The organism is Morganella psychrotolerans, from assembly GCF_001676055.1.
Taxonomy (GTDB): domain Bacteria; phylum Pseudomonadota; class Gammaproteobacteria; order Enterobacterales; family Enterobacteriaceae; genus Morganella; species Morganella psychrotolerans_B.
Map to the genome: position 1 here is coordinate 1 of NZ_LZEX01000010.1, position 57671 is coordinate 57671.

At 49.6% G+C, this 57671-nt stretch carries 47 protein-coding genes, 6 tRNA genes, 2 rRNA genes and 3 pseudogenes (1 of these 58 running past the window's edge); 44 read left to right on the forward strand and 14 right to left on the reverse strand.

Annotated elements, in window-relative coordinates; all coding sequences use genetic code 11:
• The 4 genes from AYY17_RS07870 to AYY17_RS07885 form a co-directional block, all read left to right on the forward strand.
• Positions 1 to 82, forward strand: a 23S ribosomal RNA gene (locus AYY17_RS07870); the annotation flags it as partial.
• 124 nt (positions 83 to 206) lie between these two features.
• Positions 207 to 322: ribosomal RNA gene (gene rrf / locus AYY17_RS07875) — 5S ribosomal RNA — on the forward strand.
• Between the two features lie 49 nt (positions 323 to 371).
• Positions 372 to 448 (forward strand) — tRNA-Asp (locus AYY17_RS07880).
• Positions 449 to 455: 7 nt separating this feature from the next.
• Positions 456 to 531 (forward strand) — tRNA-Trp (locus tag AYY17_RS07885).
• 242 nt (positions 532 to 773) lie between these two features.
• Here the strand turns inward: AYY17_RS07885 and hdfR are convergent.
• Positions 774 to 1586: an HTH-type transcriptional regulator HdfR gene (gene hdfR / locus AYY17_RS07890; protein ID WP_067400763.1), complete on the reverse strand. Its 813-nt coding sequence runs from the start codon at positions 1584 to 1586 to the stop codon at positions 774 to 776.
• A 118-nt stretch (positions 1587 to 1704) separates the two neighbouring features.
• Between hdfR and AYY17_RS07895 the strand changes: the two genes are divergently transcribed.
• Entirely contained in the window at positions 1705 to 2043 is a 339-nt protein-coding gene (locus AYY17_RS07895; RefSeq protein ID WP_067400766.1) for a MaoP family protein, read from the forward strand.
• Positions 2044 to 2093: 50 nt separating this feature from the next.
• Here the strand turns inward: AYY17_RS07895 and AYY17_RS07900 are convergent, their stop codons facing one another.
• A complete protein-coding gene (locus AYY17_RS07900) occupies positions 2094 to 3626 on the reverse strand; it encodes a YifB family Mg chelatase-like AAA ATPase (protein ID WP_067422771.1) in 1533 nt (510 codons plus the stop codon).
• 486 nt (positions 3627 to 4112) lie between these two features.
• On the opposite strand from AYY17_RS07900, the gene ilvL reads away from it, so the two are divergent.
• From ilvL to ilvA, 6 genes are all read left to right on the forward strand, one after another.
• Positions 4113 to 4211, forward strand: coding sequence for an ilv operon leader peptide (gene ilvL, locus AYY17_RS21165; protein WP_150385200.1), 99 nt, complete (start codon positions 4113 to 4115; stop codon positions 4209 to 4211).
• 110 nt (positions 4212 to 4321) lie between these two features.
• The gene (gene ilvG / locus AYY17_RS07905) at positions 4322 to 5968 is read left to right on the forward strand and encodes an acetolactate synthase 2 catalytic subunit (RefSeq protein ID WP_067422773.1); all 1647 of its coding nucleotides are present in this window, start codon (positions 4322 to 4324) and stop codon (positions 5966 to 5968) included.
• On the forward strand, positions 5965 to 6243 hold the full coding sequence (gene ilvM, locus AYY17_RS07910) for an acetolactate synthase 2 small subunit (protein ID WP_067422775.1): 279 nt from the start codon (positions 5965 to 5967) through the stop codon (positions 6241 to 6243). The genes ilvG and ilvM overlap by 4 nt, the downstream gene beginning before the upstream one ends.
• Positions 6244 to 6254: 11 nt before the next feature.
• Positions 6255 to 7181 (forward strand): branched-chain amino acid transaminase, encoded by a 927-nt coding sequence (locus AYY17_RS07915; protein WP_067422777.1) that lies wholly within the window; start codon positions 6255 to 6257, stop codon positions 7179 to 7181.
• 69 nt (positions 7182 to 7250) lie between these two features.
• Positions 7251 to 9101 (forward strand): dihydroxy-acid dehydratase, encoded by a 1851-nt coding sequence (gene ilvD, locus AYY17_RS07920; protein WP_067422781.1) that lies wholly within the window; start codon positions 7251 to 7253, stop codon positions 9099 to 9101.
• Between the two features lie 2 nt (positions 9102 to 9103).
• Positions 9104 to 10669: a threonine ammonia-lyase, biosynthetic gene (gene ilvA / locus AYY17_RS07925; protein WP_067422783.1), complete on the forward strand. Its 1566-nt coding sequence runs from the start codon at positions 9104 to 9106 to the stop codon at positions 10667 to 10669.
• Here the strand turns inward: ilvA and ilvY are convergent.
• Positions 10652 to 11545: an HTH-type transcriptional activator IlvY gene (gene ilvY / locus AYY17_RS07930; protein WP_067422785.1), complete on the reverse strand. Its 894-nt coding sequence runs from the start codon at positions 11543 to 11545 to the stop codon at positions 10652 to 10654. The genes ilvA and ilvY overlap by 18 nt on opposite strands.
• A 252-nt stretch (positions 11546 to 11797) precedes the next feature.
• Between ilvY and ilvC the strand changes: the two genes are divergently transcribed.
• Both ilvC and AYY17_RS07940 read left to right on the forward strand, forming a co-directional pair.
• Positions 11798 to 13273, forward strand: coding sequence for a ketol-acid reductoisomerase (gene ilvC, locus AYY17_RS07935; RefSeq protein WP_067422787.1), 1476 nt, complete (start codon positions 11798 to 11800; stop codon positions 13271 to 13273).
• Between the two features lie 167 nt (positions 13274 to 13440).
• Positions 13441 to 13920, forward strand: a complete 480-nt coding sequence (locus tag AYY17_RS07940; protein ID WP_067422789.1) for an Hcp family type VI secretion system effector — start codon at positions 13441 to 13443, stop codon at positions 13918 to 13920.
• Between the two features lie 3 nt (positions 13921 to 13923).
• On the opposite strand, the gene AYY17_RS07945 is transcribed toward AYY17_RS07940, so the two are convergent.
• Together AYY17_RS07945 and AYY17_RS07950 are read right to left on the reverse strand one after the other, a co-directional pair.
• Positions 13924 to 14340: a hypothetical protein gene (locus AYY17_RS07945; RefSeq protein ID WP_067422790.1), complete on the reverse strand. Its 417-nt coding sequence runs from the start codon at positions 14338 to 14340 to the stop codon at positions 13924 to 13926.
• Entirely contained in the window at positions 14330 to 15034 is a 705-nt protein-coding gene (locus AYY17_RS07950; protein ID WP_067422793.1) for a hypothetical protein, read from the reverse strand. The genes AYY17_RS07945 and AYY17_RS07950 overlap by 11 nt, the downstream gene beginning before the upstream one ends.
• 865 nt (positions 15035 to 15899) lie before the next feature.
• On the opposite strand from AYY17_RS07950, the gene rep reads away from it, so the two are divergent.
• Together rep and AYY17_RS07960 are read left to right on the forward strand one after the other, a co-directional pair.
• Positions 15900 to 17921: a DNA helicase Rep gene (rep, locus tag AYY17_RS07955; RefSeq protein ID WP_067422795.1), complete on the forward strand. Its 2022-nt coding sequence runs from the start codon at positions 15900 to 15902 to the stop codon at positions 17919 to 17921.
• Between the two features lie 27 nt (positions 17922 to 17948).
• Positions 17949 to 18170: a DUF6500 family protein gene (locus tag AYY17_RS07960; protein WP_067422797.1), complete on the forward strand. Its 222-nt coding sequence runs from the start codon at positions 17949 to 17951 to the stop codon at positions 18168 to 18170.
• A gap of 163 nt (positions 18171 to 18333) precedes the next feature.
• Here the strand turns inward: AYY17_RS07960 and gppA are convergent, their stop codons facing one another.
• Together gppA and rhlB are read right to left on the reverse strand one after the other, a co-directional pair.
• Entirely contained in the window at positions 18334 to 19842 is a 1509-nt protein-coding gene (gppA, locus tag AYY17_RS07965; protein ID WP_067422799.1) for a guanosine-5'-triphosphate,3'-diphosphate diphosphatase, read from the reverse strand.
• Between the two features lie 8 nt (positions 19843 to 19850).
• Positions 19851 to 21146 (reverse strand): ATP-dependent RNA helicase RhlB, encoded by a 1296-nt coding sequence (rhlB, locus tag AYY17_RS07970; RefSeq protein ID WP_067422801.1) that lies wholly within the window; start codon positions 21144 to 21146, stop codon positions 19851 to 19853.
• A gap of 119 nt (positions 21147 to 21265) precedes the next feature.
• Between rhlB and trxA the strand changes: the two genes are divergently transcribed.
• From trxA to AYY17_RS08060, 18 genes and pseudogenes are all read left to right on the forward strand, one after another.
• Positions 21266 to 21592, forward strand: coding sequence for a thioredoxin TrxA (trxA, locus tag AYY17_RS07975; protein WP_067365408.1), 327 nt, complete (start codon positions 21266 to 21268; stop codon positions 21590 to 21592).
• A gap of 474 nt (positions 21593 to 22066) precedes the next feature.
• A pseudogene (gene rho / locus AYY17_RS07980) lies at positions 22067 to 23327 on the forward strand (transcription termination factor Rho).
• 201 nt (positions 23328 to 23528) lie between these two features.
• Positions 23529 to 24605, forward strand: coding sequence for a UDP-N-acetylglucosamine--undecaprenyl-phosphate N-acetylglucosaminephosphotransferase (gene wecA, locus AYY17_RS07985; RefSeq protein WP_067422803.1), 1077 nt, complete (start codon positions 23529 to 23531; stop codon positions 24603 to 24605).
• A 28-nt stretch (positions 24606 to 24633) separates the two neighbouring features.
• On the forward strand, positions 24634 to 25689 hold the full coding sequence (gene wzzE / locus AYY17_RS07990; RefSeq protein WP_067422805.1) for an ECA polysaccharide chain length modulation protein: 1056 nt from the start codon (positions 24634 to 24636) through the stop codon (positions 25687 to 25689).
• Between the two features lie 115 nt (positions 25690 to 25804).
• Positions 25805 to 26935 (forward strand): non-hydrolyzing UDP-N-acetylglucosamine 2-epimerase, encoded by a 1131-nt coding sequence (gene wecB, locus AYY17_RS07995; RefSeq protein WP_067422807.1) that lies wholly within the window; start codon positions 25805 to 25807, stop codon positions 26933 to 26935.
• A pseudogene (gene wecC, locus AYY17_RS08000) lies at positions 26932 to 28193 on the forward strand (UDP-N-acetyl-D-mannosamine dehydrogenase). Before wecB ends, wecC begins: the two are co-directional and overlap by 4 nt.
• Complete coding sequence (gene rffG / locus AYY17_RS08005) at positions 28184 to 29263, forward strand: dTDP-glucose 4,6-dehydratase (RefSeq protein ID WP_067422811.1); 1080 nt, start codon at positions 28184 to 28186, stop codon at positions 29261 to 29263. The pseudogene wecC and the gene rffG overlap by 10 nt, the downstream one beginning before the upstream one ends.
• 9 nt (positions 29264 to 29272) lie before the next feature.
• Entirely contained in the window at positions 29273 to 30154 is an 882-nt protein-coding gene (gene rfbA / locus AYY17_RS08010) for a glucose-1-phosphate thymidylyltransferase RfbA (protein WP_067400811.1), read from the forward strand.
• The gene (rffC, locus tag AYY17_RS08015; protein ID WP_067422813.1) at positions 30132 to 30857 is read left to right on the forward strand and encodes a dTDP-4-amino-4,6-dideoxy-D-galactose acyltransferase; all 726 of its coding nucleotides are present in this window, start codon (positions 30132 to 30134) and stop codon (positions 30855 to 30857) included. The genes rfbA and rffC overlap by 23 nt, the downstream gene beginning before the upstream one ends.
• Positions 30844 to 31974, forward strand: a complete 1131-nt coding sequence (rffA, locus tag AYY17_RS08020) for a dTDP-4-amino-4,6-dideoxygalactose transaminase (protein WP_067422815.1) — start codon at positions 30844 to 30846, stop codon at positions 31972 to 31974. Before rffC ends, rffA begins: the two co-directional genes overlap by 14 nt.
• 1 nt (position 31975) lies before the next feature.
• Positions 31976 to 33226: a lipid III flippase WzxE gene (gene wzxE, locus AYY17_RS08025; RefSeq protein ID WP_067422817.1), complete on the forward strand. Its 1251-nt coding sequence runs from the start codon at positions 31976 to 31978 to the stop codon at positions 33224 to 33226.
• Positions 33223 to 34311 (forward strand): TDP-N-acetylfucosamine:lipid II N-acetylfucosaminyltransferase, encoded by a 1089-nt coding sequence (wecF, locus tag AYY17_RS08030; protein ID WP_067422819.1) that lies wholly within the window; start codon positions 33223 to 33225, stop codon positions 34309 to 34311. Before wzxE ends, wecF begins: the two co-directional genes overlap by 4 nt.
• Complete coding sequence (gene wzyE / locus AYY17_RS08035; RefSeq protein ID WP_067422821.1) at positions 34308 to 35660, forward strand: ECA oligosaccharide polymerase; 1353 nt, start codon at positions 34308 to 34310, stop codon at positions 35658 to 35660. The genes wecF and wzyE overlap by 4 nt, the downstream gene beginning before the upstream one ends.
• Before the next feature lie 9 nt (positions 35661 to 35669).
• The gene (gene wecG, locus AYY17_RS08040) at positions 35670 to 36431 is read left to right on the forward strand and encodes a lipopolysaccharide N-acetylmannosaminouronosyltransferase (RefSeq protein ID WP_067422823.1); all 762 of its coding nucleotides are present in this window, start codon (positions 35670 to 35672) and stop codon (positions 36429 to 36431) included.
• A gap of 146 nt (positions 36432 to 36577) precedes the next feature.
• Positions 36578 to 36654 (forward strand) — tRNA-Arg (locus AYY17_RS08045).
• Positions 36655 to 36734: 80 nt separating this feature from the next.
• Positions 36735 to 36810, forward strand: a tRNA-His gene (locus tag AYY17_RS08050).
• Positions 36811 to 36844: 34 nt separating this feature from the next.
• Positions 36845 to 36931 (forward strand) — tRNA-Leu (locus tag AYY17_RS08055).
• Between the two features lie 22 nt (positions 36932 to 36953).
• Positions 36954 to 37030 (forward strand) — tRNA-Pro (locus tag AYY17_RS08060).
• Between the two features lie 792 nt (positions 37031 to 37822).
• Here the strand turns inward: AYY17_RS08060 and AYY17_RS08065 are convergent.
• From AYY17_RS08065 to hemC, 4 genes are read right to left on the reverse strand one after another with little or no spacing between them, the layout of a single operon-like run.
• Positions 37823 to 39022, reverse strand: coding sequence for a heme biosynthesis HemY N-terminal domain-containing protein (locus AYY17_RS08065; protein ID WP_067422825.1), 1200 nt, complete (start codon positions 39020 to 39022; stop codon positions 37823 to 37825).
• A 3-nt stretch (positions 39023 to 39025) separates the two neighbouring features.
• A complete protein-coding gene (gene hemX, locus AYY17_RS08070; RefSeq protein WP_067422827.1) occupies positions 39026 to 40360 on the reverse strand; it encodes a uroporphyrinogen-III C-methyltransferase in 1335 nt (444 codons plus the stop codon).
• A 20-nt stretch (positions 40361 to 40380) separates the two neighbouring features.
• Positions 40381 to 41118, reverse strand: coding sequence for a uroporphyrinogen-III synthase (gene hemD / locus AYY17_RS08075; RefSeq protein ID WP_067422829.1), 738 nt, complete (start codon positions 41116 to 41118; stop codon positions 40381 to 40383).
• A complete protein-coding gene (gene hemC / locus AYY17_RS08080) occupies positions 41115 to 42056 on the reverse strand; it encodes a hydroxymethylbilane synthase (protein WP_067422833.1) in 942 nt (313 codons plus the stop codon). Before hemC ends, hemD begins: the two co-directional genes overlap by 4 nt.
• A 654-nt stretch (positions 42057 to 42710) precedes the next feature.
• On the opposite strand from hemC, the gene AYY17_RS08085 reads away from it, so the two are divergent.
• Positions 42711 to 45305: a class I adenylate cyclase gene (locus AYY17_RS08085; RefSeq protein ID WP_067422835.1), complete on the forward strand. Its 2595-nt coding sequence runs from the start codon at positions 42711 to 42713 to the stop codon at positions 45303 to 45305.
• Between the two features lie 65 nt (positions 45306 to 45370).
• On the opposite strand, the gene cyaY is transcribed toward AYY17_RS08085, so the two are convergent.
• On the reverse strand, positions 45371 to 45688 hold the full coding sequence (cyaY, locus tag AYY17_RS08090; protein ID WP_067422837.1) for an iron donor protein CyaY: 318 nt from the start codon (positions 45686 to 45688) through the stop codon (positions 45371 to 45373).
• A 79-nt stretch (positions 45689 to 45767) separates the two neighbouring features.
• Between cyaY and lptM the strand changes: the two genes are divergently transcribed.
• The 7 genes from lptM (at position 45768) to corA (ending at position 52537) form a co-directional block, all read left to right on the forward strand.
• Positions 45768 to 45956: an LPS translocon maturation chaperone LptM gene (gene lptM, locus AYY17_RS08095; RefSeq protein ID WP_067400842.1), complete on the forward strand. Its 189-nt coding sequence runs from the start codon at positions 45768 to 45770 to the stop codon at positions 45954 to 45956.
• A 61-nt stretch (positions 45957 to 46017) separates the two neighbouring features.
• A complete protein-coding gene (gene dapF, locus AYY17_RS08100; protein WP_067422839.1) occupies positions 46018 to 46842 on the forward strand; it encodes a diaminopimelate epimerase in 825 nt (274 codons plus the stop codon).
• 24 nt (positions 46843 to 46866) lie between these two features.
• Positions 46867 to 47583: a DUF484 family protein gene (locus AYY17_RS08105; protein WP_067422841.1), complete on the forward strand. Its 717-nt coding sequence runs from the start codon at positions 46867 to 46869 to the stop codon at positions 47581 to 47583.
• The gene (gene xerC / locus AYY17_RS08110; RefSeq protein WP_067422844.1) at positions 47580 to 48497 is read left to right on the forward strand and encodes a tyrosine recombinase XerC; all 918 of its coding nucleotides are present in this window, start codon (positions 47580 to 47582) and stop codon (positions 48495 to 48497) included. The genes AYY17_RS08105 and xerC overlap by 4 nt, the downstream gene beginning before the upstream one ends.
• Positions 48497 to 49213, forward strand: coding sequence for a 5-amino-6-(5-phospho-D-ribitylamino)uracil phosphatase YigB (yigB, locus tag AYY17_RS08115; RefSeq protein ID WP_067422846.1), 717 nt, complete (start codon positions 48497 to 48499; stop codon positions 49211 to 49213). Before xerC ends, yigB begins: the two co-directional genes overlap by 1 nt.
• 97 nt (positions 49214 to 49310) lie before the next feature.
• Complete coding sequence (gene uvrD / locus AYY17_RS08120; protein ID WP_459562071.1) at positions 49311 to 51473, forward strand: DNA helicase II; 2163 nt, start codon at positions 49311 to 49313, stop codon at positions 51471 to 51473.
• 113 nt (positions 51474 to 51586) lie between these two features.
• Positions 51587 to 52537 carry a magnesium/cobalt transporter CorA gene (corA, locus tag AYY17_RS08125; protein WP_067400850.1) on the forward strand — a complete coding sequence of 317 codons (951 nt, stop codon included), beginning with the start codon at positions 51587 to 51589 and terminating at the stop codon, positions 52535 to 52537.
• 29 nt (positions 52538 to 52566) lie between these two features.
• Here corA and AYY17_RS08130 read toward each other — a convergent pair whose 3' ends face one another.
• Both AYY17_RS08130 and rarD read right to left on the reverse strand, forming a co-directional pair.
• The gene (locus tag AYY17_RS08130) at positions 52567 to 53076 is read right to left on the reverse strand and encodes a DedA family protein (RefSeq protein ID WP_067422850.1); all 510 of its coding nucleotides are present in this window, start codon (positions 53074 to 53076) and stop codon (positions 52567 to 52569) included.
• Between the two features lie 67 nt (positions 53077 to 53143).
• Positions 53144 to 54040: an EamA family transporter RarD gene (gene rarD / locus AYY17_RS08135; RefSeq protein WP_067422851.1), complete on the reverse strand. Its 897-nt coding sequence runs from the start codon at positions 54038 to 54040 to the stop codon at positions 53144 to 53146.
• Positions 54041 to 54512: 472 nt separating this feature from the next.
• On the opposite strand from rarD, the pseudogene recQ reads away from it, so the two are divergent.
• The 3 genes and pseudogenes from recQ to yigL form a co-directional block, all read left to right on the forward strand.
• Positions 54513 to 56338: pseudogene (recQ, locus tag AYY17_RS08140) on the forward strand (ATP-dependent DNA helicase RecQ).
• 11 nt (positions 56339 to 56349) lie between these two features.
• The gene (gene pldB / locus AYY17_RS08145) at positions 56350 to 57351 is read left to right on the forward strand and encodes a lysophospholipase L2 (RefSeq protein ID WP_082981333.1); all 1002 of its coding nucleotides are present in this window, start codon (positions 56350 to 56352) and stop codon (positions 57349 to 57351) included.
• 22 nt (positions 57352 to 57373) lie between these two features.
• Positions 57374 to 57671, forward strand: the 5' end (the start) of a protein-coding gene (gene yigL, locus AYY17_RS08150; protein WP_067400856.1) for a sugar/pyridoxal phosphate phosphatase YigL. Its footprint extends 509 nt past the window's final position; the window shows 298 of its 807 coding nt (coding positions 1-298); the start codon lies at positions 57374 to 57376; its stop codon lies off the right edge, out of view.

Sequence of the window (57671 nt, forward strand, 5' to 3'; positions counted from 1 at the left end):
ACTAAGACGTTGATAGGCTGGGTGTGTAAGTGCAGCGATGCATTGAGCTAACCAGTACTAATGAACCGAGAGGCTTAACCTGACAACACCGAAGGTGTTTTGAGTTGAGAGACGACTAAGAAAGAAATCAATTTTTCAGATAACGGGTGATGGATGAATAGATTCATACCGGTTATTAAACAGCTTGTTTTGGATAACAGAATTTGCCTGGCGGCACTAGCGCGGTGGTCCCACCTGACCCCATGCCGAACTCAGAAGTGAAACGCCGTAGCGCCGATGGTAGTGTGGGGTCTCCCCATGTGAGAGTAGGGAACCGCCAGGTTTTACATTAAGTGAGGATGCAGAGTTGCATCAGTCACGCAGAGATACGCGGAGCGGTAGTTCAGTTGGTTAGAATACCTGCCTGTCACGCAGGGGGTCGCGGGTTCGAGTCCCGTCCGTTCCGCCAACGCTTTAGGGGCGTAGTTCAATTGGTAGAGCACCGGTCTCCAAAACCGGGTGTTGGGAGTTCGAGTCTCTCCGCCCCTGCCATTTACTTGATAAGCAATAACTAAAAATTTTTAATTATTAATAGCCCAGTTTATTATGAACTGGGTTTTTTATTGCCTGAAATTCGGGAATAATGTTTGTTTTTACAGGTTTTTATAGTCTTATTCCTCTTTGATCTCTGATTAAAATTCCTCTGAATCCTCTGAATCCTCTGAATCCTCTGAATCCTCTGAATCCTCTGAATTCATTTTTCCCTGAAATCCATAAATAAACTATTACCGGTATTAAACCGGTATTGTTATCAGTTGGCGGATAAGTCCTTGCTGATCGCTGTTTTGCAGCCATATTGCGTACAGTGGTTTTGTAATCAGGTCCTTATTTACTGGTTTTAATTCAGTGTGATCTTTCTTCCAGTGTGCAGGCAACCAGGCTACGGACGGCGTTACCGCCAGCAATTGTTTAGCCTGGCTGGCCGACGTGGTTGTCAGGATAGGCAATTGATGTCGGGTGAGCTCAGGGTTGTCATACTGATGGAAATCAGCACTCCATTCGAGCTGAATCAGCCCCGGTAAATTATCCGGGATAAGCGGATGTACGCTGAACAACTGAAGGGTGATTTCTCCGATAACCTCACTTTTAAGCTCATCCATTTTAGGTTGTTCTGTAGAAATAAGTAAATCCAGTTCACGTGCATGTAACTGCTTTACCAGAGACTGACGTGAGGCAATTCTGGCATCCAGGTGAAGTTCTGACTGCTCACGATATACCCGCTCAAGCCATGGGGTCAGGTACGCTTCCCACAACGAAGCCGTTGCACCGATTGAAAGCGCATTATGTGCAAATGCATGATTAATCTCTTTCTTTGCAAGTTGCCAGGTGTTAATAAGTGATTCTGCATAAGGCACTAACCGTTCACCAGCTGCCGTTAAACGAATATTATTCCGGTGACGGGTAAAAAGACTCGCCCCGAGATTTGTCTCTAACTGCCTGATTCTAAAGCTTACTGCTGATTGGGTAAGGTATAAGGACTCGGCTGCCCGCCCGAAGTGGCGGGTTTTACTGACCTCCAAAAAGGTTTTCAGTAATTCAGTATCCACAAGTATCTCCAGAAATTTTTGTCGTTATGATTTAAATATTTTGTTTTACAGAATCCTGATGCTATCTAATACTCCGCGCCATAAAGAGTAAGTTAGTAGAGAATTAGGAGTGTGTCAGATGGAAGAAAGCTTTATCACGACTAATCGTTTTTTTGATAATAAACATTATCCTCGTGGTTTTTCACGCCATGGTCATTTTACGATCAAAGAAGCTCAGTTACTTGAGCACCATGGTTTTGCTTTCAACGAACTGGACATGGGTAAACGTACTCCCCGGACGGACGAAGAGAAACTGTTTGTTTCTGTGTGCCGTGGTGAACGCCTGCCGGTGACAGCAGCAGAAAAAGTATGGATCAAGTACCTGGAATGCATCCGCAAACCAAAACGCTTCCATACTCTGTCCGGTGGTAAACCCCAGGTCGATCCGTCGGAAGACTATACCGACACCGATGATTAATATCATCAGAAATAATAAGTTAAAAGGGGCATTCGTGCCCCTTTCCTTTTTTATGACAGTGCCTGCTGAAGTTTGTGAATAAATCTATCCATGACACGATAGCTCAGTGCTTCCAGTATATCCCGGCGTGATACGTTCTTCCCTTCCTCCCGCAGATCGGCAATTGTTCTGCTGACACGCAGGATTCGGTGCCAGGCCCGTACTGATAAATTCAGTTGTATCAGGGCATCTTCAAGAAACCGGGCATCCTGTTGCGACAGAGCACAATGCAGGTCAGTTTCTTTACCTGATAATCCGGCGTTTAATTTTCCCTGTCCGTTACGGCTGTATTGCCGCTCCCGTGCGAACTGCACCCGTTCTTTTACCTGTTGATGTACAGGCAAACTTTTTTCTGTTCTGCTGAGTGTGCCGGGCGGTAGCATCGGAACCTCTATAGATAAATCAAAGCGATCCAGGAACGGACCGGAGATACGGGAAAGGTAGCGTAAAAGCTGCTGTGGGCCGCTGCGGTTATGGATCCCCTGATAATGACCTGTCGGGCTGGGATTCATTGCTGCGATAAGCTGGAGACGTGCCGGAAAGCAAATTTTGGCTTTGGCTCTGGAAATGACAATTTCACCGGATTCAAGTGGTTCCCGCAGAGAATCGAGTGTGCGGCGCTGAAATTCAGGGAGTTCATCCAGAAACAAAATACCGTGATGAGCGAGAGATATTTCCCCCGGCAGCGGGATACTTCCGCCACCGATGAGTGCTGCGGTGGATGCGCTGTGATGAGGCGCTCTGAACGGGCGCAGGGGCCATTTATTCTTATCTGATGAGGTTTGGGTAAGGCTGCGGATTATTGCGACGTCCAGCGCCTCCTGTGCGGTTAATGGCGGAAGTAACGTACTGATTCGGCTGGCTAACATGGTTTTTCCTGTTCCCGGCGGACCGAGCAGCAGCAAATTGTGTCCGCCTGCGGCACTAATTTCAAGTACCCGCTTTGCGTGTTCCTGTCCGATGATGTCGTCGATGGTTGTACTGCTTGTTATTTCTGCTGTATTTGTCTGATGTGTATTTTCTTCCAGAATAGAATCCTGATGAAAAAAACCGGCAATTTGCAGTAAATTATCCGCCATCAGTGCCGATCCCGATGGTAAAATACTTAGTTCATCATAATGCTGTTTTGATACTACCGCCCGTCTTTCAGATTGCAGTGCGGCCAAAACAGCAGGCAGTATTCCCCGGCAAAAACGCAGTTCACCTGAAAGACCTAATTCACCTGAAAATTCATAATTTTCTGTCAATTTTGTATCGATTTGCTCTGAAGCTGCAAGAATGGCTATAGCAATGGGCAAGTCATAACGTCCGCCTTCTTTGGGCAAGTCAGCAGGGGCAAGATTGATCGTAATGCGTTTGGCCGGAAATTCAAATCCGCCATTGATTAGTGCACTGCGAACGCGATCCCTCGACTCTTTTACAGCAGTTTCCGGTAATCCCACGAGTGTTAATCCCGGCAGTCCGGCACTGATATGTGCTTCTACCGTTACGGGCGGGGCATCGGTACCTATCATGGCGCGTGTATAAACAATGGCAAATGACATCATTCCAACCTGTTGTTATCTGTGGAACTTTTATGATGTGTGATTTTTCCTGAAACCCGGCCCTGTTTTGTTATTTTTTCCGCACAGCACGATATTTTTTATGAGTGTTACAAATTCGGTTATCTGTTTTGCGTGTTGTGCCGAAAAATAGGGTGGTGAGAAGATAATCATAAAGCAGTGGATACAAAAATCTGTCACGCTTTTTATATCAGTCGGGGAAGAGGGGCGTCAGTATGAAAAGTAAATTGTGCGGAGAAACTAAATGTACCTTTCTGTGTTGTTCTGTTAAGGATGTATTTTGTAGCGCAAGGTATCTCTCAGTGGTTAATTGATAGTGGTAAATGCTGGTGGTTATGGCAATCAATTGAAATTAATGAATATTTATTCTCGTTGTTAAAAAAATAAGAAATAGCCGTTGTCAATAATTCGATAACATGATAACTCTAAAATACAAAAACCAGATTGATACGGCAGAAGAATTTCAATATGAATAAGATTGTCCGCGTTGTCAGCCTAATTATCGTGAGCGTGGTGGTGATTATTATCCCACCGTGCGGGGCTGCACGTGGACGAGAGAATGGCTGACAACCACTCAGATCTGACGAGAACCCCGCACCGAAAGGCGCGGGGTTTTTTTTAACCTTAATTTTATGATTTTTCACTGAAAGTAACGATGACGGACTAAGGAGTCACACATGAACGGGGCACAGTGGTTAGTGCAGGCACTACGAACACAAGGCGTTGAGACCGTGTTCGGCTACCCGGGTGGTGCGATCATGCCGGTTTATGATGCGCTGTATGACGGAGGAGTGGAGCATGTACTCTGTCGTCATGAACAGGGAGCAGTCATGGCGGCAATCGGCTACGCACGGGCAGGACAGAAAACAGGAGTATGTATCGCCACATCGGGGCCGGGGGCGACAAATCTGATTACCGGACTGGCTGATGCACTGCTTGATTCAGTCCCGGTTGTCGCCATCACCGGCCAGGTGGGTTCTTCACTGATTGGTACGGATGCTTTTCAGGAGATCGATGTATTGGGGCTGTCATTGTCATGCACAAAACACAGCTTTCTGGTTGAATCAATTACTGATTTACCACGAATTATTACCGAGGCCTTTGCGATCGCCACCAGTGGTCGCCCGGGGCCGGTACTCATTGATATCCCGAAAGACATTCAATTGCAGATTGGTGAATTTACACCGTATTTCATGTCGGTGGATGCCGCAGAACCTCTGTCTCAGGCTGATATTTCCAGCGCTTTACAACTGATGCGGGAAAGTAAAAAACCGGTTCTGTATGCCGGGGGTGGTGTGGGAATGTCAGGTGCTGTGGATGTGTTACGCGCATTTCTGACTGAAACGGGAATGCCGGCAGTCAGTACGCTGAAAGGACTGGGCGCGGTTTCACCGGACTATCCGCATTACCTCGGTATGCTCGGGATGCACGGAACAAAAGCAGCAAATCTGGCAGTTCAGGAAGCGGATTTACTGATAGCTGTCGGGGCGCGTTTTGATGATCGTGTGACCGGCAGACTGGATGCCTTTGCGCCATGTGCAAAGGTTATCCATGTGGATATCGACCCTGCGGAGCTGGATAAGCTGCGCCGGACGCATGTGTCATTTGCCTGTGATGCAAAGCAGATCCTGCCTGTGTTGTCGCAGCCACTTGATATTTCAGCCTGGCAGCGCAGAGCCGGAGAGCTGAAAGCCGCTTTTGCCCCGGATTATACTCACCCGGGGGAAACCATTTATGCCCCGCTGCTGCTATCACAGGTATCTGCCGCCAAACCGGAGGATTGTGTGGTGACAACGGATGTCGGGCAGCATCAGATGTGGACGGCACAGCATATGTCGTTTACCCGGCCGGAGAATTTTTTAACCTCAGGCGGATTAGGCACTATGGGATTCGGCTTACCGGCGGCTATAGGGGCGCAAATTGCCCGCCCGCAGGCAACGGTGCTTTGTGTCTCTGGTGATGGTTCTTTTATGATGAATGTCCAGGAACTGACAACCATCAAGCGCAAGCGGCTGCCGGTTAAAATTTTACTGCTGGATAACCAGCGACTCGGCATGGTGCGTCAGTGGCAGGAGCTGTTTTTTGACAAACGCTACAGCGAGACAGTACTGAACGATAATCCGGACTTTGTTGCACTTGCACAATCTTTTGATATTCCCGGGCACCTGGTCACTGAAAAATCAGATGTGCCTGCCGCTATTCACACCCTGTTACACCATCAGGGACCGTATTTATTGCATGTTGCCATCCGTGAAGAAGACAATGTCTGGCCATTAGTGCCGCCGGGTGCGGGTAACGAACAAATGATGGAGAGCACATTATGATGATGCATCAGTTAGCTATTCAGGCGCGTTCCTGCCCGGAAATCCTGGAGCGTGTTTTGCGCGTTGTGCGTCATCGTGGCTTTAACATTTGCGCGATGAAAATGGATCTGGCGAAAGGTTCTGAAGGTGATAATGTAAACATTGAGTTAACAATTTCAAGCCTGCGACCGCTGGCCTTACTCTGTACGCAGTTAGTTAAGTTAGCGGATGTGGCGGATGTCGAAATCTGTACACAAAAAAGAGAAAATTATCAGCACATTAGCCGTGCTGTCTAAGGAAAATAACAATGACAAAAAAAGCTGATTTTATTTGGTTCAATGATGAGATGGTTCCGTGGGCTGAAGCAAAAGTCCACGTTATGTGTCACGCAATGCACTATGGTACATCGGTTTTTGAAGGGATCCGCTGTTACGATTCCCACAAAGGACCGGTTGTTTTCCGCCATCGTGAACACATGCAGCGCTTGCATGATTCGGCAAAAATCTATCGTATGCCAATGGATTATTCCGTGGATGAATTGATGGAAGCCTGCCGTGCAACGTTACGCAAAAATAATCTGAGCAGTGGTTATATCCGCCCGCTGGTGTTTATCGGTGATGTCGGAATGGGCGTGAATCCGCCGCAGGGCTATAAAACAGATGTCATTATTGCGGCATTCCCGTGGGGCGCTTACCTGGGTGAGGAAGCGCTGGATGAAGGGATTGATGCCATGGTGTCCTCCTGGAACCGCGTTGCGCCAAATACCATCCCGACGGCTGCCAAAGCCGGTGGTAACTATCTTTCCTCGCTGCTTGTCGGCAGTGAAGCCCGCCGTCACGGCTACCAGGAAGGTATCGCACTGGATGTACACGGCTATATCTCTGAAGGTGCGGGAGAAAACCTGTTTGAAGTGAAAAACAATATTATCTTTACGCCACCGTTTACCTCATCTGCACTGCCGGGAATTACCCGTGATGCCATTCTGACCCTGGCAAAAGATCTGGGTTATGAAATTCGTGAACAGACGCTATCCCGTGAATCGCTTTATCTTGCCGATGAAGTCTTTATGACCGGTACAGCGGCGGAAGTAACGCCGGTGCGCAGCGTGGATGGTATTCAGGTTGGTATCGGGCGTTGCGGTCCTGTGACCAAAGAGATCCAGCAAGCGTTCTTCGGGCTGTTTACAGGTAAAACAGAAGACAAATGGGGCTGGTTAGATCCGGTAAATCCATAATAACAAAACGGATACTGATCCACGGGCGGGACGTTCCCCCGCCTGATTTTGCAAACACGGGAGATTACAATGCCTAAATACCGTTCCGCGACAACGACTCACGGTCGTAACATGGCAGGCGCACGAGCCTTATGGCGTGCGACAGGAATGACTGACGCCGATTTTGGCAAGCCGATTATTGCGGTGGTTAACTCATTCACACAATTTGTACCGGGCCATGTTCACCTGCGTGATTTGGGCAAACTGGTTGCAGAACAGATTGAAGCATCGGGTGGTGTTGCCAAAGAATTTAATACCATTGCTGTGGATGACGGGATCGCGATGGGACACGGCGGAATGCTGTATTCACTGCCGTCAAGAGAGCTGATTGCCGATTCTGTGGAATATATGGTGAATGCACACTGTGCGGATGCCATGGTCTGTATTTCCAACTGCGACAAAATCACTCCCGGAATGGTAATGGCGTCATTGCGCCTGAATATCCCCGTAATTTTTGTGTCCGGCGGACCGATGGAAGCCGGAAAAACCAAATTATCTGATCAAATCATTAAGCTGGATCTGGTGGATGCCATGATCCAGGGCGCGAATCCGAATGTGTCTGATGCAGACAGTGAGCAAATCGAACGCTCCGCCTGTCCGACCTGCGGCTCCTGCTCTGGGATGTTTACGGCAAACTCAATGAACTGTCTGACAGAAGCGCTGGGATTATCGCAGCCGGGTAACGGTTCTCTGCTGGCAACACATGCGGATCGCGAAAATCTCTTTCTCAGTGCGGGTCGCCGTATTGTTGAGATCACTAAAAGGTATTATGAACAGGATGAATCCTGCTTTTTACCGCGCAATATCGCGAATAAAGCCGCGTTTGAGAACGCGATGACGCTGGATATCGCGATGGGCGGTTCGACAAACACCGTGCTTCACCTGCTGGCAGCTGCACAGGAAGGTGAAATCGATTTCACTATGGCAGATATTGACCGCTTGTCCCGTATCGTACCGCATCTGTGCAAAGTTGCGCCGAGTACACCGAAATATCACATGGAAGATGTTCATCGTGCCGGGGGGGTTATCGGGATCCTGGGGGAATTAGATCGTGCTGGGTTGTTGAACCGGGATGTGACCAATGTTCTGGGTCTGACATTACAGGAATTACTGGACACGTATGACATCACGCTGACGAAAGATGAAGCAGTGAAAAAAATGTTCTCAGCGGGACCTGCCGGGATCCGTACCACAAAAGCCTTTTCACAAAATTGTCGCTGGCCGTCCTTGGATGATGACCGCGAAAATGGCTGTATCCGCAGCAAAGCACATGCTTATAGTCAGGATGGCGGGTTGGCTGTGCTCTCCGGCAATATTGCTGAAAATGGCTGTATCGTCAAAACAGCCGGTGTTGATGAAGACAGTTTGATTTTTACCGGACCTGCCAAAGTCTATGAAAGTCAGGATGATGCGGTCAGTGCCATTCTGGGCGGACATGTTGTTGCCGGTGATGTGGTTGTTATCCGCTATGAAGGACCGAAAGGCGGGCCGGGAATGCAGGAAATGTTATATCCGACAACCTACCTGAAATCGATGGGATTAGGGAAAAGCTGTGCGCTGATTACTGACGGACGTTTTTCCGGCGGAACCTCCGGGTTATCCATCGGGCATGTTTCTCCTGAAGCGGCAAACGGCGGGCTTATCGGGCTGGTGGAAACCGGCGATATCATTGCCATCAACATTCCGACCCGTCAGATTTCATTAAATGTGGATGAAAAAACGCTTGCTGCCCGCCGCGTCGGTGAAGAGGCGCGGGGTGATAAAGCCTGGTCACCGAAATCCCGTGAACGTCAGGTGTCTTATGCGCTGCGGGCTTATGCTCTGCTGGCAACCAGTGCTGATAAAGGTGCGGTACGGGATAAAAGCAAACTCGGGGGTTAAGGATGACCATAAAACAACCATTGCCTGCTCAGCCGACCGGGGCGGAGTATGTGAGAGCGGCATTCAGTGCCTCTGTTTATGATGTTGCGCAGGTTACGCCGCTGCAAATGATGCCGAAATTGTCAGCACGGCTGGGCAATACCATTCAGGTCAAACGGGAAGACCGGCAGCCGGTTCACAGTTTTAAACTGCGCGGTGCTTACGCCATGATCGCAGAGCTGACGGATGAACAAAAGCGACAAGGTGTTGTGACTGCCTCTGCCGGTAATCATGCGCAGGGTGTTGCGCTCTCAGCCAGTAAAACGGGAGTGAAAGCACTGATTGTTATGCCGCTTGCCACGGCGGATATCAAAGTGGATGCGGTCCGCGGATTCGGTGGTGAGGTCGTGTTACATGGCGCTAATTTTGATGAAGCAAAGGCTCATGCGATTGAACTTGCCGCATCACGCGGGCTGACATTTATCCCGCCATTCGATCATCCGCAGGTCATTGCCGGCCAGGCAACGATAGCACTGGAGCTTTTGCAGCAAAATGCACGGCTGGACAGAGTCTTTGTTCCGGTGGGCGGTGGTGGTCTTGCCGCCGGTGTGGCAGTGTTTATTAAACAACTGATGCCGGATATTAAGGTGATCGGTGTGGAAGCCGAAGAAGCTGCCTGTCTGAAAGCAGCGCTGGAGGCCGGACATCCCGTTGAACTGGCGAAGGTCGGGCTGTTTGCGGAAGGTGTGGCGGTTAAGCGTATCGGTGATGAGACATTCCGCCTGTGTCAGCTGTATCTGGATGATGTCATCACTGTTGACAGCGATGCTATCTGTGCCGCAATGAAAGATTTATTTGATGATGTCCGCGCAGTTGCAGAGCCGTCCGGGGCACTCGCGCTGGCGGGGATGAAGAAATATATTCAGCAGCATAATATTCAGGGCGAAAATCTGGCGCATGTTTTATCGGGTGCTAACGTGAATTTTCATGTGCTGCGCTATGTGTCTGAACGGTGTGAACTGGGCGAGCAGCGCGAAGGCGTGTTCGCGGTGACAATTCCCGAAGAAAAGGGCAGTTTCCTGCGCTTTTGTCAGGCGTTGGGTCCGCGTGTGGTAACAGAGTTTAATTATCGCTACAGTGACTCGGCAGAGGCATCAGTATTCGTCAGTGTTCGCGCGGATGAAGGGCCGGACGCACGACAGGCGATAGTTTCCGGTCTGGAAAGTGCGGGGTTTGCGGCGACCGATTTGTCTGATGATGAGATGGCGAAGCTGCATGTCCGCTATATGGTGGGCGGGCGTCCGGCGGCTCCTTTGCAGGAGCGTTTGTTCAGTTTTGAATTTCCGGAAGCGCCCGGTGCGCTGCTGAAATTTCTGGAAACACTCGGAACCTATTGGAATATCACCCTTTTCCATTACCGGAGCCACGGGACTGATTATGGTCGTGTGCTGGTGGCCTTTGATGCTTCGGGGGATGATACCCGGTTTGAGCAGCATCTGAATGCGCTGGGTTATGACTACCGGGATGAAACAGGGAATGCGGCATTTGTCCGTTTTCTGTCTCCGCAGACGTCAGTACCAGCGCGGTAATAATTGCCAGAAAGCCCGGATAAGCGGCTCATGCAGTCGCTTATTCAGGGCGCATACGCCCAGTTCAAACGGGGCGACCATTGAAATATTATCCAGTTGCAAAATACGGTTGCGGATAGCATCCGGGCTGTTTTCCACCACCACATGCGGGATCAGCGCAACGCCGCAACCCAATGCTACCATTGACACAATGGCTTCATGACCGGAGACGGTGGCATAAATCTGCGGCTCCTGAATGCGTTGTGTTTTAAACCATAAATCAATCCGTTTACGTGACGGGCCATGCTCCGGAATAATAAACGGAATATTCTCCCAGTCCGGCTCTGCCTGTGTTACCTGATGTTTTACCGGGCATGGCAGGGCAGGCGCGATAAGGGATAGCGGGATCTCGCCAATCTGATGAAAATTAATATTATCCGGTAATTTTTCCGGTTTCCCGGCGATACCTAAATCAGCTTCCTGCGACTGTACTTTTTCCACGGCATCGGCGGCATCACCGGTGGTGAGTTTTATTTCAACCTGCGGATGCGCGGCTCTGAATTGATCCAAAACTTGCGGCAGATGGCTGTATGCAGCGGTTACAGAACAGAACAGATGTAATTCGCCGGTCAGTGACGGACTTTGATGATTAAGCGCATGTTGCAGTTGCTGGTATTGCAGCACTGTTTCCCGTGCAAATTGTTTCAGTTGTTCACCGGCGGCGGTCAGTTGCACTGTGCGGTTGTCGCGCAGAAACAGCGGGTGGCCGAGAGAGTCTTCCAGGCGCTGAATCTGCCGGGAGAGTGTTGACGGGCTGACATGCATAGCATTGGCTGTTTTGCCGAAGTGGCAGCTTTCCGCCAGGTGTAAAAACAGTCTGAGTTCCCGGATATCCATTCTGACCTCCTTTCAATCTCACGTCATTATTTTATACCCAACGTCATTCAAGGTGCAGCCAACGAACCTGCAGTTTGAATGAATAAGGGTATGTTGCAATAAATGCATCACTATATTGTTAATATATCAATTTAAGCAATGAAAATCATGACATATAGTCATTATAAGTAACGCGGGTATACCACACCGGCAAATAACAAAATCAGTGCTGCATATTCTGCAATCTGAGCAAACACATTATACGGAGTCACCATGGCAAATTATTTTGATACATTGAATTTGCGCCAGCAGTTAGCGCAGTTAGGCAAATGCCGTTTTATGGCACGCGAAGAATTTGCGGATGAAGCCGGATACCTGAAAGGGAAAAAAGTGGTGATTATCGGTTGTGGCGCGCAGGGTCTGAACCAGGGGCTGAATATGCGCGATTCCGGGCTGGATATCACCTACGCCCTGCGCCGCGAAGCCATTGATGAAAAACGTGCCTCATGGCGGCGGGCCACTGAAAACGGGTTTACTGTCGGTACTTATGAAGAGCTGGTTCCGCAGGCGGACCTGGTTGTTAACCTGACGCCGGACAAACAGCACTCAGCAGTGGTTCAGGCAGTTCAGCCGCTGATGAAACCGGGCGCGGCACTGGGTTATTCACACGGATTTAATATTGTTGAGGTAGGCGAAAAGGTTCGTCCGGATATCACGGTTGTGATGGTCGCCCCTAAGTGTCCGGGAACAGAAGTCCGTGAAGAGTACAAGCGCGGCTTTGGCGTTCCGACCCTGATCGCAGTTCACCCGGAAAATGATGCCAAAGGTGAAGGGCGCGCGATTGCCAAAGCCTGGGCGGCAGCAACCGGCGGACACCGTGCGGGCGTTCTGGAATCCTCATTTGTGGCAGAAGTGAAATCAGACCTGATGGGCGAGCAGACCATTCTGTGCGGCATGTTACAGGCCGGTTCTTTACTGTGTTATGACAAACTGGTTGCCGAAGGCACTAATCCTGCCTATGCAGGTAAATTAATCCAGTACGGCTGGGAAACGATCACTGAAGCACTGAAGCAGGGCGGGATCACACTGATGATGGACCGTTTGTCCAATCCGGCAAAAATCCGGGCATATCAGTTATCTGAGATCCTGAAAGGGCAAATGAAAACCCTGTTTGAAAAACATATGGATGACATTATTTCCGGGCATTTCTCTGCAACCATGATGGCTGACTGGAAAAACGATGATAAAAATCTGCTGACCTGGCGTGAAGAAACCGGCAGAACGGCATTTGAAAATTATCCGGATTCTGATGTGAAAATCAGCGAGCAGGAATATTTCGATCACGGTGTTGTGATGATTGCGATGGTTAAAGCCGGCGTTGAACTGGCGTTTGAAACCATGATTGATGCCGGTATTATTGCAGAATCTGCTTATTATGAATCACTGCATGAGCTGCCGCTGATCGCAAATACTATTGCCCGCAAGCGCCTGTATGAAATGAACGTGGTTATCTCAGATACCGCGGAATACGGTAACTATCTGTTCTCTTTTGCGGCTGTGCCGTTACTAAAAGAGTTTATGGCATCACTGCAACCGGGTGACCTGGGTAAAACGATGGCTGATAGTGGTACTGATAACGCGCAACTGCGTGATGTTAATGAAGCTATCCGTCAGCATCCGATTGAGACCGTGGGTAAAACGCTGCGCGGTTATATGACGGACATGAAACGTATTGCTGTCGGTGGCTGATTGTATACCGTAATATTATTTGTATGAATGAATAGACGGCGCCTTAGGGTGCCGTTTTTTAATTTAATCAAAGAGGGTTATTGTAACTATCACAGATGTCATTACTATGACCTAAAATTGTATATATCAGATAATAACCAGCAGATATTTATAAACAAAGGAATGTTATGGCAAATAAAATTTACTTACGGCTGCAAGGTAATAAGCAGGGCTTAATTTCAAGAGGATGCTCATCACCGGAATCAATAGGAAATAAATATCAGTACGGACATGAAGATCAGATTTTTGTGTATTCGTTCAGCCATGATATTTTCCTTGAACAAAATGCGGTTCATCATCCGGTAATTATCAGTAAACCTATTGATAAATCATCACCATTGTTGGGTGTCAGCATTTCAGAAAATGAAATATTAACCTGCGAACTGGATTTTTACCGGACTGCGATATCAGGAGTTCAGGAAAAATATTATACGGTAAAATTAACCAGCGCTGCGATTGTGAATGTTTCATCTCATTATCCGAATGCACTGACTCATAACGACGTTCAACCTCATGAGAGTATTACGCTCTGTTATGAAAGCATTACATGGCGACATTGTGCTGCGGGCACGTCCGGTTACAGTATCAACGGACGGCATCCGTTTTAAGTTTTAATAGTAAGTATATTCGTATTCAGATAAAGACATACACTCCTGCTTATCTTTTGTAGACTCATGGATAGAAATAAATCTATTTTTATTATATTTATTTCTATATGTGATCTCATCAATAGAAATTAATGTACGTCGTGAGTTTGCATATTGATGAAGTTTTGTTTTCAGTTCATTGAATTTATTTTTATCCTGACAATAATAAATTGCAGAGTAAGATTCTTGCCCGCGATCTCCCCAAAAATGATAGTAATAGGTTGCCTGCTCTTTATCAGGTGCATTACGGATAAAATCGGAGACTAATAGTAACGACTTTATGTAGTTTGTTGCCGGAAAGTACTGGGTTGGTGATAAAAAACAGTAGAGAAAAAGCAAAATCGTAATAGATAAAATTAGTGATATTAATTTAGTTTTCATATTTATCTGCAAATGGATTCCATTTTTTGAAGCCCCAGTTACCAGCCCACCCGTCGGTCACATTCAGTTTTATAACAATATCATTTTCGTAGGAATTAAAAGGCTGAATGGTATTCATATAATAAGGAAGATTTTTTTTATAGGGTACAGCATTGGGTGATTCTTGCGGATCAGGAAAAATCCAGGGACGCAGTTCCCTGTTTTTATATTTACCGACGGAACCATAATGATCCCAGATCCGCAGGGCCGTTTCAACGGGCACCGGTTTAATCAGTGACCAGTAATCCCGCGGTTCAATGACGGAATAAAAACCCAGAAGGTTAGAGATAAGATCTTCACCGCTGAATCCACTATCATTTCTCAGTAGGCCGGAAAATAAGAACCGCCCCTGGTGGGTTTCAAATAGTGTGGAAATATAAAACATTATTGAAAGTGCGATTGATTTTTTATCATCTTCCCGGAGTCCTTTTTTTACCAGCCAGCAGGAGGTAATGCCCATCTTAATAAAAAATTTCCCCATAAACTGATCGTAACTGACCAGGAAGTAATCTTTAAAATAGGGTGTTGTGTTTTCTGTGAGTAGCTGTGCCCACAGGCTTCGTGCATCCCCGCCTATAGCGTGATTGCGATCTACCCAGCCAATATCCTGTGTATATATTAATCTGGAGTTCCTGATATCATCTCTGGATGCCATTCAGTTTTCCTTATTTAGTAACCTGATTTTTCTCCATAATATTGGTGTTTCGGTGGCAGGGATATACTCTGAAAGAGTTATAATTAATTGAATATGAATATTATTTTATCTAACTGAAGATGATTTTTATGCTCTGGTATATTCAGTTTTATGACAGTGTCATCATGCACCGAGACATTACTGGTTATATTTATCTTACCGGGCTACATAGTTTATCTATATTCCCTGTTTGTCTTCTTTTACCGCAGGTCTGCATCTTGAATGATGCCTGGTATAATCGATACAACATCATTCATTTTTTTAATACTAAGAAAAAAAACAGGATTAATGCAGATATTTGAGATGCTATATAAATAGCAATTCCGTATCCTGTATTTGAAAAGAATAAAAACAGAGATACTATGTATGCAGTATAAATTGGTGTGGTTACAATGAATCCATGCTTTATTGGTTGCTTTGATTTACATTCCCTGAGGCGGGCTATGACGAGTAATGAAAATAAAAAAAAATGAAAATAATAATATTATGCCGTATATTAATAATTGTCCCCATGCAGAGCTGATTCCATTCATCATTGTGTTTAATGTGAAATATAAAATAATTAAAAGAATAGTACATATAATAAATTGAAATCTGTTCAGACTACCTGATTTTAAAAATTCAACTAAAAACATTAAACGTTACTCCTGTAACTATTAAAAATTTAAAGTGGTACATCATTTTGTATATGTAATAATATAACTTAATTATACACAATGGTGTATTTCCATAAAGTGTTCTGTCGTGTATTTCCGGATTACACTTCCGCTGCCCCTTTCTGCTACAATCCCTCTCTGTTTCAGTATCTATCGGGTTAACAACGCGTATGAAATTAAATCCTGGTCAGCAGCAGGCCGTTGAATTTGTTCAGGGGCCGTGCCTTGTGCTTGCGGGTGCCGGCTCCGGCAAAACCCGGGTGATAACCAATAAAATTGCCCATCTTATCCGCAATGTGGGGTATCAGCCGCGCCAGATAGCGGCGGTCACTTTTACCAATAAAGCGGCGCGCGAAATGAAAGCGCGTGTGGCGCAAACCCTCGGGCGCAAAGAAGCCAAGGGGCTGATGATCTCGACATTCCATACCCTGGGACTGGAGATAATCAAGCGCGAATACAAAGCGCTGGGCATGAAACGCAATTTTTCCCTGTTTGACGATCAGGATCAGCTCGCATTACTGAAAGAGCTGACATTTGATAGTCTGGAAGAAGATAAAGAGCTTCTGCAACAGGTGATCAGTCAGATCTCAAACTGGAAAAATGCCCTGCTGACACCTGAGCAGGCAAAAGGGCAGGCGAAATCAGAGCGTGACCATACATTTGCGGAGTGCTACCGGCGTTATGAACTGCATTTAAGCAGCTGTAATGTTCTGGATTTTGATGATTTGATAACCAAACCGACGCTGCTTTTTGCGCGCGATGAAGAAGCGCGTGAACGCTGGCAACAGCGCATTCGTTATCTGCTGGTGGATGAGTATCAGGATACAAACACCAGTCAATATCAGCTGGTTAAATTACTGGTGGGCAAGCGTGCGTATTTCACCGTGGTCGGGGATGACGATCAGTCGATTTACTCCTGGCGCGGGGCGCAGCCCAAAAACCTCGTTTTGCTGAATGAGGATTTCCCTGAGTTACGAGTGATCAAACTGGAGCAAAATTACCGCTCCTCTGGCTGCATTCTGAATGCCGCGAATATTTTGATCGCCAATAACTCCCATGTGTTTGAAAAACGGTTGTTTTCTAATCTTGGTTATGGCGATCCGTTAAAAGTGATCGTGGCGAATAATGAAGATCATGAAGCGGAGCGCGTGGTCGGGGAATTGATCGCCCATCATTTTATCAATAAGACAGATTATAAAGATTACGCCATTTTATACCGCGGTAACCATCAGTCTCGGATCTTTGAAAAAATGTTGATGCAAAACCGGATCCCGTATCGGATCTCCGGCGGAACGTCATTTTTCTCCCGCCCTGAAATCAAAGATTTACTCGCTTATCTGCGGGTGCTGACCAACCGGGAAGATGACAGCGCATTCATGCGTATTGTGAATACCCCGCGCCGGGGAATTGGTCCGGCAACCATTCAGAAGCTGGGTGAATGGGCGAATGTGCGTGACAAAAGCCTTTATCAGGCCAGTTTTGACCTGGGACTGGAGCAGAGTCTTTCCGGTCAGGGGCTGGCGGCGCTGACAAATTTTACCGGCTGGCTGGCGGATGTGGAAAAATTAGTTGAGCGTGAGCCGCTGATTGCTGTACGTGACCTGCTGCACGGGCTGGATTATCAGAGCTGGCTGTTTGAAACCTCGGCAAGCCCGAAAGCGGCTGAGATGCGGATGAAAAATGTCGATCAGCTGTTCAGCTGGATGTCTGAAATGCTGGAAGGGGATGACCTGAACGAGCCGATGACACTGGCGCAGGTTGTCACGCGGTTTACCCTGCGCGATATGATGGAGCGCGGCGAAGAAGATGAAGCGCTGGATCAGGTTCAGTTGATGACGCTGCATGCGTCTAAAGGGCTGGAGTTTCCGCATGTTTTCCTGGTGGGGATGGAAGAGGGTATTTTACCGCATCAGTCCAGTATTGATGAAAACAATGTGGATGAAGAGCGGCGTCTGGCGTATGTGGGGATCACGCGGGCTCAGAAATCACTCTTTTTTACCCTGTGTCGTGAGCGGCGTCAGTATGGTGAACTTATCCGCCCTGAACACAGCCGCTTTCTGGACGAATTACCGCAGGATGATTTGCGCTGGGATGATGGTAAAAAGATAGTGAAAACAGCGGAAGAGAAACAGCAGACAGGTTTGCGCGGTGTTGCCGGGCTCAGAGCCATGCTGGCAAAAAACAAAGAATAAAACAAAGAATAAAACAGAGAAAAGCAGATGAGAGCATTACTGAGAGAAAAAATAATAACAGTATGTAATGATAAAATCCGCATGAAAGGTGAAAATGTAGGTCTTTCATTCTATGCTTTTTTTGCGAATAAGAATGATGATCCTGATTTACTTATGGAAGCCGCAACATGGTGGATTATGACCCATAAATTGGATCACTTTGAAAAAGCGCATAAAATTAAAGCCCTGGTACTGTCAGAAAACAGATAGCCAGGACTTTATACCCTTATTCATTCAAACTGCAGGTTCGTTGGCTTCACTCAGCTAGCTGGGTCACATACTGATGTATGCTCCCCGTCTATCTTCACTTGCCGCCTGCCTGCATCTTGAATGACGTTGGGTATAGCATCCACTACTCAATGTATGACCACTCTCAGCCATGAGTTGAGGGGGCTTGTTCTTCCAGCATCAGCGACCATTGTGCGTAACTTTGCCACTGAATTTCCTGCGAAAGTGCTTCGGCGCGCAGAGGGTGTGATTGCTGCCAGCCCGCGGGTAATGTCAGTATCAATCCTTCAGCAGCAGCACGGATACGCAATGACGGGAGAGTGTCATCGCGGCGGCGGCTGGCAAAAATAATCGCCAGACGCAGCAGACGGCACAGGCAGCCCGCTTCACGCGGTGTCAGTGCATTTTGTTGATTCAGTGAGTTGATATCCGCAGGTCCGCTCTGATTACGCAGCAGTACGGATAATAAGCGCCGCTGTGCCGGTGTGAATCCCGGCAGATCCAGATTACTGACCAGATACCCGGCATGTTCAGGTCCGTTGCGGAAATCCACACTCAGCCCGATTTCGTGGATGAGCGCGGCACTGCTGAGAAGCTCCCGGCAGCGGATATCTAATTGCCAGGCAGAAGAGACCTGGCGAAAGAAATGATCCGTCAGTTGCCGGACCCGTTCACCCTGGGCGATATCTATCTGAAAGCGTTCCTGAACATTTTTGAGTGTCCGGGTGCGGATATCCTGCTCAACAGGCAGATCCAGCATACCGTAAACCAGCCCTTCGCGCAGCGCACCACCCGCAAGTGTCATGCTGTCAATTCCGAGGGTTTCAAAAATGGCGATAAGGATAGCCAGGCCGCTCGGAAACACCAGCGCCCGCTCCAGTGTCAGCCCTTCAATCTCAAGCTCTTCCAGTTTGCCGCATTCAATCGCTTTATGCTTGAGCTGGCGCAGTTTTGCCAGGGTAATTTGTTCATTCATTCCCTGCGCTATCATGATTTCCTGAAGCGCCTGAACGGTGCCGGATGCTCCGACACACACCTGCCAGCCCTGTTCCAGCAGCACAGGTGCTACCGGCAGTATAATGTCACGGGCGGCCTGTTCAGCACCGGCAAAATTGTCGGTGGTAAGGGATCGGTCTGTGAAGTAACGCTCAAGCCAGGTGACACAGCCCATTTCCAGGCTGAACAGTGCTGTGGTTTTTGCACCGTGGCCGGTGACAAGTTCTGTGCTGCCGCCGCCGATATCCACTACCAGGCGTTTATCTGACCCGCCGGTAGTGTGAGCAACGCCCTGATAAATCAGGCGGGCTTCTTCTTCGCCCCGGATAACAGTCACCGGATGTCCGAGGATCTCCGATGCTGTTGCCAGGAATTCACCGGCATTTTTTGCCAGACGCAATGTGGCGGTTGCCACAATACGGATCTGAGAATCAGGAATATCCTGTAAATGTTCGGAAAACAGACGCAGGCACTGCCAGCCCCGCGCCATAGCCGCCGGTGACAGAATGTTATCTTTATCCAGCCCGGCTGCGAGACGGACTTTGCGTTTCACGCGGGACAGTACCTGGATGCTGCCGGCGACTTCCCGCACCACCAGCATGTGAAAGCTGTTGGAGCCTAAATCGATAGCAGCATAGAGCGAAGACGATCTCAGCATGGCGTCCTTCAGTGTTTGGTCCGGTTATTATTATGACGCGGTCCGTTGCTGTTACGGCGCGGCATATTCCGGCGGTTCTGACCTCCGCTTGTACGCGGCGGACGACGACGGCGTTTCGGTACCGGCAGTTCAGTCAGCAGTGCGTCACTGTTGTATTTACTGACCGGGATCGGGTGTCCGGTGTATTCTTCGATTCCCGGCAGATTCAGGGCATACTCTTCACAGGCTAAGCTGATAGAGTGACCACTTTCCCCGGCACGACCGGTACGGCCGATGCGGTGTACGTAATCTTCACAGTCATCCGGCAGGTCGTAGTTAAAGACATGGGTGACCAGCGGGATATGCAAGCCACGCGCCGCAACATCAGTTGCAACCAGGATATCAAGGTTACCGTTTGTGAAATCCTCAAGGATACGCAGACGTTTTTTCTGTGCCACATCACCGGTCAGCAGACCGACACGATGACCATCGGCAGCCAGATGAGCCCAGATATCTTCACAACGGTGTTTTGTGTTGGCGAAGATAATGCAGCGGTCAGGCCACTCTTCTTCCAGCAACGTCTGTAACAGACGCATTTTTTCTTCATTGGACGGATAGAACAGCTCTTCTTTGATCAGATGCCCGGTGCGCTGCTCCGGTTCAATTTCAATATATTCAGGGCTGTTCATTTGTTCGAATGCCAGTTCACGGACACGGTAAGACAGTGTCGCGGAGAACAGCAGGTTCATGCGCTGAGCACATGGCGGCATCTGGCGGAACAGCCAGCGGATATCTTTGATAAAACCAAGATCGTACATGCGATCGGCTTCATCAAGAACCACAACCTGGATAGCACTAAGGTCAAGGCGGCCCTGTTTGGCGAAATCAATTAAGCGGCCGGTGGTGCCGATAATCACATCGACGCCTTCTTCCAGCACTTTGATTTGTTTGTCGTAACCATCGCCGCCGTAAGCGAGCCCGGTTTTCAGTCCAGTGCTTTGTGAAAGCGGTTCGGCATCAGAGTGGATCTGAACCGCGAGTTCACGGGTCGGTGCCATAATCAGCGCACGCGGCTGATTAATTTTGCGGCCTTCCGGTGCCGGAGTTGTAAGAAGATGATGAAACGTTGACGTTAAGAATGCCAGCGTCTTCCCTGTTCCTGTTTGTGCCTGTCCTGCAACATCACGCCCGCTGATTGTCAGGGGGAGTGTCAGCGCCTGAATAGGCGTGCAATTAGAAAAGCCCTTTGAATCAAGTGCTTCTACTACTTTTGTATGCAAGGCGAAGTCAGAAAACTTCTTGTCTGTTAAATGTGTTTTGCTCATATTTAGATAGAATATCAGTTTAATGTTGCGTTACGGAAGCCTATCCGCTGAAATAGGCAAATCCTATCATTAGTTAGTGTTAAACTAATGGGGTATTGTATAAATCTTGGAGCTGAACAATGAGCGATAAAATTATTCACCTGACTGATTCCAGTTTTGAACAACTCGTGTTAAAAGCAACCGGCCCTGTACTTGTTGACTTCTGGGCGGCATGGTGTGGTCCTTGTAAAATGATTGCCCCTATTCTAGACGAAATCGCCGAAGAATATGCAGGGAAAATTACCATCACTAAACTGAATATTGATGATAACCCGCAGACCGCGCCTCAATACGGCATTCGTGGCATTCCCACGCTGCTGCTGTTTAAAGATGGCAGCGTGAAAGCGACCCAGGTTGGTGCAGTGTCTAAGACACAACTGAAAACGTTCATCGATAATAATATCTGATTGTTCATTTTAGTGCATATTATTAAGACGTCCGGGGGCGTGAACAAATTATCAGTGTTCACCCGCTGGACGTCTCGTCTGAAGCATGTTAAGTTAGCGCCAGCTAATCAGGTATTGTTTAAATTCTGCTGACAGCATAACATACTGACTACTCTGTAGTGTCTGAAAGTCTGTTATCTCCGGATACATCTTGGTATCCGATATACCGGTCACATTATCCGGTTATCCCTCGGAGATAAATCTAATTTGCGGGAATGTCACCCAATTTGTTCTCTCAAAATAGGATGTGTATCACATCTTGCCTTACGCCCGGTGTGCACAGTCAGTCTTGCAGGCGATTACGCGGAAATACACACAACAGTCGTATTAACCGTGAACATCGGTTCTGTAACAAATTAACCTGGTAACGCAGACGTTACCTTATTATTCACGTTCATAATCCGAGATACACCCCGAGTCAAAGAACCCACCATTATGAATCTTACCGAATTAAAGAATACGCCGGTATCAGACCTGATTACCCTTGGCGAAAACATGGGGCTTGAGAATCAGGCCCGTATGAGAAAACAGGACATCATCTTCTCTATCCTCAAGCAACATGCGAAGAGCGGAGAGGATATTTTCGGTGATGGCGTGCTGGAGATATTGCAGGATGGATTCGGATTCCTCCGCTCCGGTGACAGTTCATACCTCGCAGGTCCTGATGATATCTATGTTTCTCCAAGCCAAATCCGTCGTTTTAACCTCCGCACCGGTGATACCATTTCAGGTAAAATCCGTCCGCCGAAAGAAGGTGAACGTTACTTTGCGTTATTAAAAGTTAATGAAGTTAACTTTGATAAACCTGAAAATGCCCGTAACAAAATCCTGTTTGAAAACTTAACCCCGCTGCACGCAAACCGACGTCTGCGTATGGAACGCGGTAATGGTTCAACAGAAGATTTAACCGCCCGTGTTCTGGATCTGGCAGCGCCTATCGGCCGTGGCCAGCGTGGTCTTATCGTGGCACCGCCGAAAGCCGGTAAAACCATGTTGCTGCAAAATATTGCGGCAAATATCGCGCACAACTATCCTGATTGCGTTCTGATGGTACTGCTGATTGATGAGCGTCCGGAAGAAGTGACCGAGATGCAGCGTCTGGTAAAAGGCGAAGTAATTGCCTCTACGTTTGATGAGCCTGCGGCCCGTCACGTTCAGGTTGCTGAAATGGTTATCGAGAAAGCGAAACGTCTGGTTGAGCATAAAAAAAGACGTTATTATCCTGCTCGACTCCATTACGCGTCTGGCCCGTGCGTACAACACCGTTGTACCGTCATCCGGTAAAGTATTAACCGGTGGTGTGGATGCGAATGCCTTACATCGTCCTAAGCGTTTCTTTGGTGCGGCACGTAATGTGGAAGAGGGCGGAAGCCTGACCATCATCGCGACTGCACTGGTAGATACCGGATCGAAGATGGATGAAGTCATTTACGAAGAATTTAAAGGAACAGGTAATATGGAATTACACCTGTCCCGTAAAATTGCTGAAAAACGTGTTTTCCCTGCGATTGATTACAACCGCTCCGGTACACGTAAAGAAGAGCTGCTGACGACTCAGGATGAATTACAGAAAATGTGGATCCTGCGCAAAATTATCCATCCGATGGGTGAGATTGATGCAATGGAATTCCTGATCAATAAGCTGGCGATGACGAAGACGAACGAAGATTTCTTCGACTTTATGAAACGCTCGTAGCTTTTCGACGACACTTTATAACTAACGCCGCATGCAATGTGGCGTTTTTTTTTTACCGGTTATGTTTGAAACCCTTGCCTGATAGGGCGTGGTATGTTTCTTGCATGTATTATTTTGCCTGAAAATGGCAAGTTCTGCGCGGTGCTGTCAGCCGGCAGGGATAATAAAAAATAGCTGAAAAGGGTTGTTGTGAATCTCACTATGTTAACTGAACTCCTAATCATATTTGTATTCGCTACAGTAACGGTCTTTGTTGCCCGTAAAGCCGGTGTTGCTATCGGTTTGGTGGATAAACCCAATTACCGCAAAAAACATCAGGGGCTGGTTCCGCTGGTCGGCGGGATTTCTATCTTTATCAGTGTCTGTTTTGCGTTCCTCATCAGTGATGAGTTTATTGCACATAAATTTATTTACCTCGGTTGTGCGGCGCTGCTTGTTTTTGTGGGTGCGCTGGATGACCGGTTTGATATCAGTGTGAAACTGCGGGCCGGTATTCAGGCTGCAGTTGCTATCGTGATGATGGTGTTTGCCAACCTGAAGCTCGACAGCCTGGGTTATGCATTCGGTGGATGGGAGCTGACCCTCGGTCCGTTCAGTTATGTGCTGACACTGTTCGCGGTATGGGGCGCGGTAAATGCGTTCAATATGGTGGATGGTATTGACGGGCTGCTCGGCGGGCTTTCCTGTGTCTCTTTCGGCGCACTGGGCATTTTGTTTGCGCTGAGCGGTAACAGTGGTCTGGCGTTTTGGTGCTTTACCTTTATTGTCGCGATCCTGCCATATATCTGCTTTAACTTAGGGCTGTTCGGTCGTCGTTTTAAAGTCTTTATGGGGGATGCGGGCAGTACATTGATCGGCTTTACGATTATCTGGTTACTGACATCCGCATCACAGGGCGCGGAGCCGCATGCGATTAATGCGGTTACGGCACTGTGGATTATTGCTATTCCGCTGATGGACATGGTGGCAATCATGTACCGCCGTCTGCGCAAAGGAATGAGTCCGTTCTCACCGGATCGCCAGCATATTCATCATCTGATCATGCGTTCCGGGTTTACGTCCCGCGAATCTTTTGTGGTAATAACCCTGGCGGCAGCAGTATTAGCCGCAATTGGTATTGCCGGACAGGTGCTCAGCTTTGTCCCTGAATGGGTGATGTTGGCACTGTTCTTGCTTGCTTTTATTATGTATGGCTACTGCATTAAACGCGCCTGGAAAGTCGCCCGTTTTATCAAACGCCACAGACGCCGTATGCGTCGCAAATCGGCCACACACTAAATTTTTAACCACAGAGGCTCGTGTTGATATGCGTTCAGAAAATAATCCGGACCCGCAACAAACGCAGTATGACCAGGAATTAGATATCCGCGCGCTGTTTGTTTCATTGTGGCGCGGCAAGGTATGGATAGTCGGTATTGCCGTTGTGTTTGCGCTGGTATCTCTGGGTGCCAGTTACTTTATGCAGCAAAAATGGAACTCGACGGCGATCACTGATTATCCGACAGTTAATAATTTAGGCGGATATTATTCGCAGCAGCAATTTATGCGCAATCTGGATAACCATCTGAATGCGGCTCAGGAATCGGCAGCATTACTGCCTATCCCGAATGAAGCTTACCAGGAATTTATTACTCAGGCGGCCTCTTATGATACCCGCCGTGATTTCTGGTTACAGACGGATTATTACAAATCCCGCATGGAAAATGATGCCAAAGCCGATGCCGCACTACTGGATGAGATGATTAATAACATCACGCTAATCCCGCGTGATGATACTAAAAAACTGGTTAATGACACGCTGACATTAACCGCGGAATCTGCGGAAGAGTCAGCCACATTGCTGCGCCAGTATATTGATTTTGCCAGCAACCGTGCAGCTCTGAACCTGAATGATGAACTGAAAGGCGCGTGGGCAACCCGCACTCAGTCACTGAAAGCACTGGTGAAGCGTCAGAAAATGGTGGCGGAATCACTTTATCAGCGTGAAACCGGTCTGCTGAAAAATGCACTTATGACTGCACAAAAACAGGGTATCAGCCGCAGCCAGACAGATGTTCCTGTTAATGAACTGCCGAAATCACAGCTCTTTTTATTAGGCACACCAATGTTGCAGGCACGCCTGGAAACGCTGGAAGCCGCCGGGCCTGATTTTGATAAAGACTATGAGCAAAATATCGCCATGTTAGCGACACTGAATGTCGGTCCGACACTGGATGACAATTTCCGTGCATATCGCTACCTGCGTACACCGGATGAGCCAATCAAGCGTGACAGTCCGCGCCGTGCGTTTATGATGATTATGTGGGGCTTTATCGGTGCGCTGGCGGGAGCCGGTGTGGCATTAGCCCGTCGTCGTCCGTAGTTGTGATAGTTGCAGAAGAAATAACCGGCCGGAAACCTGTGTTCCGGCCAGTTTTAAGGCGGGAAACCGCCACCGGCTTAATGCCGGATATCATATAAAATAAAAGAGAATCTCAGTGAAAGTATTGACTGTATTTGGTACCCGCCCTGAAGCCATCAAAATGGCTCCGCTGGTACATGCGCTGGCCGCAGATAACGCTTTTGAAGCAAAAGTCTGTGTCACCGCGCAACATCGTGAAATGCTGGATCAGGTCTTACACCTTTTTGAGATCACACCTGATTATGATCTCAATATTATGCGCCCGGGGCAGGATTTAACCGATATCACCTGTCATATTCTTGAAGGGCTGAAACCGGTTTTTGCCGATTTTAAACCTGATGTCGTTCTGGTGCACGGCGACACAGCAACAACTATGGCGACCAGCCTGGCGGCGTTCTATCACCGCATCCCGGTCGGACACGTAGAAGCCGGTCTGCGTACCGGAAATCTCTACTCGCCATGGCCGGAAGAGGCCAACCGGAAAATAGCCGGACATCTGGCGATGTATCATTTTGCGCCCACTGAAAACTCGCGTGAAAACTTACTGCGTGAGGGGATAAACGGCAGTCATATTTTTGTCACCGGTAACTCGGTGATTGATGCGCTGTTATCTGTCCGTGACCGTATCATGCAGGATAAAAATTTGCTGGATCAACTGGATGCGAAGTATCCGTTTATCGACAGCAGCAAAAAAATGATCCTTGTGACCGGTCACCGCCGTGAAAGTTTTGGTGATGGTTTTGAGCGGATTTGTCATGCGCTGGCTGAAATCGCCACCGCACATCCTGAAGTCCAGATTGTGTACCCGGTCCACCTCAATCCGAATGTGAGTGAGCCGGTAAAACGTATTCTGCATGACATCAGCAATATTGTTTTAATCAGCCCACAGGATTACCTTCCTTTTGTGTATCTTATGAACCATGCTTATATGATCCTGACCGACTCCGGTGGTATCCAGGAAGAAGCACCATCATTAGGTAAACCAGTTCTGGTGATGCGTGACACCACCGAGCGTCCGGAAGCAATTGACGCGGGTACTGTTCGTTTAGTCGGCACAAAAACCGACACTATCGTTCGTGAAGTAACACGATTGCTGACCGATCCGGCGGCTTATCATGAGATGAGCCGTTCACATAACCCGTACGGGGACGGAAAAGCGTGCCAGCGTATTCTTGAAGCATTGAAAAACAATCAGGTGACATTATGAGTTTTGAAACTATTTCTGTTGTCGGTCTGGGTTACATCGGTTTGCCAACAGCGGCAGCATTTGCTTCCCGTCAGAAAAAAGTGTTGGTGTGGATGTGAACCAGCATGCGGTTGATACCATTAATCGTGGTGAAATTCATATCGTGGAGCCGGATTTAGGCGCAGTCGTGAAAACGGCCGTTGAAGGCGGTTTCCTGAAGGCCTTTACCAAACCACAGCCTGCGGATGCGTTCCTGATTGCAGTTCCGACCCCGTTTAAAGGGGATCATGAGCCTGATCTGATCTTTGTTCAGTCAGCGGCAGAATCTATTGCGCCGGTACTGAAAAAAGGGGATTTGGTGATTCTGGAATCCACCTCTCCGGTCGGTGCGACTGAGCAGATGGCAGAATGGCTGGCGGCAGCCCGCCCGGATCTGACTTTCCCTCAGCAGGCCGGTGAAGATGCAGATATTGATATCGCCTATTGCCCTGAGCGTGTACTGCCGGGTCAGGTAATGGTTGAACTGATTAAAAATGACCGCGTTGTCGGCGGCATGACAGCAAAATCCTCAAAACGCGCCAGCGAACTGTATTACATCTTCCTGGAAGGGGAGTGTGTAATCACTAACGCGCGTACGGCTGAAATGTGCAAACTGACTGAAAACAGCTTCCGCGATGTCAATATTGCATTTGCCAATGAATTATCACTGATTTGTGCCGACCAGGGCATCAACGTCTGGGAGCTGATCAGTCTGGCAAACCGCCATCCGCGCGTGAATATCTTACAGCCGGGTCCGGGTGTGGGCGGACACTGTATCGCAGTTGACCCGTGGTTTATCGTGGCGCAGAACCCGAAACAGGCGCGTCTGATCCATACCGCGCGTCTGGTTAACGACGGCAAACCGCTGTGGGTTATCGACCAGGTGAAAGCCGCTGTTGCTGATTGCCTGACAGAAACCGGCAAACGTGCAAGTGAAGTGACCATTGCCTGCTTTGGTCTGGCATTTAAACCAAACATTGATGATTTACGTGAAAGCCCGGCTGTTCATGTCACTAAAATGGTGGCTGAGTGGCATGCAGGGAAAACCCTGGCGGTTGAACCGAATGTTCACGAACTGCCGAATAAGCTGAAAGGGCTGGCGGAGCTGACATCAATCGATAAAGCGATTGCTGACGCGGATATTATTTTGCTGCTCGTTGATCACACACCGTTTAAAAATATTCCGGGCAGCCAGATCCCGCAGAAATGGATCATCGACACCAAAGGAGTATGGCGTTGAAACGAATTTTAGTGACAGGCGGAGCCGGTTTTATCGGCTCTGCTGTTGTTCGTCATATTATCGGTGATACAGCTGACAGTGTTGTTGTGGTTGATAAACTGACCTACGCCGGGAACCTTGAGTCCCTGGCGCCGGTCGCTGATGATGCACGCTATGCCTTTGAACAGGTTGATATTTGTGATCGCGCGGCACTTGACCGTGTGTTTGCTCAGTATCAGCCTGATGCGGTGATGCATCTGGCAGCCGAAAGTCATGTTGACCGCTCCATTGATGGTCCGGCTGATTTTATCGAAACTAACATTGTGGGCACTTACACACTGTTGGAGGCCGTCCGTCATTACTGGCAGGCGCTGGATGCAGAGAAAAAATCCGCTTTCCGTTTTCATCATATCTCCACTGATGAAGTGTATGGCGACCTGGAAGGGCCGGACGGCTTTTTCACGGAAACCACACCGTATGCACCGAGCAGCCCGTATTCCGCATCCAAAGCGTCCAGTGACCATCTGGTACGCGCCTGGCTGCGGACTTACGGCTTGCCGACCATTATTACCAACTGCTCAAATAATTACGGACCGTATCACTTTCCGGAAAAACTGATCCCGCTGGTGATCCTCAATGCGATTTCCGGTAAACCGCTGCCGGTTTACGGCAAAGGCGAACAGATCCGCGACTGGCTGTTTGTGGATGACCATGCGCGCGCACTCTATACGGTTGTTACACAGGCAAAAGTTGGCGAAACCTACAATATCGGCGGTCATAATGAGCGCAAGAATATTCAGGTTGTCGAAACCATCTGTTCACTACTGGAAGAGCTGTATCCTCAAAAGCCTGCCGGTGTTGCTCAGTACCGCGATTTAATCACTTATGTGACTGATCGCCCGGGCCATGACCTGCGCTACGCGATTGATGCCGATAAAATTGAGCATGACCTTGGCTGGCGTCCGCAGGAAACCTTTGAGTCCGGGATCCGCAAAACCGTGGAATGGTATCTGAATAATGAAACCTGGTGGCGCCGGGTGCAGGACGGCTCTTATGCCGGACAGCGCCTCGGGCTGGAAAGTGATAAGTAAGAGGCTGATATGAAAGGTATTATTCTGGCTGGTGGTTCCGGTACCCGGTTGCATCCTATCACCCGTGGTGTGTCGAAACAGCTGCTGCCGATTTACGACAAGCCGATGATTTATTATCCGCTGTCCGTTCTGATGCTCGCGGGGATCCGCGAAGTGCTGATTATTTCAACACCGGAAGATTTGCCGTCGTTCCGCCGTCTGCTGGGTAATGGTGATCAGTTCGGGATCTCGCTCAGCTACGCGGAACAGCCATCTCCGGATGGCCTGGCGCAGGCGTTTATCATTGGTGAAGAGTTTATCGGTGATGACACATGCAGCCTGGTGCTGGGTGATAACATCTTCTTTGGTCACGCGTTCAGTCCGAAACTGAAAACTGTTGCTGCCCGCACACAGGGCGCGACTGTCTTTGGCTATCAGGTTATGGATCCGGAACGTTTTGGTGTGGTGGAGTTTGATGATGAATTCCGCGCGCTCTCTATTGAAGAGAAACCGGCACAGCCAAAATCCAACTGGGCAGTAACCGGACTTTATTTCTATGATAATCAGGTGGTTGATATCGCGAAACAGGTGAAACCCTCGGAGCGCGGCGAACTGGAAATCACCAGTATCAACCAGATGTATCTGGAGCGCGGTGAACTGAATGTCGAGCTGCTGGGACGCGGGTTTGCGTGGCTGGATACCGGCACACACGACAGCCTGATCGAGGCCAGCACCTTTGTACAGACAGTCGAGAAGCGCCAGGGCTTTAAAATTGCCTGCCTGGAAGAGATTGCATGGCGCAACGGCTGGCTGAGTGATGAACAGGTGGCTGAGTCCGCCCGTCAGCTGGCGAAAACCGGTTATGGTCAGTATCTGAAGAATTTACTCCATGTCCGTCCGCGCCAGTATTGAGTTACTCGCATGGGAAAGTGACTTTTTTGCCCTGAAAACGGCAAAACTGGCGCTTTCCCCGGATGCTGCTCCCCTGACAGTCGCAGATTTCGCGCCGTATGATCTGGTGCAGGCAAAAATTACCACCGGCGACCTGAATGCGCTGGATGGTTTATCCGCACTGGGGTTTTCCTTAGCAGAAAGTGAAGTGGATTTTGCGCTGAACGTGAAGGCTGGCACAGAAAATGCAGTGTCTTACGGACCGCTGTGTTATGCCGTCAGTGATGATATCACGGTCATAAAAGCAGCGGCGGCACAGGTATTTGCACAGAGCCGCTTTCGTGCCCCCTGGTATCAGCCGGACGACAGCGCCCGGTTCTATGCGACCTGGGCGGAAAAAGCGGTACTGGGTACGTTTGATAAAGATTGCCTGCTGGTTCGTAATGAAAAGAATGAAACAGCCGGATTTGTCACACTGCGCAAACCGGACGAACAGAGCGCCCGCATAGGTCTGCTGGCGGTACTGCCGGGCAATCAGGGTCAGGGAATTGGCCTGAAATTAATGTCGGCGGCGCAACAGTGGTGTGCTGAACATCACTGCCGTGTATTACGGGTTGCAACACAGCTCAGTAATCTTGCGGCAATGCGCCTTTATACAAAAAGCGGCGGTACGATTGACAGTACAGCCTATTGGTTATACCGAGGATGCAATGATTCCATTTAATAAACCACCTGTAGTCGGCACTGAAGTTGGGTATATGCAGCAGGCCATGACCAGCGGCAAGTTGTGTGGTGACGGACAGTTCACCAAAAAATGTGAAGAATGGATGGAAAAACGGTTTGGCAGCGCTAAAGTCCTGCTGACACCATCCTGTACTGCATCATTGGAAATGGCAGCTATTCTGCTGGATATTCAGCCGGGTGATGAAATCATCATGCCGAGCTACACCTTTGTATCAACCTCGAACGCCTTTGTACTGCGTGGCGCGACAGTGGTATTTGTGGATATCCGCCCGGATACCATGAATATTGATGAAACCAAAATCGAAGCAGCAATCACAGATAAAACCAAAGCGATTGTGCCGGTACATTATGCGGGCGTGGCCTGTGAAATGGACACCATCATGGCACTGGCGAAGAAATATAACCTGTATGTGGTGGAAGATGCCGCACAGGGCGTGATGTCGACTTATAAAGGCCGTGCGCTGGGGTCAATTGGTCATATCGGCTGTTACAGCTTCCATGAAACCAAAAACTATTCTTCCGGTGGTGAAGGCGGAGCAACGCTGATTAATGACCCTGCGATGATCCCGCGTGCAGAAATTATCCGTGAGAAAGGCACCAACCGCAGCCAGTTCTTCCGTGGTCAGGTGGATAAATACACCTGGCGTGATATCGGCTCCAGCTATCTGATGTCTGACTTACAGGCCGCTTATCTGTGGGCGCAACTGGAAGAAGCGGAAAAAATTAATGAGCGCCGCCTGGCATTCTGGCAGATTTACTACGATGCCCTGACACCGCTGGCGGAAGATGGATTACTGGCACTGCCGGTAGTACCTGAAGGCATGGAGCAGAATGCACACATGTTCTACATCAAGCTGAAAGATGTGGAAGAGCGCACTGCATTTAATGAATTTATGAAGTCCCATGATGTATTGACGGTATTCCATTATGTGCCGCTGCACAGCTGTCCGGCAGGGGTGGAATTCGGGCGTTTCCATGGTGAGGATATCTTTACCTCCCGTGAAAGTGATCGCCTGGTGCGCCTGCCGATGTTCTACAACATGAAAGAAGACGAGCAGCAAACTGTGATCCGTCTGATTAAGGATTTCTTCGCGTAATATGTCTTTAGCCAGAGCATCAATCTGGACGGCCGGCTCCACCCTGATCAAAATCGGGGCGGGGCTGTTAGTCGTCAAACTGCTGGCACTGGCCTACGGCCCGTCCGGTATCGGGCAGGCGGGGAACTTCCGCCAGTTGGTTACGGTTCTCGGCGTGCTGTCCGGTGCCGGTATTTTTAACGGTGTCACAAAATATATTGCCGAGCACCATGAGGACGCTGATAAGCGCCGGGCAATACTAGGCACGTCATCGACTATTATTCTGCTTTTTTCGACCCTGCTGGCGATTATTTTCCTGCTGTTCAGCGCGCAAATCAGTGTGCTGCTGTTCGGACACGATTCATATCGTGAAGTTATCGTTGCGGTGGCTTTTATTCAGATGGGAATTGGTTACGCTAACTATTTCCTTGCTATTTTAAAAGGTTACCGTGATGCCAGCGGCAATGCTCTTGCGATTGTGGCAGGCAGCCTGATTGGTGTGGCGGCGTATTATCTGTGCCTGCGGCTGTGGGGTTACGGCGGCGCACTGGCGGGGCTTGCACTGGTGCCTGCGCTGATTATTTTTCCGGCGCTGATTATTATGCTGCGCCGTAAACGCTTCCCGCTGTCAGATTTGAAACCGGCCTGGGATCGCGCAATTGCCTCACATCTGGGAAAATTTACCCTGATGGCGCTGATGACGGCGGTAACACTGCCGGTCGCTTATATCCTGATGCGAAACCTGCTGGCGGACCGCTACAGCTGGGATGCGGTAGGGATGTGGGTTGGCGTCACCAGTATTTCAGATGCGTATTTACAGTTTATTACGGCATCATTTTCTGTCTACCTGCTGCCGACACTGGCGCGTTTACAGGAAAAAACAGCGATCCGCCGCGAAATTATAAAATCACTGAAATTTGTATTACCTGCTGTGGCAGTCGCGAGTTTTATGGTCTGGCTGCTGCGGGATTTTGCTATCTGGCTGCTGTTTTCTGACCAGTTTACCGGAATGCGGGAACTGTTCGCATGGCAGCTTGCCGGCGATGTACTGAAAGTGGGTGCGTATGTGTTCGGATATCTGGTCATTGCCAAAGCCGCACTGCGGTTTTATATCCTCACTGAGGTGACGCAGTTTGCGTTACTGACGCTGTCCGCATACTGGCTTATCCCTGCACATGGCGCTGTCGGCGCGGCGCAGGCGTATATGGTGACTTATATTATCTACTTCCTTTTGTGTTGTAGCGTATTTCTGATCTATTGCAGGCGAGCATGATAACTTTAATTCACGTTTTAGGATCTGATATCCCGCACCATAACCAAACCGTGCTGCGCTTCTTCAATGATGTGCTGGCACCTGCACTGCCGCGTGATGAAATGCCTGAATTTATGGTCGTTTCCACCGCCGGACAGCTTCTGGCGCAATATCCCAACCTGGAACTGGATATCTATCCGGATAAAAAAAGCCTGGCAAATGCAGTCACCGTAAAAGCAAAACGTGACCGGCAGTGCCGCTTTTTCTTTCATGGTCAGTTTAATGCCCTGATCTGGCTGGGATTACTGTTCGGAAAAATTAAACGCCATCAGTTTTTCTGGCACATCTGGGGGGCAGATTTATATGAAGATTCCCGCCAGCTTAAATTCAGACTGTTTTATCATCTGCGCCGCCTGGCTCAAAAGCGTGTCGGGCATGTCTTCGGGACCTGCGGGGATTTAAATTACTTTGAACAGTTCCGCCCGCAGGTGCCGGGAGATTTACTCTATTTCCCGACCCGCATGGACCCGTCTCTGACTGTGTTAACACCACCGGAGCCACGTAGTGATGATAATGTCATGATCCTGCTGGGTAACTCGGGTGATCGCTCAAATCGTCATACAGAGGCGCTGACACGCATTCATGCGCAGTTTGGTGATAAGGTAAAGATTATTATTCCGATGGGATACCCGGAAAATAACAGTGCTTATATTGCCGAAGTTGAAGAGTTTGCAGAGAAACTGTTTTCTTCACAACAAGTTGACATTCTGAAAGATAAAATAGACTTTGATGTTTATCTCAATCAACTGAGACAGTGCGACCTCGGCTATTTTATCTTTAACCGCCAGCAGGGTATCGGCACACTTTGTCTGCTGATCCAGTTTGGTATTCCGTTTGTTATCAGCCGCCAGAACCCGTTCTGGCAGGATATGACAGAGCAACAGGTACCGGTTCTGTTTTACGGGGATGACCTGACTCCGGCTGTTGTTGCACAGGCGCGTGAGCAACTGTTTGCGCTCGACCGTGAGAAAATTGCCTTTTTCAGCCCGAACTTTGTTCAGGGCTGGGAGCGTGCGCTGACCCTTTCGCAGGAGAAAAAGGCATGAGCCAGTTTGATTTTATCGGGCTGTTTACCGTCTGGTTTATCTCACTGACGTTCATCCTGCTGCTGACTTACCGGGAGTTCCGGCGGGTTCGTTTCAATTTTAATATCTTCTTTTCCCTGCTTTATCTGCTGACATTCTATTTTGGCTTCCCGTTTACGTTTACGCTGGTTTTTCAGTTTGATGTGCAGGTGGTGCCGGCTTCCTCGTTGCTGCAGGCGTTGCTGGCATCCACCAGTTTCTATGCTATTTATTATGTGGCATATAAAACCCGGCTGCGCAAAACAGAATCAGCGGGCAGCCGTCCGTTATTCAGCATGAATAAAACAGAAACAAACCTGACCTGGATGTTGCTGGCAGCGATTGCCATCGGTACCGCCGGGATTTTCTTTATGGAAAACGGGTTGTTGTTGTTCAAGCTGAAAACCTACAGCCAGATTTTCTCAAGCCAGGTCACCGGCGTGGCATTAAAGCGCTTTTTCTATTTCTTCATCCCCGCCATGCTGGTGGTGTTCTTCCTGAAACCGACCTTTAACCGCTGGATTGGCTTCCTGATAGCGACAGTGGCATTCGGGATTATGACTTACGTGATTGTCGGCGGAACCCGCGCCAATATCATTATTGCGTTTGCACTTTTCCTGTTTATCGGGATTGTCCGCGGCTGGATCTCATTGTGGATGCTGGTCAGCGCCGGTGTGTTCGGTGTGGTGGGTATGTTCTGGCTGGCGCTCAAACGCTACAGTCTGGATGTCAGCGGCGCAGAAGCCTTTTATACCTTCCTCTATCTGACCCGTGATACTTTTTCGCCGTGGGAAAACCTCGGCTTGCTGCTGGATAACTACGACAAAATTGAGTTTCAGGGGCTGGCGCCGATTATCCGTGATTTCTATGTCTTTATCCCCGCTTGGCTGTGGCCTGACCGCCCGGATACTGTGTTGAATGCGGCAAACTATTTTACCTGGGAAGTACTGAATAACCATTCCGGGCTGGCGATTTCTCCGACCCTGATAGGCTCTCTGGTGGTTATGGGCGGGTTCTGGTTTGTTCCGCTTGGTGCGGTGGTGGTCGGATTAATTATTAAATGGTTTGACTGGCTCTATGTTCAGGGACAGCGGGAAACGAACCGTTATAAAGCGGCTATCCTGCATGCATTTTGTTTCGGTGCGATATTTAACATGATTGTACTGGCCCGCGAAGGAATGGATTCATTTGTTTCCCGCGTGGTATTTTTCTGTCTTATTTTTGGTTTTTGTCTTGTGGTGGCGAAATTACTGTACTGGCTGTTCGAAGTGGCCGGGGTCATCCGTCATTATGTGATTTCACAGGGCAAACGCACCCGTCTTTCATCGTAAGGAATGAGTATGGAACCGTTATCAGCTGATGCCGGCAGCACGGAACAAATCCCGCAATACAGTATCCGTAATTACCCGATTTGGGGATTCCGCGATCAGGCGCACTTTCTGAATTATTTGTTTGCGGACGGGCAGATCAAACGCGGAACACTGGTGGCAATGAATGCCGAGAAAGTGATGACTGCAGAACAGGACGAGGCACTGAATACACTGCTGAGCAATGCAGAGTATCTGTACGCTGACGGCATCAGTATTGTCCGTGCGATACGCCGTAAATACCCGCAGGCGGTGGTTTCCCGTATTGCCGGTGCTGATTTATGGGAAGCGCTGATAGCGCGTGCCGGGCAGGAAAACACGCCGGTCTTTCTGGTCGGCGGTAAACCGGACGTTCTGGCGGAAACAGAGGCTAAGCTGAAAGCACAGTGGAATGTGAACCTGGCCGGTACTCAGGACGGATATTTTACCCCGGAGCAGCGTGATGCCCTGTTTGAGCGCATCCGTGACAGCGGGGCAAAGATTGTGACTGTCGCCATGGGATCGCCGAAACAGGAAATCTTTATGCGTGATTGCCGTAAGGTTCATCCGGACGCCCTTTATATGGGCGTAGGCGGCACCTACGACGTGTTTACCGGACATGTGAAGCGTGCGCCTAAAGTATGGCAGAATATGGGGCTGGAGTGGCTTTACCGCTTGTTATCGCAGCCAACCCGCTTTCGCCGTCAATTTAAATTGCTGAAGTTTCTTGGTTATTATTACGGAAATAAACTGTAAACAGGGCATTTCAGGGGGCTTTTTACGGAAAAACGCTCTCTTTCTCAGCGAAACGGATAAAGACTGAGCAAACGATACATTTGTGAAAAAAAGCACTGGACAGATTATAGAGAAATCCGTACTATTCTTTCCCGCAACGGCGTAAAGCGCCCGTAGCTCAGCTGGATAGAGCGCTGCCCTCCGGAGGCAGAGGTCTCAGGTTCGAATCCTGTCGGGCGCACCATTAAGTGTGCATAAGTTACGGATTAAGTATTTCGCTGTTGTAAGTAGTTGTAGTTTGTAGTAAAATGTTACGATGTGATGGTGGCTATAGCTCAGTTGGTAGAGCCCTGGATTGTGATTCCAGTCGTCGTGGGTTCGAGTCCCATTAGCCACCCCATTTTACATGTAGCATTGACTGTAGTGATGAACCTGCGAGGATGGCGGAATTGGTAGACGCGCTAGCTTCAGGTGTTAGTGTTCTTACGGACGTGGGGGTTCAAGTCCCCCTCTTCGCACCATCATCATGAAAAGTCAGACTTTCGGCGAGTAGCGCAGCTTGGTAGCGCAACTGGTTTGGGACCAGTGGGTCGTAGGTTCGAATCCTATCTCGCCGACCATATTCAGAGAAAGCCCCGCTTATAGCGGGGCTTTTTCGTTTCTGCCGTTCTGTTATTTTTCATATCATTGCTTTCCACTCATTGTCTCTTTTGTTTAACTAATCCTGCTAATCCTGCTAATCCTGCTAATCCTGCTAATCCTGCTAATCCTGCTAATCCTGCTAATCCTGCTAATCCTGCTAATCCTGCTAATCCTGTGGAAAAGAAAGGGTTGGTGAATATTTTTTGCGTAAGTAATGGTTTGTATATTTATATTAAAAATCAACATGTTATGTGGTTTGTAGGTTTTTGGCGACAATAGGCATAATGCATGTCGTGAATATGAGACATTTAATCTATTGATTTATAATTAAAATAATATTGATATCAAAAAGCGTCTCAAAAAAGAGACAGTGGGGACGAGTTTACACCGGTGGTTTAGCTCAGGAGAGCGGGGCAGAAAAAATAAACCCACGGGATCCGTGGGAAAATAAGGAGGCGTAATAGTTGGCACGGGTTGTGCATTACTCTGAGTGTAGATGCTCATCTCATTCCTTATGATTGCGAAAGCTTCATAAACCCGGAGATGATGCAGAGCTAGATTCGGTGCCTATTGTCCGGGTTATCGATGTAAAAGATCCCAAAATCTTTACATCAACAACAGGACGTAACGTTGAGTGAGGCACCACCCGTCTGTAGACCTGATTGTATTTTTATACACCTATCGTTTCACGATAGGTGTTTTTTTATGTCTTATTTTTGCCATCAATATATGAAGCCGTCAATCTCTTTTAATGATGTATCAGCATAAAGTTAACTGTTCTCATCCGGCAGTGTCAGTGTGTCCAGCAGTGCATTACGGCGGATCATTGCTGACTCTTCATATTTCTTTTGTTTATCCAGTACATCGGCAAGCCAGGCTGCATCATGTGTATCCCTGCGGGTATTCAGGGCAGATTTGAAATATTGCTCCGCATCTTCCCACCGGCCTTCCTGCATTGCCAGCTGTCCTAATGTGCTGTTGAGTAACGGCTGCTTACTGTCATCTTTTTGTAGCTGGTTCAGTATTTTGCGGATAGCTTTCGGGTTTTCTGTCCGGATGCGCGGCAGCAGTATCAGCAGGCGATCATCTTTCTGTCGTTTCAGCCCGTCAAGTACCACCGCTTCTGCATCACTCATATCATCACCGGCAATAAAGTGCTGTGCAGCGGCTACCGCCAGATCCGGATTATGACGCAGATGGCGGCTCAGATTTTTCCACCAGTGGCGCAGTGCATCACTGCCATCCTGATCGGCAACCTGCTGCATCATACCGAGCCAGGCACGGGTTTCTGTCTGCTCAACCTGCTCATCAGTAAACTCACCGGATTTTTTCATGGCCGGCAGCATGGCAATCAGGGATTTCCAGGCGCCGGAGCGCGCATAAACCTGCTCTGCCAGGCGCAGTACTTCCGGATGGCGCGGGGCAATATCCAGCAGGTTATCAATTGCGGTGCGTGCTGCCGGAATTTCATTGCGGGTCAGCAGAATACGGGCGCGGGTGATATCTACGGGTAACTGGTGATTTCCGGCCAATTCGGCTGCCCGCTCAAGATACTGATTAGCTCGGATATTATCATTGCGCTGTTGTGCGGCTTCTGCGGCGAGTAAATAGTTGACCAGCGGTTGTTCGGCATTATCGGCGCTGCGGCTGAGTAATTTTTCCACCTGACGAAAATCGCCTTCTGCCAGTTTAAGCAGCGCCTCATTGGTCAGGGTGCGGGCGCGGTTGCGCTTATGTCCGCCAAACCAGCCCAGAGTCCGGGAACCACTGGTTCTCAGACGACGCCAGCACCAGCCGAGTAATATCAGTGCGGCCTGTAATCCGAGAAAGCAGATAACGAGCCCGGTGACACTGGTTTCAATGTCATAATCATCAGTCTGGATCAGCACATAGCCCTGATGTCCGGCAACCAGCGGTCCGATAATGATCCCGGCGATCAGGACAAGGAACAGAATAAAGAGTTTAAACATTCGTTATCCCTCCTGTTTCGGTGCGGCTTCCGGCTCAGCAGGTGCCGGCTCTGCGGGGGCTGCCTGTGGTTCGGCAACCGGTGGTGCAGGTGGCGCTTCATCATTGAGCAAACGGCGGATACGGGTCTGTACCAGTTTATCCAGCAATGGCTGACTGGTCAGACTGTCCGGTATGCTCATGGCAATAGGTTGTGCTGCTAATTCATCAATTTCCTTCAGGAATGCGGTGTTTTCAGGGTCATTATCCGCAAAATATGCCCGAACCCAGGTGGAGACTGAATCCAGAGCCTGTTTGTAGCTCTCTTCCTGGTGACGGGGTACGGCCTGAGCGGCAATCAGCAACTGGGCGCGGATATTTTCACGGACATAAATATCCTGATTCGGTGCCAGCAGAGGTGCGGCACTGCTGTCACGGCGGCGGACAGTAATAAAGTCACTCATAAAGCCCTGCCAGCTTTTGGTCAGGTTTGTCCGCCAGTCTGCAACGGATGATGTCAGACCTTCGCTGTCGCTGCTGTCCATCGGCGCACCGTCACGGCTGCCGTCATCAATACGCAGATTATCAACCTGGTTTGCCAGTTGATTGAGGCGCAAAATAGTGCCGTCAAAATCGATCTGGCTGACGGCTGAGAGTGCAGTAATATCATTGCGCAGTGCTGTCCGGACATCCAGCAGACCGGGATCGTTCATTTCTGCCAGGCTGGCATCGGCATTTTTCAGTAATACCATGGCGGTGATTACATCCTGCTCATTCCATAGCTTGCGTTCTGCCATTTTGACCAGAAAATCCGCCTGTGCTATCAGCCAGCTTTTTACATCTGCACTGGACAAGGCGCTGACACGGCTGCGCAGTAAATCCAGCTCATGTTTCAGTGCGGCGTCCTGTTGCTGATACTGTGCGCTGAGTGCTGATTGCTGTGAAATAAATTCCTGCATTTGTTTATGGTTTTGCACTTGTTCCTGCTGCAACTGCGCCATCTGTGATTTCAGCTGTGCATTTTCAGCTTCCAGTCGTTGTGACAGCGTTTGTGTATTGGCTTGCGAGGCATACCATACACCGCCGCCGATCAGTAAAATAACGGCGAGTGCAACGGCACTGCGCAGAAAACCGGGCTGTGGTTTTTTTTCTGCGGCCGGGGGTTCGGACGGGGTGTGCCCGCGCTTTGGTGCTTCCGGCTGTGCGGTCGTGCTGTTTTCAACTGACGCCGCTTTTTCAGTGACGTTTTTTCCGGCGGATTTTTTTCCGGCAGCGGTTTGTTTATCCGCCTGCACCGCTGATACGGTATCCTGTGTGTCAGGTGTATCAGCAGATCCGGTGTTTTTTTCGTGTTCCGTCATAAGTGGCGTCCCGTGTCTGTTCATTGTAGAGCCTGAAGTAAGGCTTCATTGTCTGCGCTGCGGGCAATAATAATATGTTGCCAGCCCAGAGAGTGTGCGGCAGTCGCCAGTCTGTCACTGACAACGACTATCCGGCACTGAAATAACCAACTGATGTGTGCCGGCGGAATAAGTTGCCTGAGCAGTTGCAGCATTTCGCCGCTGGTCACCACCAGGGTATTAACCTGTTGTTTTTGCCACTGCAGGGCGCATTCTCCGCCATTATATTCAACGGGCTCCCGGCGGTAACATTCGCAGTAATTTACGTCAGCACCGCGTTCGCGCAGAGTCTGCGCAAGATGCTCTCTGCCGCCGTTACCACGCAGTAAAAGGATACGGCGCCCGGTCAGTGTCTGTAAATCCGGGCGGGTCAGCAGATGCTCACTGGTTTCACCGCCGGACATAAACGCGGCGGGTAATCCGGTCAGAGTCTGAAAATACCGTGCGGTTGACTGCCCGATACCATAATAGCAAAACTTATCAGACCACAGGTAATTCTGTTGAATAAGCTGTTTATTTGCGTGATAAACCGCATTCTTTGACAGCAGAAAAAGGGCATCTCCGGGAGAAAGTGCCGCCATTTTTGTGGTCAGCAGCGGCAGTTCTCCGCCGGGCTGTATCCGGATAAGCGGGACAGAAACGGCATTCTGCCCGCGCGCGCGCAGCGCGCTGACCAGGGCTTCACCCGCCGGGGAAGGGCGGGTGACCAGGATAGTCATGCAGGTGCATGCCCCTGATAAACCTCAGTCAGGATAGCCCGTGCGCCTTTATCCAGCAGCTCTTCTGCCAGAGACACACCGGCAGCGGCGGCCTCCTGTGGCATACAAAGCCGCTCACCACGGATAACGTCACTGCCGTCCGGTGCGCCGACCAGTGCCCGCAGCCAGATTTTATCACCCTGCCAGACGGCATAACTGCCGATTGGCACCTGACAGCCACCTTCAAGACGGGTATTCATCGCACGTTCTGCGCGGACACAGATATCTGTCGCATCATGATTGAGTGCGCTCAGCAGAGAACGGGTGTGTTCATCATCCAGACGGCACTCAATACCCACCGCACCCTGACCGACTGCCGGAAGTGACTCTTCCGGTGATAATGCGCAGCGGATACGGGTGTCGAGCTGCAGGCGTTTCAGCCCGGCTGCCGCCAGGATAATGGCATCGTATTCCCCGTTATCCAGTTTACTCAGCCGTGTGCCTACGTTACCGCGCAGGTCGCGGATCACCAGATCCGGGCGGCGTTCCCGTAACTGACACTGACGGCGCAGGCTGGAGGTGCCGACAATACTGCCGGGAGGTAGTGCATCAACAGATGCGTACTGATTGGAGACAAATGCGTCGCGCGGATCTTCCCGCTCACAAATAGTGACTAAACCCAGTCCGTCAGGGAAATCCACCGGGACATCTTTCATGGAATGCACGGCAATATCAGCCCGGTTTTCCAGTAATGCCATCTCCAGTTCTTTCACAAACAGACCTTTACCGCCCACTTTTGCCAGCGGGGTATCAAGAATAATGTCACCTTTGGTCACCATCGGAACTAATTCGACATGCAGCCCCGGATGGCGCTGTTCCAGTGCCTGTTTAACAAATTCGGCCTGCCAGAGAGCAAGCGGGCTTTGGCGGGTAGCGATGCGCAGCAGTTGATTGGTCATGATAATTGTCTGGGATCCTTGTCTTTTTATCCGGATTTCTGATGTGAAGGGTAACCGGAAAAATAAGAAAAACTGCCCTTGTTTTATCATTTTGCTGATTATTTTTCCAGTTATGTGACGAGATCTGCCCGGCAGATAAGGCCGAAAAATGACGAATATTATTATCCGGTGGCAAGAGTATGTCAGGAGGTGATTAAAATATATTTTAAATAATTAAATTAATTTGTAACCCCGGCAATTAATTAAATCGATTCAATTTAAATAAGTAATTAATTGCATTATCAAAATAAGTAAAATATACATACGCAGATACGTAATGTTACTTTTTTGGTTAAAAAGAATACAGCCCGGTGGTCGTACAAGATTTATGGATTATTTCCTTACACTATTTGTGTGTATCATAATAATATTTATAGAAAATAGAGTATTTACAACTATTTATATCAGGATTGATGACTTTGGGTAATCGTGCCTTTTTTAGTCTCATGCTTTACCCTTTGCCCTGAAGGTGTTAGATTGATCACGTTTCCGGCAATTTAGCATTGATTCCAATTCTTATCATTTTTTAGCTTCATCATTAGTCTGTATTCATTTACACATAAAGCCGGGCATCAGGTCATTTCCAGTTACATGAAATAAAATCAGGCGAACCCTTTGTATCTCTATATTGAAACTCTCAAGCAGCGTTTGGATGCAATAAATCAGCTCAGGTCAGAGCGCGCGACCATCGGGATGAGTCGCGCGTTTAAAGAAGTGTATGGTTTGTTGCCGGTATTGTTGCACCATCACCATCCTGATATGCCGGGCTATGTGCAGGGCAGTGTGCCGCATGGCGTCTGTTTCTGGACATCTGACGATTTTCAGGCTGACTGGATGAGCGACTTTTCCCGTCAACATGGTGAATGCAAGCCATGCAATGCCAACGGCGAACTGCCGATAACCGGCATCTACTCTATGGGCAGCACCTCCTCTGTCGGTCAGAGCCATTCGTCTGATCTGGATATCTGGGTTTGCCATCAGTCCTGGCTTGATAATGATGAAAAACAGAATTTACAGCGCAAATGCACACTGATTGAAGAGTGGGCAGCGGGTAAAGGGATTGATGTTACGTTCTTTCTGATCGATGAAAACCGCTTTCGCCACAATGCCAGCGGCAGCCTGAACGGCGAAGACTGCGGCTCTACCCAGCACATTTTACTGCTTGATGAGTTTTACCGTACTGCTGTGCGGATGGCCGGTAAGCGCCTGCTGTGGACTATGGTGCCGGCAGAAGAAGAGTATCATTACGATGAATATGTGTTGTCACTTTATGCGCAGGGTGTATTAACCCCGAATGAGTGGCTGGACCTGGGCGGATTGGGTGAATTATCAGCAGAAGAGTACTTTGGTGCCAGTCTGTGGCAGTTGTATAAAAGTGTTGATTCGCCGTACAAAGCCGTTATCAAAAGTTTACTGCTGGAAGCGTATTCGTGGGATTATCCGAACGGACAGCTTCTGGCGACAGAGTTTAAACGACATCTTCATGCCGGCGAGATAGTCCATTACGGACTTGATGCCTACTGTATGATGCTTGATCGCATCACGCGTTATCTGAAAGCCATCAATGATGAAACCCGCCTCGATTTAATCCGCCGCTGTTTTTACCTGAAAATCTGTGAAAAACCGCCTGCGGGGGTCAGTGAACGTGCTTCCGGCGGCTGGCGTTGCCAGGTGCTGGCTGAAATGGTTACTGCGTGGGGATGGTCACCGGAACGTCTGGCGGTACTTGATCGCCGTAATGACTGGAAGATCGAGCAGGTGCGCGATGCGCACAATGAGTTGCTCGACACCATGATGCAAAGTTACCGTAACCTGATCCGTTTTGCGCGGCGCAATAATCTGAGTGTCAGCGCCAGCCCGCAGGATATCGGCGTTCTGACCCGTAAACTGTATGCGGCATTTGAAGCGCTGCCGGGGAAAGTGACCCTGGTTAATCCGCAGATTTCGCCGGATCTGTCAGAAGAGAATCTGACCTTTATTTATGTTCCTCACGGACGTGCCAACCGCAGTGGCTGGTATCTGTATAATCAGGCGCCGACCATTCATACCATTATTGGTCATCAGCCGCTTGAATATAACCGTTATCTGAATAAGCTCGTGTCATGGACCTACTTTAACGGGCTGCTGACAGATAAAACCCGTGTGTATATTCATAATGGTGAATCTCACTGTGATGAACAAAAACTGCATGAACTGGTGCATGATGTTTCACAGAATTTCCCTATCAGCCTGCCGGCACCGACCCCGCGTGCGCTTTACAGCCCGTGTGAAATCCGTCATCTGGCGATTATCGTTAATCTGGAGCAGGATCCGACGGATGATTTCGCGCAGCAGGTTGTTCATTTTGATATGAGCAAACCGGATGTATTCAGTTTCGGCGAGGAGCAAAAGTGCCTGGTCGGGAGTATTGATTTGCTTTACCGCAACTCATGGAATGAAGTCCGGACACTGCATTTCAGCGGCGAGCAATCGGTACTGGAAGCAATCAAAACGATTTTGGGTAAGATGCACCAGGATGCCGCACCGCCGTCAGGTGTGGATGTTTTCTGCTACAGCCGCCATCTGCGCGGTCTTATCCGTACCCGTATTCAGCAGCTGGTTTCAGAATGTATCGAGCTGCGCTTAACCACCAACCGCCAGGATCCGGGCCGCTTTAAGGCATTGCGTCTTGCCGGTCAGACATGGGGATTGTTCTTTGAACGCCTGAATGTCTCAGTACAAAAACTGGAAAATGCAGTCGAATTTTACGGGGCTATCTCCAATAACAAACTGCGTGGGTTTCCGGTAAAAATCAGTACGGAAACCGGGCATCTGCCGGATGTGGTGGATGGTTATGCGAGTGAGGGGATTATCCAATTTTTCTTTGAAAACCGTGATGATAACGGCTTTAATATTTACGTGCTGGATGAATCAAACCGCGTGGAGATTTATTCAGGTTGTGAAGGCAGTAAAGATGAGCTCGTCCGGGATGTCAGCCGTTTTTACTCCTCTTCCCACGACCGTTTTACTTACGGCTCCAGTTTTATCAATTTCAATCTGCCGCAGTTTTATCAGATTCTGAAAACCGACGGAAAAACACAGGTGAAACCTTTTCACGGCAATGTGTTTTCACACCTGGCGGCAGAAGAGCGCGGCGATGATACCCTGTATTCAGATTTTCACACTGAAATAGCGCCACTGCAGTATCAGGCCGCCGGGCAGCGTGGCTGATTTTTGTGCAGCGGCACAGGTTTGTACTATCAGCCTGTGCCGTCAGTCTGTAATGTCTGCGGGTGTCAGAAGCTGAATGCTTCACCGCTCTGTTCGCTGACCGCCTCTGACAGCATGGTGAAAAACTCCCCGCCGCTGCGATCACAAATCCATTTATCTGATTTCAGACTAAAGTGATAGCCGCCGTTACGGGCTGCCAGCCAGATCTGATGAAATGCTTCCTGCCGGTTGATAATAATTTTTGAGCCATTTTCAAAGCTCAGAGTCATTACGCCGCCGTTGGTTTCGCAGTCAATATCCGCATCGCCGTCGTAATTATCTAATTTATCTTCAATATCCTGCATCAGAACATCGGCTGTCTGGTGAAATTCTGTATCGTTCATCGTCATTTCCTATTTGCTTTTCGACATCTAACTGCGATTATAGAGGGTATTGACCGATGATTAACAGGCATGACTGTAAATGAAGAAAAAAATGATCTGCGCGGCATCCGCTGTGATGCTGCTGACCTTGTCCGGCTGCGGACTGAAAGGCCCGCTTTACTTCCCGCCGGCAGAGCCTGCCGCGGCGAAGAGTGCGCCTGCGGATAACAACGATGCGCCGCAGGCTGTACAAAAGAATAAAGCGGCTGAAACCGGCAGCACGAAATAACAGTGACCGGACAGCCACCGGATAACGTCCCCGGTTACTGACGCATACACAGGATCTGAACATGCAGTTCACCAAAATGCACGGTCTGGGCAATGATTTTATGGTGGTGGATGCCATCACCCAGAATATCTATTTTTCACCGGAGCTTATCTGCCGTCTGGCAGACCGGCACACCGGCGTTGGTTTTGATCAACTGCTGGTGGTTGAAGCACCTTATGATCCGGAACTGGATTTTCACTACCGCATTTTTAATGCAGACGGCAGTGAAGTTGCCCAGTGTGGTAACGGCGCGCGCTGTTTCGCCCGGTTTGTCCGCCTGAAAGGGCTGACGAACAAACGGGATATCCGGGTCAGCACACAGTCAGGGCGGATGGTGCTCAGTCTTACGGATGATGATAATGTCCGGGTGAATATGGGCGTACCGGAGTTCGATCCTGCACTGGTACCGTTCCGGGCGGTGAAAGAAGAAAAAACCTATATTATCCGCGCAGCAGAGCGCACGGTTTTATGCGGCGTGGTATCCATGGGCAATCCGCACTGTGTTATCCAGGTGGAAAATACAGAGGTAGCAGAAGTGGATGTGATAGGCCCTGTGCTGGAAAGCCATGAGCGTTTTCCGGAGCGGGTGAATATCGGATTTATGCAGATACTCGCGCCTGATCATCTGCGTCTGCGGGTTTATGAGCGCGGTGTGGGCGAAACACAGGCCTGCGGAAGCGGTGCTTGTGCGGCAGTGGCTGTCGGGATCCGTCAGGGATTACTGGCTGACAATGTCCGGGTTGATCTGCCGGGCGGTCGCCTGTTTATCAGTTGGGAAGGCGAGGGAAAACCGTTGTTTATGACCGGTCCCGCCACCCATGTATTTGATGGTGTTATCCATCTTTAAATGTCATAAAGAGGATGAATATCGATGGACAGTCTACAGGATACGGCTGCCACGCAGGCTGAACGTCTGCGTGAACCGGATGATGCCGCCGTTCTCGCTTACCTGAAAGCACACCCGGATTTCTTTATCCGCAACGCCTCACAGATTGCCGAAATGACTATCCCGCATCCGGTAAAAGGGGCGGTTTCTCTGGTTGAATGGCAACTGGGGCGTCAGCGTAACCGGATTGATACCCTGACGGATGACCTGGCTCAGTTGATGATGGCGGCCGGGGAAAATGAACAACTGTTCTCGCGTCTTCTCAAACTTCTGGCTTCTCTTTCTGCTGCCACATCACTTGATGATTTTTCCGACCGTCTGAATATCTGGGCAAAAAGCCTGAAACTCAGTCATGCGCGGATCCGCCTGTTTTCGGATTGCTGGCGCCTGGGTGCGCCATTCCGTAATCAGGAACTGACACTGTCCCGCTCACATTTTGAAACGATGCGACTTTCCCGCTTTGGCGACCGCAACCATTTTCTCGGCCGTCTGACGGCACCGGAAATTCAGTTATTGCTGCCGGACAGTGCTTTTGTCGGCTCCGCAGCAGTATCCCTGCTCGGCGGACAACATGACCTCGGCGTGGTGGTATTCGTCAGCCGTGATAAAGAGCATTACCATAACGGTATGGGAACAGCGATGCTGGATCAGGTTGCGTATTTTCTGCCGCAATTGCTGCAACGCTGGGCAGAACTGGCATGACCGGTACAGCAACAGAACAATTACTCGTACCCGTGGAGCAGTTTTTGCAATATCTGCGGGTTGAGCGCCGGTTAAGTCCGGTGACTATCACAAACTACCGGCGGCAGCTTACGACACTTGCCGGGATGATGATCAGCAGCAAAATCACAGACTGGGCACAGCTTGAACCGGCAACCGTCCGGATGCTGGCGGCAAAAAGCCGCCGTACGGGTTTGCAGCCGGCAAGTCTGGCGCTGCGTCTCTCTTCCCTGCGCTCATTTCTGGACTGGCGGGTCAGCTGCGGTGAGATGTCCGCTAACCCGGCAAAAGCCGTCAGCGCCCCGAAACAGGGGCGTCATCTGCCGAAAAATATGGATGTCGATGACATCACCCGCCTGATGGACATAGAAAGCAATGATCCGCTGACGGTGCGTGACCGCACTATGCTGGAAGTGATGTACGGCGCGGGATTGCGTCTGTCTGAGCTGGTCGGGCTGAATACCGGGGATATTGATTTAACCGGTGGTGAGGTCCGTGTGCTGGGGAAAGGCAGCAAAGAGCGCAAAGTCCCGCTCGGGCGGATGGCGGTCAGTTGCCTGGAGCGCTGGCTGGAACTGCGTGAATTGTATGATCCCGACTCCCCGGCGATATTTATCTCCACCAAAAGCGGCAAACGGATTTCCGGGCGTAATGTGCAGAAACGCTTTGAATACTGGGGTGTGCATCAGGGGCTGAACAGCCACCTGAATCCGCATAAATTACGTCATTCATTTGCGACACACATTCTGGAATCGAGCGGTGATTTACGCGCTGTGCAGGAATTGCTGGGGCATGCGAATCTGTCCACCACACAAATCTATACCCATCTGGACTTTCAGCATCTTGCCAATGTGTATGATGTTGCACATCCGCGCGCCAAACGAGGAAAACCCTGATGCGTTTTTACCGCCCCCTTTTACCTGTCCGCGCCATGACCTTTGATCTTGACGATACGCTGTATGATAATCGTCCGGTGATGGATAAAACGGAAGAGGCAGTAATTGCATTTATCCGTCAGTATGACCCGCGTTTCAGTGAGTTACCTGCGGATTATATTACTGTCTTCCGCAACCGGGTGCGCCGGCAGCATCCGGACATTTATCATGATGTCAGCCGCTGGCGTATGCTCTCCTGGCGCTCCTTTTTTCTGCATTACGGCTATACCACAGCACTGGCACAGACCGGTGCGAATGCTGTTATGGCGCATTTCGCACAGTGGCGCAGCCGTATTGATATACCGCAATCCACCCATGACACCCTCGCGTTACTGGCTGAAAAAATTCCGCTGGCGGCGATCACCAACGGTAACATGGAGCCGGAAAAGTGCGGTCTGGCTGATTATTTCACCTTTATCCTCAGAGCCGGTGCTGACGGACGCTCAAAACCCTTCAGCGATATGTATCAGACTGCCGCACAGCGTCTGATGCTGCCGCCCGGGAATATCCTGCATGTCGGTGATAATCTGAATACGGATGTGGAAGGCGCACTGCGCAGCGGAATGCAGACCTGCTGGATAAATCTTGACGGACGCGATGTTTATCATGATGCCGAAACCCGCCTTTTACCGCATATTGAAATTACACAGTTGGATTCTTTAGTCGGACTGTTATAATTTTATCTGTATAAAAAAACAGTCCTCCCCGGCATAAAACTGCCGGGGAGGCGCTCTTTCTCTTGCGGCGACAGCCGAACAACCATTGATGGAAATTATGGACGTCTCTTATCTGCTTGAAGGCCTGAATGATAAACAGCGTGATGCGGTGGCAGCACCCCGCTCAAACATGCTGATTCTGGCGGGTGCCGGGTCCGGAAAAACCCGGGTACTGGTTCACCGTATCGCCTGGCTGATGGCGGTGGAGAATGCCTCTCCTTTTTCCATCATATCGGTCACCTTTACCAACAAGGCAGCGGCAGAGATGCGCCACCGTGTTGAAGGGCTGGTCGGCACCAGTGAAGGTGGCATGTGGATTGGCACATTCCACGGCCTGGCGCACCGTTTGTTACGGGCGCACCATCTTGACGCCGGGCTGCCTCAGGATTTCCAAATCCTCGACAGTGATGACCAGATCCGTCTGATCCGCCGCCTGATAAAAGCCATGAATCTTGATGAAAAACAGTGGCCTGCCAAACAGGGCTCCTGGTACATCAACGGGAAAAAAGACGAAGGTTTGCGCCCGCAACATATTGAAAGCTATGGTAATCCGATAGAAGCTACCTGGCTGAAAGTTTATCAGGCTTATCAGGAGGCCTGTGATCGTGCCGGGCTGGTGGATTTTGCTGAATTACTTCTGCGCGCCCATGAATTATGGCTGAATAAACCGGCTATTTTACAGCACTACCGCAACCGTTTTACGAATATTCTGGTGGATGAGTTCCAGGACACCAACAGCATTCAGTATGCCTGGATAAGAATGCTGGCGGGTGACACCGGCAAAGTGATGATTGTCGGGGATGATGATCAGTCAATCTATGGCTGGCGCGGGGCGCAGGTTGAGAACATTCAGCACTTCCTGAAAGATTTCCCGGGCGCGACTACTATTCGCCTGGAGCAGAATTACCGCTCTACCAATAATATCCTGAAAGCAGCTAATGCGCTGATTTCTCACAACAGTGACCGGCTGGGGAAAAATCTCTGGACCGAGGGCGAAGATGGCGAGCTGATTTCGCTTTACTGCGCATTTAATGATCTGGATGAAGCCCGTTATGTGGTGAGCCGGATCAAACAGTGGCATGAAAACGGCGGCGCACTGGCTGATTGTGCGATTTTATACCGCAGCAACGCCCAGTCCCGTCAGCAGGAAGAGGCGCTGTTACAGGCGGCAATGCCGTACCGCATTTACGGCGGTCAGCGCTTCTTTGAACGCCAGGAAATCAAAGATGCCCTTGCGTATCTGCGTCTTATGTCCAACCGCCATGATGATGCGGCTTTTGAGCGTGTGGTGAATACGCCGACCCGTGGTATCGGTGACCGTACACTGGATGTGGTGCGCCAGACTGCCCGTGATCGGCAGCTTACTCTCTGGGACAGCTGTGGTGCCCTGCTGGAAGAGCGGGCGCTGGCAGGTCGTGCAGCATCGGCGCTGGGACGTTTTATTGAGCTGATTAACCTGCTGGCACAGGAAACGGACGAACTGCCGCTGCATGTACAGACTGACCGGGTGATCCGCGATTCCGGCCTGCGTGCGCATTATGAGCAGGAAAAGGGCGAAAAAGCCCAGGCACGTATCGAAAACTTAGAAGAGCTGGTGACGGCAACCAATCAGTTCAGTTATCAGGATGCTGACGAAGGGCTGACGCCGCTTCAGGCATTTTTATCTCATGCCGCGCTGGAGTCCGGCGAAAGCCAGGCCGATGTTTATCAGGATGCGGTACAACTGATGACGCTGCACTCGGCAAAAGGGCTGGAGTTCCCGCAGGTCTTTATCGTCGGTGTCGAAGAGGGCATGTTCCCGGGTATGATGTCGATGGAAGAGAGCGGACGCCTGGAAGAAGAGCGGCGTCTCGCCTATGTCGGCGTGACCCGCGCCATGCAAAAACTAACCTTAACGTATGCGGAAACCCGTCGTCTGTACGGCAAAGAAGTGTATCACCGTCCGTCACGGTTTATCGGTGAATTACCGCCGGAATGTGTGGAAGAAGTGCGCCTGCGTGCCACGGTTTCCCGCCCGGTGAATCATCAGCGGCTCGGTACACCGAACATGGGCAATGACAGTGGTTATACCCTCGGCCAACGTGTCCGCCATGATAAATTCGGCGAAGGCACCATCATCAATATGGAAGGCAGCGGCGAGCATTGCCGCCTGCAGATTGCGTTTCAGGGCGAGGGGATCAAATGGCTGGTCGCCTCCTATGCAAAACTCGTAAAACCCTGAGAGCCCGCAGAGAAGCGGTGTCAATTCGCGAATAAGCGGTTGACACCCTTTTTCATCTGCGCATACCATGCGCACACTTTTTCTTTTCCCGACGCTCCCGGAGGCCACACACTATGCTGAGCGCATTTAGAGTTGATAATAAGCGTTTACACCGTCTTGATTTAGAAGAGGGTGATACCCTTGCTGATGCGCTGTGGGTGGATGTGTCCGAACCGGAAGAGAGCGAACGTGCCTTTATTCAGGCGCAGTTAAACCAGGAACTGGCAACCAGCCCGGAGCTGGATGATATCGAAGCCTCCGCCCGTTTCTTCGAAGATGATGACGGTCTGCATGTTCACTCCTTTTTCTATTACGAAGATGCGGACGATCACGCCGGAAACTCCACGGTGGCTTTTACCCTGCGCGACGGGCGTTTATATACCTTGCGCGAACGTGAGCTGCCGGCGTTTCGTCTTTACCGTATGCGCGCCCGCAAGCAGACCATGCTGGACGGCAACGGATACGAAATTCTGCTGGATTTGTTTGAAACAAAAATCGAACAGCTCGCAGATGTGATTGAAAATATCTACAGTGAACTGGAATCCCTCAGCCGTGCCATTATGAAAGGCAAACAGGATGATGCGTTTGATAAGGCGCTGTCTAATCTGGCTGTGCAGGAAGATATCGGCTGGAAAGTGCGTTTGTGTCTGATGGATACACAGCGCGCACTGAACTTTTTAGTCCGCCGCACACGTCTGCCGGTTAATCAGCTGGAGCAGGCACGCGAAATTCTGCGCGATATTGAATCCCTGCTGCCGCACAATGAATCACTTTTTCAGAAGGTAAACTTCCTGATGCAGGCGGCGATGGGCTTTATGAATATTGAGCAAAGCCGCATCATCAAAATCTTCTCCGTGGTCTCAGTGGTCTTCCTGCCGCCGACTTTGGTTGCTTCCAGCTACGGGATGAACTTTAAATTTATGCCTGAACTGGACTGGTCGATGGGCTATCCGGCGGCTATCGGGATTATGTTTGTGGCGGCACTCGCGCCGTATCTCTATTTCAAACGCAAAAACTGGCTGTAAGCAGACGTCAGAAAAGGTCTGAAAAGGTATCAGAAGAAGGTAAATGATATGCCCTTTGCAATCAGCATATAAAGGGCAGTCCAGACCCCGGCGGAGAGCAGGCAGGTAAACAGCACCCGCGTGTGGGAAAAACGCAGTAGTCCGGCCGCCATCGGGATCAGGTAGCGCAGTACGGCAATAAACCGCGATGTAAATAAAATAACCAATCCGCTGTTTTGTAATCGGTTTTGTGCTTTTCCGAGCGCAACATGATATTTCGCCATCAGACCGGGAAAATAGTTACGGGTGACAATAATTCTGCCGAGATAGTATGAAAGCAGTGAGCCGCCGGTAGCACCCAGGGTGATAACCAGCCAGATAATCACAACCGGAACCACAGGAAATGCCAGTGTGACGACCGTCATCAGCATCACCGATGCGGGCGGCAATACGGAAGACAGGATGATGGTCGATTTACTCAGCGCGATCAAAAACAGGATTAATAACAGCCAGGCAGGATGGCTGTGTAATATCGCCAGATGGTGATGTATCCATTCCATAAGCCGGCCTCCCTTCGTTTCTCGCTGACTGCCGCACTAATCACGGGTATCAGTGCGGCATGATAAATTACGCTTTTTTGTAGCGGTGCCGCTGGGTATAGAGTGCATCCAGTGTGAAGACAATCAGGCCCGCCCAGATAAAGGCAAAGGTGATTAACCGCTCCGTTGAAATCGCCTCACCGTATACCATTGTCGCCAGAACAAACATCAGTGTCGGCCCGATATACTGGAAAAAGCCCAGCGTAGAGAGGCGCAGATGATTAGCCGCTTCCGTAAACAGCAACAGTGGCACGGTCGTAATAATACCGGCGGCAATCAACAACAGGTTCAGTGTCAGCGGATTGAGCAGCATATTGCTGGTGGCGCTGTCAGCGAAGAAAAGCAGATAAACACAGGCAACCGGCAGCAGCCACAGGGTTTCAATCAGCATGCCGCCTTGTGCATCCACACCCAGTTTTTTACGCAGCAAACCATACACGCCGAATGTCATTGCCAGACTCAGTCCGATAACCGGCACAGTGCCGAACTGCCAGAGCTGGATAAGCACGCCGGTGCAGGCGAGAGAAACCGCAAACCATTGCAGACGACGGAAGCGTTCGCCCAGGAAAAGCATCCCGAACAGCACGTTAACCAGCGGATTAATAAAGTATCCCAGGCTGGCTTCCAGCATATGGTCATGGTTCACCGCCCAGATATAAATCAGCCAGTTCGACGCAATGGTACAGGCGGTAACCGCGAGCAGCAGCAGCTTTTTCGGCTGGCGGATAATCTGGCGGATACGCGGCCACTGGCGTGATACCGTGATAAGCAGGATCATAAAGAAGAACGACCAGATTATCCTGTGTGTCAGGATCTCATCGGCAGGAACTTCTTTGATCATTTTGAAATAAACCGGGGCTATTCCCCAGATAAAGTAAGCGCCGAGAGCACAAAGGACGCCTTTTACTGTCTGTTGCTGGCTCATGATAGTCCAAGTCTGAATAAGAAAGAGAGAAAACAGCCCTTTGGGGGGATTACATTTATATTGAAATTAGATTGTTATCATATAATTAATCACGTAACTAATTATAAGTAAAGCGTGATCATCTGCCGGATATTTGACCGGTCAGGAGACGTTAAAAAGATGTGAAAGTTTAACGTGCATCACAAAAATACACCAGCAGGGACGCAGAAAAAAGATTAGGCACATACCCTTATTCATTCAAACCGCAGGTTCGTTGGCTGCACTCAGCTAGCCGGGTCACATAGTTTATCTATGCTCCCCGTCTATCTTCCTTTGCCGCCTTCCTGCATCTTGAATGACGTTGGGTATAGATCGAATATCTGTTCCGGATGTGCGGATACTCTGTTATCTGATGCCAATCTGAGCTAGCATAGGAACATCTTTTCACCGGCAGAATGCATTGCCCGGATTTCTACTTCACCTGAGGAGCTGCGTGTCTACCGCTGAAGTTATCAACACCCTGCCTGATGCTGACGCTATCCTGCGCCAGGTCTTTGGTTATCAGCAATTCCGTGCCGGTCAGTCCGATATTATCGCGACCATTACCGCCGGACGGGACTGTCTGGTCGTCATGCCGACGGGCGGAGGAAAATCACTCTGTTATCAGATCCCCGCACTGATGTTGCCGGGTCTGACAGTTGTTATTTCCCCTCTGATCTCCCTGATGAAAGATCAGGTCGATCAACTGCGCCTGCTCGGTGTGGAAGCCGGATACCTGAACTCAGCGCAGACACCACAGCAGCAGCAACAGGTTATCGAAGGCTGTCATAATAACCGCATCCGGATGCTCTATGTGGCACCGGAGCGCCTGCGGATGGGCAGTTTTCTTCAGCAGTTACAGCGCTGGCAGCCTTTGCTGCTGGCAGTGGATGAAGCACACTGTATCTCACAATGGGGGCATGATTTCCGCCCTGAATACAGTGCGATTGGTGAACTGCGCCAGTATTTGCCGGATTTGCCGATTATTGCACTGACCGCCACGGCAGATGACACCACGCGCACAGATATCAGTGCGCGCCTGCGGCTCAATGACCCGCTTATCCACATCAGCAGCTTTGACCGCCCGAATATCCGCTACACGCTGGTGGAAAAATACAAACCTTTTGATCAGCTCTGGATGTTTGTCCGCGGCCAGAAAGGTCAGTGCGGTATTATTTACTGCAACAGTCGCAATAAAGTCGAAGATGTTGCCGCGCGCCTGCAAAAACGCGGGCTGAGTGTTGCGGCGTATCATGCCGGGCTTGAGAATTCACAGCGCGAATCGGTTCAGGATGCCTTTCTTAAAGATAACATCCAGGTTGTTGTTGCAACGGTTGCGTTCGGCATGGGAATTAATAAATCCAACGTCCGGTTTGTGGTGCACTTTGATATCCCGCGCAATATTGAATCCTATTATCAGGAAACCGGTCGTGCCGGGCGTGACGGCGTCAGCGCCGAAGCGGTTCTGTTTTATGATCCTGCGGATATGGCATGCTGCGCCGCTGTCTGGATGAAAAACCGGCCGGTCCGCAAAAAGATATCGAACAGCATAAGCTGAATGCGATGGGCGCGTTTGCGCAGGCGCAAACCTGCCGCCGCCTGGTGCTGCTGAACTATTTCGGCGAAAACCGCCAGACGGCCTGCAGTAACTGTGATATCTGCCTTGATCCGCCGAAACAATTTGACGGGTTGCTTGAAGCACAGCAGGCGCTTTCCTGTATTTACCGGGTCGGACAGCGCTTCGGGCTGGGGTATATTGTGGATGTGCTACGCGGCTCAAATAATCAGCGGATCCGCGAATACGGACACGATAAGCTTTCTGTTTACGGAATAGGCAAAGACAAAAGCCAGGAACACTGGGTCAGTGTTCTGCGCCAGATGATACATTTAGGACTGATAACGCAAAACATCGCGAATTATTCTGCATTACAATTAACTGAATCCGCCCGTCCGGTTCTGCGGGGCGAATTGCCTCTGCAACTGGCGGTTCCGCGCATTCAGAATGTAAAACCCCGCCAGACAGCGCGTACTTACGGGGGCAATTATGATAAAAAGCTGTTTGCTAAATTGCGTAAGCTGCGTAAATCCATTGCTGATGAAGATAATATTCCGCCGTTTGTGGTCTTCAATGATGCCACATTAATTGAGATGGCGGAGCAGTGCCCTGTCAGAGCAAATGATTTACTCTTGATAAATGGTGTCGGAGAGCGGAAACTGGAACGATTCGGCAATGCGTTTATGGCCCTGATCCGGGAGCACCTTACCGGGACCGATGACTAAAGGAGTACTCTATGCTGTCACCGGATAGCCTGAAAGCAGCCTGGCTGGAACGCGAGGCGCAATACTCTGCCTTTGTGAACGGCCCGTTGCTCGACTTCTGGAACCAGCGGGATGAGCGTACTTTCCAGGGCGCGGACGATATCACTATCCGTTATGTGCAGTTTACCCGTCCCGCACACACTAAAGTGTTGGTTATCAGCTCCGGCCGGGGCGAAAGTTACGTTAAATACCCGGAAGTATTATTCGATTTTTTTCATCAGGGCTTTGATATCTTCATTATGGATCACCGCGGGCAGGGGCTTTCTGACCGGATGCTGGATGATCCGCAGAAAGGTCATGTCGAACGTTTCACCGACTATATTGATGACTTTGCCGCGTTTACCAATACCGCCCTGGCAACAAAACACTATACCCGCCGTTATGCACTGGCGCACTCGATGGGCAGTGCAATATTGAGCGGATATCTGTTACGCGAGCCGGATACATTCCGTGCCGCGGTATTATGTGCCCCGATGTTCGGCATTAAATTACCTATGCCGATGTGGCTGGCAAATATGATTGTGAACCGGGCCGACAACCGGCCTTCGGAACGCAATGAGTATGCGGTATCAACCGGGAGGTGGCAGCCGTTGCCGTTTTTAATCAACGTGCTGACTCACAGTTACCCGCGATACCGGCGTTACCTGCGTTGTTATGCTGACTATCCGGCTTTGCGTCTCGGCGGACCCACGTATCACTGGCTACGCGAGAGCATTGATGTCGGACAGCAGATAATTGCGCGGGCGGGAGAGATTACCACTCCGCTGATGGTGCTGATGGCATCAGAAGATAAAGTGGTCGACAATCGGGAGCTGCTGGCTTTCTGCGAAAATCGCCGGAAAGCCCGGACAGGAAAGGAAGAAGAACAATTGCCCCTGACGTTTGAGGGCGCATATCACGAAATCCTGTTTGAAGAGGATGCATTGCGTGCAGTTGCACTCAATGCAATTTGCCAATTTTTTGAGCGACACTAACCCAATCCAGGAAATCTTGAATATGTATCATGTAGTTGCTTCGGATTTAGACGGAACACTGTTATCACCTGCACACAGTTTAACCCCATATACAAAGGAAACGCTTCGTCTCCTGACTATCAATAGCGGCATTAATTTCATTTTTGCCACAGGCCGCCATCATATTGATGTGGCGCAGATCCGTGATTCTCTCGGCATTGATGCCTTTATGATAACCTCCAACGGCGCGCGTGTTCATAACACGAAAGGCGAGCTGGTTTTCAGTCATGATGTGGACCCGGATGTGGTCCGCGAGCTGTGCCTGATGGAGTTTGATAACC

Excerpts from the sequence above, each read along its gene's own strand:
- AYY17_RS07895 (WP_067400766.1), top strand. The coding sequence starts at position 1,705 with ATGGAAGAAAGCTTTATCACGACTAATCGTTTTTTTGATAATAAACAT.
- AYY17_RS07900 (WP_067422771.1), bottom strand. The coding sequence starts at position 3,626 with ATGTCATTTGCCATTGTTTATACACGCGCCATGATAGGTACCGATGCC.
- ilvL (WP_150385200.1), top strand. The coding sequence starts at position 4,113 with ATGAATAAGATTGTCCGCGTTGTCAGCCTAATTATCGTGAGCGTGGTG.
- ilvG (WP_067422773.1), top strand. The coding sequence starts at position 4,322 with ATGAACGGGGCACAGTGGTTAGTGCAGGCACTACGAACACAAGGCGTT.
- ilvM (WP_067422775.1), top strand. The coding sequence starts at position 5,965 with ATGATGATGCATCAGTTAGCTATTCAGGCGCGTTCCTGCCCGGAAATC.
- AYY17_RS07915 (WP_067422777.1), top strand. The coding sequence starts at position 6,255 with ATGACAAAAAAAGCTGATTTTATTTGGTTCAATGATGAGATGGTTCCG.
- ilvD (WP_067422781.1), top strand. The coding sequence starts at position 7,251 with ATGCCTAAATACCGTTCCGCGACAACGACTCACGGTCGTAACATGGCA.
- ilvA (WP_067422783.1), top strand. The coding sequence starts at position 9,104 with ATGACCATAAAACAACCATTGCCTGCTCAGCCGACCGGGGCGGAGTAT.
- ilvY (WP_067422785.1), bottom strand. The coding sequence starts at position 11,545 with ATGGATATCCGGGAACTCAGACTGTTTTTACACCTGGCGGAAAGCTGC.
- ilvC (WP_067422787.1), top strand. The coding sequence starts at position 11,798 with ATGGCAAATTATTTTGATACATTGAATTTGCGCCAGCAGTTAGCGCAG.
- AYY17_RS07940 (WP_067422789.1), top strand. The coding sequence starts at position 13,441 with ATGGCAAATAAAATTTACTTACGGCTGCAAGGTAATAAGCAGGGCTTA.
- AYY17_RS07945 (WP_067422790.1), bottom strand. The coding sequence starts at position 14,340 with ATGAAAACTAAATTAATATCACTAATTTTATCTATTACGATTTTGCTT.
- AYY17_RS07950 (WP_067422793.1), bottom strand. The coding sequence starts at position 15,034 with ATGGCATCCAGAGATGATATCAGGAACTCCAGATTAATATATACACAG.
- rep (WP_067422795.1), top strand. The coding sequence starts at position 15,900 with ATGAAATTAAATCCTGGTCAGCAGCAGGCCGTTGAATTTGTTCAGGGG.
- AYY17_RS07960 (WP_067422797.1), top strand. The coding sequence starts at position 17,949 with ATGAGAGCATTACTGAGAGAAAAAATAATAACAGTATGTAATGATAAA.
- gppA (WP_067422799.1), bottom strand. The coding sequence starts at position 19,842 with ATGCTGAGATCGTCTTCGCTCTATGCTGCTATCGATTTAGGCTCCAAC.
- rhlB (WP_067422801.1), bottom strand. The coding sequence starts at position 21,146 with ATGAGCAAAACACATTTAACAGACAAGAAGTTTTCTGACTTCGCCTTG.
- trxA (WP_067365408.1), top strand. The coding sequence starts at position 21,266 with ATGAGCGATAAAATTATTCACCTGACTGATTCCAGTTTTGAACAACTC.
- wecA (WP_067422803.1), top strand. The coding sequence starts at position 23,529 with ATGTTAACTGAACTCCTAATCATATTTGTATTCGCTACAGTAACGGTC.
- wzzE (WP_067422805.1), top strand. The coding sequence starts at position 24,634 with ATGCGTTCAGAAAATAATCCGGACCCGCAACAAACGCAGTATGACCAG.
- rffG (WP_067422811.1), top strand. The coding sequence starts at position 28,184 with ATGGCGTTGAAACGAATTTTAGTGACAGGCGGAGCCGGTTTTATCGGC.
- rfbA (WP_067400811.1), top strand. The coding sequence starts at position 29,273 with ATGAAAGGTATTATTCTGGCTGGTGGTTCCGGTACCCGGTTGCATCCT.
- rffC (WP_067422813.1), top strand. The coding sequence starts at position 30,132 with ATGTCCGTCCGCGCCAGTATTGAGTTACTCGCATGGGAAAGTGACTTT.
- rffA (WP_067422815.1), top strand. The coding sequence starts at position 30,844 with ATGATTCCATTTAATAAACCACCTGTAGTCGGCACTGAAGTTGGGTAT.
- wzxE (WP_067422817.1), top strand. The coding sequence starts at position 31,976 with ATGTCTTTAGCCAGAGCATCAATCTGGACGGCCGGCTCCACCCTGATC.
- wecF (WP_067422819.1), top strand. The coding sequence starts at position 33,223 with ATGATAACTTTAATTCACGTTTTAGGATCTGATATCCCGCACCATAAC.
- wzyE (WP_067422821.1), top strand. The coding sequence starts at position 34,308 with ATGAGCCAGTTTGATTTTATCGGGCTGTTTACCGTCTGGTTTATCTCA.
- wecG (WP_067422823.1), top strand. The coding sequence starts at position 35,670 with ATGGAACCGTTATCAGCTGATGCCGGCAGCACGGAACAAATCCCGCAA.
- AYY17_RS08065 (WP_067422825.1), bottom strand. The coding sequence starts at position 39,022 with ATGTTTAAACTCTTTATTCTGTTCCTTGTCCTGATCGCCGGGATCATT.
- hemX (WP_067422827.1), bottom strand. The coding sequence starts at position 40,360 with ATGACGGAACACGAAAAAAACACCGGATCTGCTGATACACCTGACACA.
- hemD (WP_067422829.1), bottom strand. The coding sequence starts at position 41,118 with ATGACTATCCTGGTCACCCGCCCTTCCCCGGCGGGTGAAGCCCTGGTC.
- hemC (WP_067422833.1), bottom strand. The coding sequence starts at position 42,056 with ATGACCAATCAACTGCTGCGCATCGCTACCCGCCAAAGCCCGCTTGCT.
- cyaY (WP_067422837.1), bottom strand. The coding sequence starts at position 45,688 with ATGAACGATACAGAATTTCACCAGACAGCCGATGTTCTGATGCAGGAT.
- lptM (WP_067400842.1), top strand. The coding sequence starts at position 45,768 with ATGAAGAAAAAAATGATCTGCGCGGCATCCGCTGTGATGCTGCTGACC.
- dapF (WP_067422839.1), top strand. The coding sequence starts at position 46,018 with ATGCAGTTCACCAAAATGCACGGTCTGGGCAATGATTTTATGGTGGTG.
- AYY17_RS08105 (WP_067422841.1), top strand. The coding sequence starts at position 46,867 with ATGGACAGTCTACAGGATACGGCTGCCACGCAGGCTGAACGTCTGCGT.
- xerC (WP_067422844.1), top strand. The coding sequence starts at position 47,580 with ATGACCGGTACAGCAACAGAACAATTACTCGTACCCGTGGAGCAGTTT.
- yigB (WP_067422846.1), top strand. The coding sequence starts at position 48,497 with ATGCGTTTTTACCGCCCCCTTTTACCTGTCCGCGCCATGACCTTTGAT.
- uvrD (WP_459562071.1), top strand. The coding sequence starts at position 49,311 with ATGGACGTCTCTTATCTGCTTGAAGGCCTGAATGATAAACAGCGTGAT.
- corA (WP_067400850.1), top strand. The coding sequence starts at position 51,587 with ATGCTGAGCGCATTTAGAGTTGATAATAAGCGTTTACACCGTCTTGAT.
- AYY17_RS08130 (WP_067422850.1), bottom strand. The coding sequence starts at position 53,076 with ATGGAATGGATACATCACCATCTGGCGATATTACACAGCCATCCTGCC.
- rarD (WP_067422851.1), bottom strand. The coding sequence starts at position 54,040 with ATGAGCCAGCAACAGACAGTAAAAGGCGTCCTTTGTGCTCTCGGCGCT.
- pldB (WP_082981333.1), top strand. The coding sequence starts at position 56,350 with ATGCTGTCACCGGATAGCCTGAAAGCAGCCTGGCTGGAACGCGAGGCG.